General features: G+C 69.0%; 55 protein-coding genes and 2 pseudogenes (2 of these 57 running past the window's edge). 27 read left to right on the top strand and 30 right to left on the bottom strand.

Annotation, left to right across the window (positions count from 1 at the left end; translation table 11 throughout):
- On the top strand, positions 1–993 hold the 3' portion of the coding sequence (locus DIE03_RS14430; protein WP_124451342.1) for a DUF3857 and transglutaminase domain-containing protein. 909 nt of this gene lie to the left of the window's left edge; only the last 993 of its 1,902 coding nucleotides appear in the window; the start codon falls outside the window, past its left edge; its stop codon occupies positions 991–993.
- A gap of 69 nt (positions 994–1,062) precedes the next feature.
- Positions 1,063–1,233: a hypothetical protein gene (locus tag DIE03_RS38260; protein WP_185658156.1), complete on the top strand. Its 171-nt coding sequence runs from the start codon at positions 1,063–1,065 to the stop codon at positions 1,231–1,233.
- A 21-nt stretch (positions 1,234–1,254) separates the two neighbouring features.
- Here DIE03_RS38260 and DIE03_RS14425 read toward each other — a convergent pair whose 3' ends face one another.
- Positions 1,255–2,304, bottom strand: coding sequence for an AraC family transcriptional regulator (locus tag DIE03_RS14425; protein ID WP_124451340.1), 1,050 nt, complete (start codon positions 2,302–2,304; stop codon positions 1,255–1,257).
- Positions 2,305–2,374: 70 nt separating this feature from the next.
- Here DIE03_RS14425 and DIE03_RS14420 point away from each other — a divergent pair, with 70 nt between their 5' ends.
- Positions 2,375–3,577: an MFS transporter gene (locus DIE03_RS14420; RefSeq protein WP_124451338.1), complete on the top strand. Its 1,203-nt coding sequence runs from the start codon at positions 2,375–2,377 to the stop codon at positions 3,575–3,577.
- Between the two features lie 53 nt (positions 3,578–3,630).
- Here DIE03_RS14420 and DIE03_RS14415 read toward each other — a convergent pair whose 3' ends face one another.
- Positions 3,631–4,509 carry an aldo/keto reductase family oxidoreductase gene (locus DIE03_RS14415; RefSeq protein WP_124451336.1) on the bottom strand — a complete coding sequence of 293 codons (879 nt, stop codon included), beginning with the start codon at positions 4,507–4,509 and terminating at the stop codon, positions 3,631–3,633.
- 101 nt (positions 4,510–4,610) lie between these two features.
- Here DIE03_RS14415 and DIE03_RS14410 point away from each other — a divergent pair, with 101 nt between their 5' ends.
- Complete coding sequence (locus DIE03_RS14410) at positions 4,611–5,510, top strand: LysR family transcriptional regulator (protein ID WP_124451334.1); 900 nt, start codon at positions 4,611–4,613, stop codon at positions 5,508–5,510.
- A 32-nt stretch (positions 5,511–5,542) separates the two neighbouring features.
- Here DIE03_RS14410 and DIE03_RS14405 read toward each other — a convergent pair whose 3' ends face one another.
- From DIE03_RS14405 to DIE03_RS14390, 4 genes are all read right to left on the bottom strand, one after another.
- The gene (locus DIE03_RS14405) at positions 5,543–6,388 is read right to left on the bottom strand and encodes a helix-turn-helix domain-containing protein (protein WP_124451332.1); all 846 of its coding nucleotides are present in this window, start codon (positions 6,386–6,388) and stop codon (positions 5,543–5,545) included.
- A 48-nt stretch (positions 6,389–6,436) separates the two neighbouring features.
- The gene (locus DIE03_RS14400) at positions 6,437–6,994 is read right to left on the bottom strand and encodes a carboxymuconolactone decarboxylase family protein (RefSeq protein ID WP_124451330.1); all 558 of its coding nucleotides are present in this window, start codon (positions 6,992–6,994) and stop codon (positions 6,437–6,439) included.
- A gap of 117 nt (positions 6,995–7,111) precedes the next feature.
- Positions 7,112–7,873, bottom strand: a complete 762-nt coding sequence (locus DIE03_RS14395) for an isocitrate lyase/phosphoenolpyruvate mutase family protein (protein WP_124451329.1) — start codon at positions 7,871–7,873, stop codon at positions 7,112–7,114.
- A gap of 135 nt (positions 7,874–8,008) precedes the next feature.
- Positions 8,009–8,476, bottom strand: a complete 468-nt coding sequence (locus tag DIE03_RS14390; RefSeq protein WP_124451327.1) for a MarR family winged helix-turn-helix transcriptional regulator — start codon at positions 8,474–8,476, stop codon at positions 8,009–8,011.
- Between the two features lie 81 nt (positions 8,477–8,557).
- Between DIE03_RS14390 and DIE03_RS14385 the strand changes: the two genes are divergently transcribed.
- Positions 8,558–8,926, top strand: coding sequence for a YciI family protein (locus tag DIE03_RS14385; RefSeq protein WP_124451325.1), 369 nt, complete (start codon positions 8,558–8,560; stop codon positions 8,924–8,926).
- A gap of 99 nt (positions 8,927–9,025) precedes the next feature.
- Positions 9,026–9,643 (top strand): glutathione S-transferase family protein, encoded by a 618-nt coding sequence (locus DIE03_RS14380; protein WP_069749899.1) that lies wholly within the window; start codon positions 9,026–9,028, stop codon positions 9,641–9,643.
- Positions 9,644–9,680: 37 nt separating this feature from the next.
- Here DIE03_RS14380 and DIE03_RS14375 read toward each other — a convergent pair whose 3' ends face one another.
- The 5 genes and pseudogenes from DIE03_RS14375 to DIE03_RS38740 all read right to left on the bottom strand — a co-directional run.
- Positions 9,681–10,403, bottom strand: coding sequence for an HAD family hydrolase (locus DIE03_RS14375; RefSeq protein ID WP_124451323.1), 723 nt, complete (start codon positions 10,401–10,403; stop codon positions 9,681–9,683).
- A 23-nt stretch (positions 10,404–10,426) separates the two neighbouring features.
- Complete coding sequence (locus tag DIE03_RS14370; RefSeq protein ID WP_124451321.1) at positions 10,427–11,398, bottom strand: ornithine cyclodeaminase family protein; 972 nt, start codon at positions 11,396–11,398, stop codon at positions 10,427–10,429.
- Positions 11,399–11,506: 108 nt separating this feature from the next.
- Positions 11,507–12,637 (bottom strand): DSD1 family PLP-dependent enzyme, encoded by a 1,131-nt coding sequence (locus DIE03_RS14365; RefSeq protein WP_124451319.1) that lies wholly within the window; start codon positions 12,635–12,637, stop codon positions 11,507–11,509.
- A gap of 129 nt (positions 12,638–12,766) precedes the next feature.
- Positions 12,767–13,726, bottom strand: a complete 960-nt coding sequence (locus tag DIE03_RS14360) for a LysR substrate-binding domain-containing protein (protein ID WP_124451317.1) — start codon at positions 13,724–13,726, stop codon at positions 12,767–12,769.
- Between the two features lie 103 nt (positions 13,727–13,829).
- Positions 13,830–13,925 (bottom strand): annotated as a pseudogene (locus DIE03_RS38740) (NAD(P)/FAD-dependent oxidoreductase); the annotation flags it as partial.
- 378 nt (positions 13,926–14,303) lie between these two features.
- On the opposite strand from DIE03_RS38740, the gene DIE03_RS14350 reads away from it, so the two are divergent.
- From DIE03_RS14350 to DIE03_RS14330, 5 genes and pseudogenes are all read left to right on the top strand, one after another.
- Complete coding sequence (locus tag DIE03_RS14350; RefSeq protein ID WP_185658155.1) at positions 14,304–14,762, top strand: NUDIX domain-containing protein; 459 nt, start codon at positions 14,304–14,306, stop codon at positions 14,760–14,762.
- Between the two features lie 193 nt (positions 14,763–14,955).
- A pseudogene (locus tag DIE03_RS14345) lies at positions 14,956–15,168 on the top strand (transcriptional regulator); the annotation flags it as partial.
- Between the two features lie 261 nt (positions 15,169–15,429).
- The gene (locus DIE03_RS14340) at positions 15,430–16,020 is read left to right on the top strand and encodes a DUF2760 domain-containing protein (RefSeq protein ID WP_124451314.1); all 591 of its coding nucleotides are present in this window, start codon (positions 15,430–15,432) and stop codon (positions 16,018–16,020) included.
- Complete coding sequence (locus tag DIE03_RS14335) at positions 16,017–17,858, top strand: Hsp70 family protein (RefSeq protein WP_124451312.1); 1,842 nt, start codon at positions 16,017–16,019, stop codon at positions 17,856–17,858. The genes DIE03_RS14340 and DIE03_RS14335 overlap by 4 nt, the downstream gene beginning before the upstream one ends.
- Before the next feature lie 5 nt (positions 17,859–17,863).
- Positions 17,864–20,608: an Hsp70 family protein gene (locus DIE03_RS14330; protein ID WP_124451309.1), complete on the top strand. Its 2,745-nt coding sequence runs from the start codon at positions 17,864–17,866 to the stop codon at positions 20,606–20,608.
- An 85-nt stretch (positions 20,609–20,693) separates the two neighbouring features.
- Here DIE03_RS14330 and ctlX read toward each other — a convergent pair whose 3' ends face one another.
- Entirely contained in the window at positions 20,694–21,695 is a 1,002-nt protein-coding gene (ctlX, locus tag DIE03_RS14325; RefSeq protein WP_124451307.1) for a citrulline utilization hydrolase CtlX, read from the bottom strand.
- A 59-nt stretch (positions 21,696–21,754) separates the two neighbouring features.
- Entirely contained in the window at positions 21,755–22,834 is a 1,080-nt protein-coding gene (locus tag DIE03_RS14320) for an ornithine cyclodeaminase (RefSeq protein ID WP_124451305.1), read from the bottom strand.
- A gap of 294 nt (positions 22,835–23,128) precedes the next feature.
- Between DIE03_RS14320 and DIE03_RS14315 the strand changes: the two genes are divergently transcribed.
- Positions 23,129–23,560 carry an Lrp/AsnC family transcriptional regulator gene (locus tag DIE03_RS14315; protein ID WP_059237585.1) on the top strand — a complete coding sequence of 144 codons (432 nt, stop codon included), beginning with the start codon at positions 23,129–23,131 and terminating at the stop codon, positions 23,558–23,560.
- 35 nt (positions 23,561–23,595) lie between these two features.
- Here DIE03_RS14315 and DIE03_RS14310 read toward each other — a convergent pair whose 3' ends face one another.
- From DIE03_RS14310 to DIE03_RS14295, 4 genes are read right to left on the bottom strand one after another with little or no spacing between them, the layout of a single operon-like run.
- Positions 23,596–24,189, bottom strand: coding sequence for a peroxidase-related enzyme (locus DIE03_RS14310; protein WP_124451303.1), 594 nt, complete (start codon positions 24,187–24,189; stop codon positions 23,596–23,598).
- Positions 24,186–24,716 carry a CMD domain-containing protein gene (locus DIE03_RS14305; protein WP_124451301.1) on the bottom strand — a complete coding sequence of 177 codons (531 nt, stop codon included), beginning with the start codon at positions 24,714–24,716 and terminating at the stop codon, positions 24,186–24,188. The genes DIE03_RS14310 and DIE03_RS14305 overlap by 4 nt, the downstream gene beginning before the upstream one ends.
- A 44-nt stretch (positions 24,717–24,760) precedes the next feature.
- Positions 24,761–26,185, bottom strand: coding sequence for an NAD(P)-binding domain-containing protein (locus tag DIE03_RS14300; protein WP_124451299.1), 1,425 nt, complete (start codon positions 26,183–26,185; stop codon positions 24,761–24,763).
- A complete protein-coding gene (locus DIE03_RS14295) occupies positions 26,182–27,195 on the bottom strand; it encodes a LysR family transcriptional regulator (RefSeq protein ID WP_124451297.1) in 1,014 nt (337 codons plus the stop codon). The genes DIE03_RS14300 and DIE03_RS14295 overlap by 4 nt, the downstream gene beginning before the upstream one ends.
- Positions 27,196–27,255: 60 nt before the next feature.
- Here DIE03_RS14295 and DIE03_RS38255 point away from each other — a divergent pair, with 60 nt between their 5' ends.
- From DIE03_RS38255 to DIE03_RS14275, 5 genes are read left to right on the top strand one after another with little or no spacing between them, the layout of a single operon-like run.
- Complete coding sequence (locus DIE03_RS38255) at positions 27,256–27,537, top strand: hypothetical protein (RefSeq protein WP_185658154.1); 282 nt, start codon at positions 27,256–27,258, stop codon at positions 27,535–27,537.
- 13 nt (positions 27,538–27,550) lie between these two features.
- Positions 27,551–28,744: an ABC transporter substrate-binding protein gene (locus DIE03_RS14290; protein WP_124451295.1), complete on the top strand. Its 1,194-nt coding sequence runs from the start codon at positions 27,551–27,553 to the stop codon at positions 28,742–28,744.
- Between the two features lie 39 nt (positions 28,745–28,783).
- The gene (locus DIE03_RS14285; protein WP_124451293.1) at positions 28,784–30,595 is read left to right on the top strand and encodes an ABC transporter permease; all 1,812 of its coding nucleotides are present in this window, start codon (positions 28,784–28,786) and stop codon (positions 30,593–30,595) included.
- Positions 30,596–30,606: 11 nt separating this feature from the next.
- Entirely contained in the window at positions 30,607–31,464 is an 858-nt protein-coding gene (locus DIE03_RS14280; RefSeq protein ID WP_124451291.1) for an ABC transporter ATP-binding protein, read from the top strand.
- Complete coding sequence (locus DIE03_RS14275) at positions 31,461–32,225, top strand: ABC transporter ATP-binding protein (RefSeq protein WP_124451289.1); 765 nt, start codon at positions 31,461–31,463, stop codon at positions 32,223–32,225. Before DIE03_RS14280 ends, DIE03_RS14275 begins: the two co-directional genes overlap by 4 nt.
- A 21-nt stretch (positions 32,226–32,246) precedes the next feature.
- On the opposite strand, the gene DIE03_RS14270 is transcribed toward DIE03_RS14275, so the two are convergent.
- Together DIE03_RS14270 and DIE03_RS14265 are read right to left on the bottom strand one after the other, a co-directional pair.
- The gene (locus DIE03_RS14270) at positions 32,247–33,668 is read right to left on the bottom strand and encodes a sensor histidine kinase (protein ID WP_124451287.1); all 1,422 of its coding nucleotides are present in this window, start codon (positions 33,666–33,668) and stop codon (positions 32,247–32,249) included.
- A complete protein-coding gene (locus DIE03_RS14265; RefSeq protein ID WP_124451285.1) occupies positions 33,655–34,320 on the bottom strand; it encodes a response regulator transcription factor in 666 nt (221 codons plus the stop codon). The genes DIE03_RS14270 and DIE03_RS14265 overlap by 14 nt, the downstream gene beginning before the upstream one ends.
- Positions 34,321–34,367: 47 nt before the next feature.
- Between DIE03_RS14265 and DIE03_RS14260 the strand changes: the two genes are divergently transcribed.
- The 3 genes from DIE03_RS14260 (at position 34,368) to DIE03_RS14250 (ending at position 36,998) form a co-directional block, all read left to right on the top strand.
- On the top strand, positions 34,368–34,562 hold the full coding sequence (locus tag DIE03_RS14260) for a hypothetical protein (RefSeq protein WP_124451283.1): 195 nt from the start codon (positions 34,368–34,370) through the stop codon (positions 34,560–34,562).
- Positions 34,559–35,575: an ABC transporter substrate-binding protein gene (locus DIE03_RS14255; protein WP_124451281.1), complete on the top strand. Its 1,017-nt coding sequence runs from the start codon at positions 34,559–34,561 to the stop codon at positions 35,573–35,575. Before DIE03_RS14260 ends, DIE03_RS14255 begins: the two co-directional genes overlap by 4 nt.
- Positions 35,576–35,687: 112 nt before the next feature.
- On the top strand, positions 35,688–36,998 hold the full coding sequence (locus DIE03_RS14250) for an MFS transporter (protein ID WP_124451279.1): 1,311 nt from the start codon (positions 35,688–35,690) through the stop codon (positions 36,996–36,998).
- Positions 36,999–37,010: 12 nt separating this feature from the next.
- Here the strand turns inward: DIE03_RS14250 and DIE03_RS14245 are convergent, their stop codons facing one another.
- The gene (locus DIE03_RS14245) at positions 37,011–37,688 is read right to left on the bottom strand and encodes a hypothetical protein (protein WP_124451277.1); all 678 of its coding nucleotides are present in this window, start codon (positions 37,686–37,688) and stop codon (positions 37,011–37,013) included.
- A gap of 220 nt (positions 37,689–37,908) precedes the next feature.
- Between DIE03_RS14245 and DIE03_RS14240 the strand changes: the two genes are divergently transcribed.
- Positions 37,909–38,100 (top strand): hypothetical protein, encoded by a 192-nt coding sequence (locus DIE03_RS14240; RefSeq protein WP_409364420.1) that lies wholly within the window; start codon positions 37,909–37,911, stop codon positions 38,098–38,100.
- Between the two features lie 45 nt (positions 38,101–38,145).
- Here the strand turns inward: DIE03_RS14240 and DIE03_RS14235 are convergent, their stop codons facing one another.
- On the bottom strand, positions 38,146–39,939 hold the full coding sequence (locus tag DIE03_RS14235) for a sensor histidine kinase (protein ID WP_124451275.1): 1,794 nt from the start codon (positions 39,937–39,939) through the stop codon (positions 38,146–38,148).
- Positions 39,936–40,583, bottom strand: a complete 648-nt coding sequence (locus tag DIE03_RS14230) for a response regulator transcription factor (RefSeq protein WP_124451273.1) — start codon at positions 40,581–40,583, stop codon at positions 39,936–39,938. The genes DIE03_RS14235 and DIE03_RS14230 overlap by 4 nt, the downstream gene beginning before the upstream one ends.
- A gap of 309 nt (positions 40,584–40,892) precedes the next feature.
- On the opposite strand from DIE03_RS14230, the gene DIE03_RS14220 reads away from it, so the two are divergent.
- The gene (locus DIE03_RS14220; protein ID WP_124451271.1) at positions 40,893–41,345 is read left to right on the top strand and encodes a hypothetical protein; all 453 of its coding nucleotides are present in this window, start codon (positions 40,893–40,895) and stop codon (positions 41,343–41,345) included.
- Between the two features lie 102 nt (positions 41,346–41,447).
- On the top strand, positions 41,448–43,466 hold the full coding sequence (locus DIE03_RS14215) for an LssY C-terminal domain-containing protein (protein WP_124451269.1): 2,019 nt from the start codon (positions 41,448–41,450) through the stop codon (positions 43,464–43,466).
- A 15-nt stretch (positions 43,467–43,481) separates the two neighbouring features.
- Here the strand turns inward: DIE03_RS14215 and DIE03_RS14210 are convergent, their stop codons facing one another.
- From DIE03_RS14210 to DIE03_RS14190, 5 genes are all read right to left on the bottom strand, one after another.
- Positions 43,482–43,811 carry a DNA-binding protein gene (locus DIE03_RS14210; protein WP_047901651.1) on the bottom strand — a complete coding sequence of 110 codons (330 nt, stop codon included), beginning with the start codon at positions 43,809–43,811 and terminating at the stop codon, positions 43,482–43,484.
- Entirely contained in the window at positions 43,808–44,140 is a 333-nt protein-coding gene (locus DIE03_RS14205; protein ID WP_124451266.1) for a type II toxin-antitoxin system RelE/ParE family toxin, read from the bottom strand. Before DIE03_RS14205 ends, DIE03_RS14210 begins: the two co-directional genes overlap by 4 nt.
- Positions 44,141–44,434: 294 nt before the next feature.
- The gene (locus tag DIE03_RS14200) at positions 44,435–44,989 is read right to left on the bottom strand and encodes a protein tyrosine phosphatase (protein WP_124451265.1); all 555 of its coding nucleotides are present in this window, start codon (positions 44,987–44,989) and stop codon (positions 44,435–44,437) included.
- A 158-nt stretch (positions 44,990–45,147) separates the two neighbouring features.
- Complete coding sequence (locus tag DIE03_RS14195) at positions 45,148–47,598, bottom strand: alpha/beta hydrolase fold domain-containing protein (protein WP_124451263.1); 2,451 nt, start codon at positions 47,596–47,598, stop codon at positions 45,148–45,150.
- The gene (locus DIE03_RS14190; RefSeq protein WP_124451261.1) at positions 47,585–49,300 is read right to left on the bottom strand and encodes a GMC family oxidoreductase; all 1,716 of its coding nucleotides are present in this window, start codon (positions 49,298–49,300) and stop codon (positions 47,585–47,587) included. Before DIE03_RS14190 ends, DIE03_RS14195 begins: the two co-directional genes overlap by 14 nt.
- 263 nt (positions 49,301–49,563) lie before the next feature.
- On the opposite strand from DIE03_RS14190, the gene DIE03_RS14185 reads away from it, so the two are divergent.
- Positions 49,564–50,595, top strand: coding sequence for an AraC family transcriptional regulator (locus DIE03_RS14185; RefSeq protein WP_124451259.1), 1,032 nt, complete (start codon positions 49,564–49,566; stop codon positions 50,593–50,595).
- Positions 50,596–50,650: 55 nt separating this feature from the next.
- Complete coding sequence (locus tag DIE03_RS14180; protein ID WP_124451257.1) at positions 50,651–51,160, top strand: GNAT family N-acetyltransferase; 510 nt, start codon at positions 50,651–50,653, stop codon at positions 51,158–51,160.
- A gap of 20 nt (positions 51,161–51,180) precedes the next feature.
- Here the strand turns inward: DIE03_RS14180 and DIE03_RS14175 are convergent, their stop codons facing one another.
- The 3 genes from DIE03_RS14175 to DIE03_RS14170 all read right to left on the bottom strand — a co-directional run bounded on the left by DIE03_RS14175 (position 51,181) and on the right by DIE03_RS14170 (position 53,135).
- Positions 51,181–52,134 (bottom strand): leucyl aminopeptidase, encoded by a 954-nt coding sequence (locus DIE03_RS14175; RefSeq protein ID WP_124451255.1) that lies wholly within the window; start codon positions 52,132–52,134, stop codon positions 51,181–51,183.
- 58 nt (positions 52,135–52,192) lie between these two features.
- On the bottom strand, positions 52,193–52,315 hold the full coding sequence (locus DIE03_RS38735) for a hypothetical protein (RefSeq protein ID WP_006766865.1): 123 nt from the start codon (positions 52,313–52,315) through the stop codon (positions 52,193–52,195).
- A gap of 364 nt (positions 52,316–52,679) precedes the next feature.
- Positions 52,680–53,135 (bottom strand): Lrp/AsnC family transcriptional regulator, encoded by a 456-nt coding sequence (locus tag DIE03_RS14170; RefSeq protein WP_124451589.1) that lies wholly within the window; start codon positions 53,133–53,135, stop codon positions 52,680–52,682.
- A 117-nt stretch (positions 53,136–53,252) separates the two neighbouring features.
- Between DIE03_RS14170 and DIE03_RS14165 the strand changes: the two genes are divergently transcribed.
- Together DIE03_RS14165 and DIE03_RS14160 are read left to right on the top strand one after the other, a co-directional pair.
- Positions 53,253–53,798: an alpha/beta hydrolase gene (locus DIE03_RS14165; RefSeq protein ID WP_124451253.1), complete on the top strand. Its 546-nt coding sequence runs from the start codon at positions 53,253–53,255 to the stop codon at positions 53,796–53,798.
- Positions 53,799–53,972: 174 nt separating this feature from the next.
- Positions 53,973–55,000, top strand: partial view of a YbfB/YjiJ family MFS transporter gene (locus DIE03_RS14160; protein ID WP_124451251.1) — the 5' portion only. 220 nt of this gene lie beyond the right edge of the window; the window shows 1,028 of its 1,248 coding nt (coding positions 1–1,028); it begins with the start codon at positions 53,973–53,975; its stop codon lies beyond the right edge, outside the window.

Genomic DNA, 55,000 nt, shown 5'->3' with positions numbered 1-55,000 from the left:
ACGGCTGCCGCGCCGCATCGCGCGACGGACATCCTGCGCAACCGCTACGGCGACTGCAAGGACCATGTCGCGCTGTTCGGCGCGCTGCTCGCGGCGGTCGGCATCCGCAGCGAACCGGTGCTGATCAATCTCGGCTCCGTGTACACGCTGCCGTCGGTGCCCGGTTACGGCGGCGGCGCGATCAACCATGCGATCACGTGGCTGCCCGATCTCGCGCTATACGCGGATACGACGACGGCCGGCATCGCGTTCGGCTACCTGCCGCCGATCGTGATGGATCGCCCGGCGCTGCTGGTCGACACGGGCGTGCTGTCGCGCACGCCGGCCACGCAGCCGCGCGCCCGCGTCGCGCGGGTCGAGATCGACGCCGCGCAGCCGGGCGCCGCGCGCTTTCATGCGTACGTCGAGGACAGCGGCTGGACGGCCGAACTCGAACGCAACCTGTTTCGCCGCGCACCGCACGACCGCATCGAGCAGCTTGCGACCGAACGCCTGCGGCAAAGCGGCTTGCGCGGCCGCGCGCAACTGTCGACCAGCGACCGGCGCGTGACCGACGGGCCGTTCGACGTGACGGTCGCCGGCACGCTCGATCATTTTGTGTGGCCCGACGGCACGACCGCGCTGCCCGCGCTGTCGAGCCTCACGGGCGGGATCGCGACGCAGGTCGAGGGCTGGCTGGCCGAGCCCGTGCGCACGCAGCCGTGGGGCTGCCTGGGCGGCACGTTCGACGAGACCGGCCAGATCGCGCTGCCGGCCGGGGTCGTCGTGACCGACCTGCCGGCCGACGCGGCCGTGCACGACCGCTTCGTCGACTTCACATCGCATTACGTGTTCGACGCGGCTGCGCGCGTCGTGCAGGTCACGCGGCGGATGAAGGCGGATTTCGGCCGCCAGGTGTGTACGGCCGACGAATTCACCGCGCTGCGCGCGTCGCTCGAGCGCATCGAACGCGACACGCAGGCGCAGATCGTCGTGCGCGCGAACGGGCGTTGAGCGGCGCGGGCACGGCATTCGCTACGCACGGGCGAACGGCCGGAACCGGCCGACGTGCAGGAGGACATCATGACGGAACGGGATCACGAGATCGCCGAACTCTCGAAGGAATTGCTGGGCCGGATCGTGCAGGGCACGGTCGCTACCGGTGCGGCCGTGAACGCGCAACAGTGCGCGGCGCTTGCCGTGCAGTGCGCAACGGCGCTGGTCGACGCGCTCGAGGCACACAGCGGCCGTTGAGCGCTGAAGGAGCGCCGGGCGTTACGCTTCGGCGCGCACCTCGCCGTCCGCGCGCACCGCGCCCGGCGGCTTGCCGACCACGCGCTTGAACGCACGGCTGAACGCGGCCAGCGAACCGTAGCCGAGCCGGTACGCGACGGCTTCGATCGTCTCGTGGTCGCGCGCGATCCACTGCGCGGCGAGCCGCATCCGCAGCTCGGTCAGGTAGCGTACGGGCGTCATGCCGGTCGCCGCGAGAAACCGTTCGGCGAACACCGAGCGCGACACACCCGCTTCGGTCGCGAGTTCCGCGACGCTCCAGTTGCGGCCCGGGTCGCGATGCAGCGCGACGATTGCGCGGCCGAGCTTCGGCTCGCGCAGCGCCTGCACCCAGCCCGTCGCGTCGCCGCATCCGCATTCGACCCAGCCGCGCACGATGAATGCCGCGACCACATCCGCGAGCCGCGCGAGGATGCCCGCGAAGCCCGCGCGCGCCGTGCACGCTTCGCGCTCCATCGCGTCGAGCATCGGGCGGATTTCCGGGTAGCGCGCAAGCAGCGTGCCGACGTGCATGAACTCCGGCATCGTGCCGACCAGCGGCTGCATGCCGCCGAGGTCGAGTTCCATGCACGCGCTGAAGATCAGCGCATCGCCGGCGCCCGGCTCCGTCGTCGCGCAACCGGCCGGCGACGCGCCGGCCGATGCCACCGACGCGACCGTATCGCAGATCTTCGCGATCTCGAAGCCGTTGATCTCGCGGCACGGCACATCCGGATCGGACACCAGCGCGTGCATGCCGCCGTGCGGCAACAGGATCGCGTCGCCGGCCTCGAGCCGCATCGTGTCGCCCGACGCGTCGCGCAGCAGCACGGGCCCGCGCACGATGAAATGGAACTGCGCGCGGCCCGTCCCGTGGCCGAAATTCAGCCCGAACGGCCGTGCGACCTGGATGCGGCGGTACTGGACGCCGCTCAGGCGCATCCCCAGCAGCAACTCGCTGACGAGGTCGTGCGTGTCGGGAATCGGGGGCAGAAGCGGCTCGGACATAGCGAGATTCGGACGAACGATCAATAACGACGGATTGTATGTCATAGACCGTCCTGCCGCTGTTCCTTACGATACGCCCTCATCAGTACTTTCCCTAACCGACACGGAACCCCGCATGAATCCCGGAATCTCCTCGGCCGCCTCGACGGCGGCCCCCCGCGAACCGGCCTGGGGCGCGGTATTCGCGATGACGCTCGGCGTGTTCGGGCTCGTCACGGCCGAATTCCTGCCGGCGAGCCTGCTGACGCCGGTGGCCGACAGCCTCGGCGTGACCGAAGGCGTGGCCGGGCAGGCCGTCACGGCCACCGCGACGGTCGCGCTCGTCACGAGCCTGCTGATCTCGGCGCTGACGCGCACGATCGATCGGCGGCGCGTGCTGCTCGTGTTCTCGGTGCTGCTCGTCGCGTCGAACCTGGCGGTCGCGTTCGCGCCGAACCTGGCCATGCTGCTGGTCGGCCGCGTCGTGCTCGGCATCGCGCTCGGCGGCTTCTGGACGATGGCGACGGCCACCGCGATGCGGCTCGTGCCGACGGCGATGGTGCCGCGCGCGCTATCGATCATCTTCAGCGGCGTGGCCGTCGCGACGATCGCGTCCGCGCCGATGGGCAGCTACTTCGGCCACCTGATCGGCTGGCGCAACGTGTTCCTGATCGCGGCCGTGCTGGGCGGCATCGCGTTCGTGTCGCAGATCCTCACGCTGCCGTCGATGCCGCCGAGCGGCACGACGCGCCTGCGCACGCTGATCGACGTGCTGCGCCGGCCGACCGTCGGCCTCGGGATGTTCGCGACGATCCTCGTGTTCACCGGGCATTTCGCATTCTTCACGTATCTGCGGCCGTTCCTCGAGCAGGTGGCCGGTGTCGGCGTGAACGGGCTGTCGGCGATCCTGCTCGGCTACGGCATCGCGAACTTCGTCGGCACATCGCTGGCCGGCCGCGTGCTCGAACACCGGCTGCGGCCGATGCTGATCGGCATGCCCGCGTTGATGGTCGTGCTCGGCATCGCGCTCGTCGCGCTCGGCCGCGCGCCGATGATCGACGCGGTGCTCGTCGCGTTGTGGGGCATGGCGTTCGGCGGCGTGCCCGTCGCGTGGTCGACGTGGGTCACGCGCACCGTGCCCGATGAAGCGGAGAGCGCGGGCGGGCTGATCGTCGCGGCGATCCAGCTGGCGATCGCGACGGGCGCGGCGGCCGGCGGCGTCGTGTTCGACGCGAACGGCGCGGCCGGCGTGTTCGTCGGCGCGGCCGTCGTGCTGGCCGTCGCGGTCGCGACGATCGTGACCGGCGTGCCGAAGCGGGTTGGCGTGGTCGCGTCCTGACCGGCCTGGCGGCGCGCGTGGCGCGGGCCGCCGGGCAGGCGATCGTCCGCGCGTCAGGCGGCGTCGGCGCCCGCGATACGGTCGAGTTCCGCGAGCGCCCCTGCCGGCAGGTCGAGGTCGGCTGCCGCGAGATTCTCGCGCAGATGCGCGACCGACGACGTGCCGGGAATCAGCAGCAGATTCGGCGCGCGGCGCAGCAGCCACGCAAGGGCGACCTGCATCGGCGTCGCGCCGGTACGGGCCGCCACGCCGGACAGCGTCGACGACTGCAGCGGCGAGAAGCCGCCGAGCGGAAAGTACGGCACGTACGCGATGCCGTCACGGGCAAGCGTGTCGATCAGCGCATCGTCGCCGCGGTGCGCGACGTTGTAGTGATTCTGCACGCAGACGATGTCGCAGATCCGCCGGCCTTGCGCGACCTGCGCGGGCGTGACGTTGCTCAGGCCGATGTGCCGTACGAGCCCGCGCCGCTGCAGCTCGGCGAGCGTGGCCAGCGGCGCCTCGATCGATCCTTCGGCCGGCCCGTGCGGGTCGAACATGATGCGCAGGTTGACGACGTCGAGCACGTCGAGTCCCAGGTTGCGCAGGTTGTCGTGCACGGCTCGTTCGAGTTCGTCGGGCGCGAACGCGGGCAGCCACGATGCGTCGTCGCCTCGACGCGCGCCGATCTTCGTGACGATCACGAGATCGTCGCGATACGGATGCAGCGCGTCGCGGATCAGCCGGTTGGTGACGTGCGGGCCGTAGAAGTCGCTGGTGTCGATATGGTCGACGCCGGATTCGACGGCTTCGCGCAGGACGTTCAAGGCTGCCTCGCGATCTTTCGGCGGGCCGAATACACCGGGGCCTGCAAGCTGCATCGCGCCGTAGCCGATCCGTTTGACGCGGCGATCGCCGAGCTTGAAGGTGGCGGTATGGCGAATATCGGGCATGGCCGTACTCCTGTCGATGGGATGAATGCGTTCAGCATAAGGAGGAGCCATCTGCGCGATAAGCCGTCATAATCCGTACGGGTTGTACGAAAAGGCGAACAATGCAAGCCGATCTGGGTGATCTGAATGCGTTCATGGCCGTCGCGCGCGCCGGCGGGTTCCGCGACGCCGCCCGCGTGACGGGCCTCAGTGCGTCGGGGCTGAGCGAGGCCGTGCGCCGGCTGGAGGCTCGGCTCGGCGTCCGGCTGTTGCACCGCACGACGCGCAGCGTCGTGCCGACCGAAGCCGGCGAGCGTCTGCTCGCGCGCCTCGGTCCCGCATTGACCGAAGTGGCGGCGGCGCTCGACGGCATCGGCGAATTCCGCGGCCGGCCGACGGGCACGCTGAAGCTCAATGTGCCGCTCAGCGCGTCGCGGCTCGTGCTGCCCGCGATCGTGCCGCGCTTCCTCGATGCGTACCCGGAAATTCGTCTGGAAGTGATCGCCGACGAAAATTTCGTCGACGTGCTGGCGGCCGGATGCGACGCGGGCATCCGCTACGACGATCGGCTCGAACAGGACATGATCGCGGTGCCGATCGGCCCGCGCATCCAGCGGTTCGCGACCGCGGCGGCTCCCGGCTATCTCGACCGCCATGATCGGCCGCGCCATCCGCGCGACCTGCTCGGCCATCGATGCCTGCGTGGGCGCTTCGCGAGCGGCGTGATGCCGGCGTGGGAATACGAGCGCGACGGCGAGCTCGTGCGGATCGAGCCCGCCGCCGGGCCGCTGCTGGTGCAGATCGGCGGGGCGACGGAGTTGCTGGTCGATGCGGCGATCGCCGGTACGGGCATCGTGTATCTGTTCGAAGACTGGCTGCGCCCGCACCTGGAGAGCGGCGCGCTCGAACCCGTGCTCGAACCGTGGTGGCGGCCGTTTTCAGGTCCGTTTCTCTATTATCCGGGGCACCGCCTCGTGCCGCCGGCCCTGCGCGCGTTCGTCGATTTCATCAAGGCGTCCTGAACGTGGCGGGCGGGCGATGCCCGGCCCGCCGCTCAGCGCACCGGTGCGTGTGCATCGAGCAACTGCCGGTGGCGCGCGTCGGTCGCGTCGTCGGCCGCAAACATGCACTCCATGCGCAGTTCCTGCGCGGCCGCGCTGTGCGGCGTACCGACCGTCGTGATCAACGAGAAGTAGCGCAGCACGACGCCTTCGTGGATGAAGCCGATCGGGACGACCGGCAGCGACGGCGCGGCGGCCGGCGCCGGCGGCGTCTTCCAGTCGCGCGGGGTAGCGGGGCAGGCGAGCAGGTCGTCGAGCAACTGCCGGGTTGCGTCGTCGATCACGCGGCCGACCGATTCGCGATGCACACGCTGCAGCAGGCTGCGCGACACGGTGCCCCAGTCGGCGACGAACGGCTGCATGCCGAGCGGATCGAACATCAGGCGCAGCAGGTTGCGCGGGCCTTCGCGTGCCGCCATGTCGATGAAGCAGCCGAAAAAGCGCGGTGCCGCATCGTTGGTCATCAGCACGTTCCAGTGGCGGTCCATCACGATCGCCGGGAACGGCTCGTGCTGGCGCACGACGCGTTCGAGCGCGCGAATCACGCCGTGCATCTCCTGCGCGTCCCACGGCGCTTCCGAATACACCGGCGCATAGCCGGCCGCGAGCAGCAGCGCGTTGCGCTCGCGCAGCGGCACGTCGAGCGTCTGCGCGAGCGTCAGCAGCGTATCGCGGCCCGGCACGCTGCGCCCGCTTTCGATGAAGCTGATCTGGCGCTGCGAGATCCCGGCATCGAGCGACAGGTCGAGCTGGCTCACGCCACGCACGTCGCGCCAGTAGCGCAGCAACCGGCCCAGTTCGTGCGGCGGCGAGTCCGGATCGCGGCGGATGGCGTTCATCTGGTGTCCCTGGTCGTTCCGTGATCGACGCGAACGACTATATCGGACTCACGCGGCCCGCGCATGCCACGCGAATGCGTCGAACGGCGCTTCGAGCGCGGGCCGCGCGACGCTGCCGACGTAGTTCGTGATCGTCGAGGCAGCGACGACCGCGATCACTTCCAGCAACTGCTCGGCGCTGAATCCGGCGTCGAGGAACGACTGCCGGTCCGCCTCGGCGATGCGGCCGCGCGTGTCGATCAGCGTGCGTGCGATGGCCGACAGCGCGGCCAGTTTCGTGTCGGCGGGCAGGTCGCCGCGCCGGATCGCATCGACGTCGGCGGGCACCACGCCTTGTTTCAGCGCGAGCGCGGTGTGGAACGCGACCGGCCATTCGCTCGCGTTCGTGACCGCGTTGGTGAGCAGCAGCGTCTGGATCTGCGGCTCGGTGAGGCTGCTCGCGTGCACGCGCTCGAACAGGCCGATGAAGCCGTTGATCAGCACCGGCGACGCGGCCATCGCCGCCGCGATGTTCGGGACGCTGCCGAAGGCTTGCTGGAGTTGCTGGAGGACGGGCTTCGATTCGGCCGGCGCGGAATCGATCGTATGAAGCGGATAGGCGGACATGATGTCTCCCGGCTGATGAGCGCCGCCGGAATGGCGGCGCGACATCCGAAGCGTAGGAGCGTGCGCGTCGTGCGCCAATTACATGGGATGTAATCGGTTGATGGGCACGCGAATCCGCTAGCTACCTTGCCTGACCATCGCAGCCAGCGTCTTCATCGCCTGCAGGTACGGATACGGCCCGTGACTGATGCGCGCCACGCCGTAGTCGGCGAGTTCGGCAAGCGTCGGCGTTTCCGACACGCGCATCACGTTCACGGGCAGCGGCGACGCGGCCGTCAGCGCGCGGATGAGCGCCGGCGACCGCAGGCCCGGCACGAAGAGGCCGTCTGCGCCGGCGGCTGCATACGCGCGAGCACGAGCGAGCGTCGCGTCGAGCAATCGTTCGTCATGCGTATCGGCGGCTGCGATGAAGAACACGTCGGTGCGCGCGTTGATGAAGTAATCGGCGCCCGCGCGGTCGGCCGCCTGCCGTGCTGCCGCGATACGGGCCGCCGCGTCTTCGGTATCGCGCAGTGCGCCCGTCGCCGGAATGCTGTCTTCGAGATTGCAGCCGATCGCGCCGGCCTGGATGCTCAGCGTGATCGTGTCGCCGACATCGTCCGGGCGCTCGCCGTATCCGCTTTCGAGATCGACGGTGACGGGCAGGTCCGTCGCGCGCGTGATCCGCTCTAGCACCTCCATCATCAGCGCGCGCGGCATCTGCTCGCCGTCGGCGAAACCGTTCGCGACCGCGACCGACCAGCTGCCCGTCGCCAGCGCGACGGCGCCGGCGTCGGCCACCGTGCGCGCACTGCCGGCGTCCCACACGTTGAACAGCGCCAGCGGCTGGCCCGCGCGGTGTAGCGACCGGAAAACCGCACCTTTCTCGTTGCTGCTCATGCTCGCTCCTCCTTGTGAATACCGGATCGGTTGTCGTGCCGAGCGATATTGCCACCGAATCGGGCGCCGCGACGGATTCGTACGATCACAACTGACAAGGAATGGCAGGAGGCACGCGGCCGGCCGCGTACCGGCTCAGCCGCGTGCGGCCGGATCGACCGACAGCGCGCGCAACTGGCCGCGCAACTGATCGACTTCGCCGGGCGCGAACGGACGCTCGATGTCGGCATGGGTCTGCTGCCACAGCGGGAATGCTTCGGCGAGCAGGTCGTGGCCGGCCGGTGTCAGTTCGAGCAGGCGGCTGCGCCGGTCGTCCGGGTCCTGCGCGATCGTGACGAGGCCGCGCCGCTCGAGCGGCTTGAGCGCGGCCGTGAGCGTGGTGCGGTCCATCGCGAGCAGCGACGCGACCGATTTCATCGGCGCCGGTTGCGGCCGATTCAGCGACATCAGCAGCGAAAACTGGCCGTTGGTGAGGTCGAGCGGGCGCAGCACATCGTCGAAGATGCGCGCAAGATTGCGTGCCGCGCGCTGCATGTGCAGGCACAGGCAGCAATCGCGCACCATCAGCGTCGTTTCGAAAGGAATCTTTTCTTTGCGTGCCATGTTGCAATTGTGTTGATATCAACCTATCTTGTCAAGGTCGAGGCGCGGCAGCCCGCCGTGCCCGTCATCGGAGGAGAAGGCATGAGTGCGCAACAGCAGTTGTATCTCGCCGTATTTCTCGGGAGCAAGGATAGCCCGGCCATGAAGGCGTGGGTGGCGCTTCCGGAGGAAGAGCGGCGCACGCGCGAGCGCGACGGAATTGCCGCGTGGCATGCGTGGGTCGACCGTCACCGCGACGCGATCGTCGAGATGGGCGGGCCGCTCGGCAAGACCAAGACCATCGACGCGGGCGGCATCGAGGACACGGCCAACGCGCTGAGCGGTTTTACCGTCGTGCGCGCGGCGTCGCACGATGCGGCGGCCGCGCTGTTCGAAGGCCATCCGCATTTCACGCTGTTCCCGGGCGAGTCGATCGACGTGATGCCGGTGCTGGCAGTTCCCGGCGCGTGAGCGGCCCGTGGTGCCGGGCGTCGCGTCTGCGCATCGATGCATCGACGCGCCGTGGCCGGCATGCGGATAGTGTTCCGACATTCTGGATGGAGACTGGCGATGAAGCTTTACGGTTTTGCCGGCACGCGTTCGCAGCGCGCGCTGTGGGGGCTGAAGGAACTCGATGCGGATTTCGAATTCGTGTCGGTCAACCTGCTCCAGGGCGAGCACAAGCGGCCCGAATTCCTGCGCCTCAATCCGGCCGGCAAGGTGCCCGTGCTGGTGGACGGCGACCTTGTGATTCCCGAATCGGCCGCGATCGTGCTGTATCTCGCCGACAAGTATCCGGAGAAGGCGCTGCTGCCCGTCGATCCGGCGCTGCGTGCGGAGGCCTATCGGTGGGTCATGTTCGCGGTGACGGAGCTGGAGCAGCCGCTGTGGCGGATCACGCGGCATACGTTCCTCTATCCGCCGGAGAAACGTTCGCCGGCCGACATCGAACTGGCGCGCGAGGATTTCACGACGATGGCCGCGATCCTCGACAAGCATCTCGAAGGCCGCGAATTCATCGTCGGCGATTCGCTGACGGTGGCCGATTGCGTGACGGTTTACCTGATCGACTGGGCGAGCGAATGCCATCTGATCGAACCGTTTCCGCAACTGCGCGCGTATCTCGAGCGGCTGTATGCGCGGCCGAAGGCGCCGCAACGCATCGCGGACGCACGCAAGGCGGCGTGACGGCACGCATGAAGACATGCGCCGCACCCGGTTGCGGTCACGACGCGCTGTCGGGGCCGCCGAGCGCGCGACACAGCATCGACAGGTCGCGCAGCGTGAGGTGCGGCGTCGCGGCATGTTGCGGCGCGTGTTCTTCGTTCGGGCGGGGCTCGCGAACGACCCATGCGGCCTGAAGCCCGGCATTCAGCGCGCCGACGATATCGAGGTGGAAATCGTCGCCGACATGCAGCAGTTCGGCCGGACGCACGTCGAGTGCGTCCGCCGCCGCATGGAAGATCTCGGGTTCCGGCTTCGCGAAGCCGAATGCGCGCGCGCTGAGCGTCGTGCGGAAGAATTCGCCGCCGCCGGCCAGCCGGAGATCCGCGTTGCCGTTGGTCACTGCAATCAACGGAAAGCGGGCACTCAACCACGCGAGTGCAGGCAACGCGTCGTCATAGAATTCGACACGGTTGCGCGCGGCATAGAAGACGTCGTACGCCGCGTCGGTCAGCGAAACATCTTCGTTCGCGCGTTCCAGTGCCAGCCGGATCGAGCCGAGTCTCATCGCGCGAAAGTCGCCGGCGAGGTCCGGGCGCAACCGTTCGTATTCCTCACGTAGTTCGCTCAATGCCTGTTGCGTGGGCAGCACGCTCGCGGTATCGGGCGCGTGCTCGATCAGCCACGCGCGCAGCATCGCCTCGGCTCGTATGACGGACGGCCCGAACGGCCACAGGGTGTCGTCGAGATCGAACGAGAGGGCGGAAACTTTGGCGAGACGCATGGCGGTTGAACGAGGAGGGTGGCTTACCAGGGCCACGGAACGGAAGTGCCGGTGCCGTTGTCGAGGGCGTGCCGATACAGGAAGCGTGCAACGGTCAGGTCCTGAAGCGCGAGCCCCGTCATGTCGAAGACGGTGATCTCGTGCGCGGCCCGGTCGACCGGCGCCGCACCCGCGAGGATGTCACCGATTTCGGTGCGCGGCAAATCGGGTGCCCACTGGCACTCGCCGATGCTGCGCGCCTGATCGTGGTCGTCGACGAAAATGCGCGCGCGTTCCAGTACGCCGGCCGGGAGTTCGCGCTTGCCTGCCGTATCGGCGCCCACGCAGGTCAGGTGCGTGCCCGGCTGCACCGCATCCGCGTCGAACAATGCGCCGCCGCCGGGCGTGGCGGTGATCACCACGTCGCTCGTGGCCACCGCGTCGTTCCGGTCGAGCGCGACGCCGATCGCGCATCGGTCGACGAAAGCCGATTCGAACCGCCGGTCCGGCTCGCCGCTCACATTCACGTACTGCACCGTGCAGCGTTGCGGCAGCAGCCTGAGCGCGTAGTCGAGCTGGACGCGCGCCTGCACGCCCGTGCCGAACACGCAGATCCGCGTGCTGTCCCGGCGCGCCAGCTGTTGCAGCCCGAGTCCGCCGGCGGCGCCGGTCCGCGCGGTGGTGATCGCGTTGCCGTCCATGATGCACAGCGGGCGCCCCGTGGCCGGGTCGAACAGCGCGACGGTGGCCTGATGCGGCTCGCCGCCGCGCGCGCGATTGCCGGGCCAGAATCCGGCCGCCTTGAAACCGAGCAGGTCCTGGCCCGCGACGTCGCCCGACTTGATGCCGAACACGCCGCCGGTGTGCAGCTTCTCGCGTACCACCGGGAACACGCGTCCGGCCCGCCGGCTGTGCAGCACGAACGCTTCGCGGACCGCCGCCATCACCTGCTCGGCCTGAAGGGCGGGTTCGACGGCATCGCGGTCGAGAAGAAGGAGTCGGGCGTCTGTCGGCATGTCGGGTGCGCCTTTTCGGCGCAAGGCGAAGCAGGGAGGTTTAAAGTGTGTCCAGATTTAGACAAATAGTCAATTCTGGTGCAGGGCGATGTGGATGACGCGATTCGCCTACCACCCGTAGAAGCGCGGCCAGGTCTGCGCGATACCGCTTTCGCCGATGGCCTGATACTCCGGGTGCTGCGCGCCGGTGGCGCACGCGTGATTCGGCAGGATGCGCAGGCGCGTGCCGATCGGCAACCGCTGCGCGATGCCCAGGTCCGGCGTGCCCGTGCGCGACACGATCCCGTGCTCCTGGTTGGCCGCGCTCATCACGTAGTCGCCGAGCACGTCGCCGCCTTCGGTGCAGACCAGCCCGTAGCCGAAATCGCGCGCCTGGCGCTGGGTGCCGCGGTCGCGGCTCATCGCCATCCAGCCCGCGTCGACGATCGCCCAGCCTTTCTCTTCCTGGTGGCCGATCACGGTGGTCAGCACCGACAGCGCGATATCGGACAGGTCGCACACGCCGATGTTGTGCATCACGAGGTCGAACATCACGTACACGCCGGCGCGTACCTCGGTCACGCCGTCGAGGTGTTGCGCCGACAGTGCGGTGGGCGTCGAGCCGATGCTCACGACCGGGCAGGGCAACCCGGCCGCCCTCAGGCGCTGCGCGGCCTGCACGGTGCGGCTGCGCTCCTGTTCGGCGATCGCGGCCAGCGCTTCGTGCGTGTCGTACTCGTAGCTGGAGCCCGCATGGGCCAGCACGCCGCCGAGCACCATTCCGCCGTCGACCAGCGCACGGCCGACGTCGATCAGCAGGTCGGCATCGGGCGGAATGCCGGAGCGGTGGCCGTCGACGTCGACCTCGATCCACACCTCGAACCGCTCGCCGTGTTCGCGCCCGAACGCGGCGATCGCGTGCGCGGCCGGCAGGCTGTCGGCGACGATCTTCAGGTCGCAACCCTGCCGGCGCAGCGCAAGCGCCTGGCCCAGCTTGGCGGGCACCATGCCGACCGCATAGACGATGTCGCGCACGCCGCCCGCGAAGAACTGTTCGGCTTCCTTGAGCGTCGACACCGTGATGCCCTGCGCGCCGGCCGCGATCTGCGCGTCGACGACGTGCCGGCATTTGGTGGTCTTGACGTGAGGGCGGAACGTGACGCCGAGCGCGTCCAGATGTGTCTGCATGCGGTCGATGTTGGCGCGCATGCGGCCGACATCGATCAGGGCGGCCGGGGTGTTGAGGGTTTGAAGGTCCACGATGCGTTCGATGATGAGGTGGGCGACGCGGACACTGTAGGGCGATCGATGCGCACCGTGTTTAACGCAGCACTAATCCGCCATTAAGCGGTGTTTAATCTGTGCGAATCGAGCGGATCGTGGCGCCGTTCAGGCTTTGCCACGCCACGGCGGCGGATCGAGAAACTGCCGCGCGGCGTCGAGAAACACCCGTTGCCGTGCGGAACGGCCGGTGCGGGACGGCAGCAGCGCCGTGACCGGCGCGGGCGGCAGGCGCCAGTCCGGCAACAACCGGACGAGCTTGCCGCTCGCCAGCAGCGGGGCGACGTCCCACTCGGAGCGTTCGACGATGCCGAGTCCGGCCAATGCCCATTCGGTGATGACGGTGCCGTCGTTCGACGACAGCGCGCCGGTGACGCGAATGACGGCAGCCCGCCGCGGCTCGCCCTTGACGTCGCCGTCGGGCGAGAAACGCCAGCGCGGAATGTCCTCGTCGTTTTCGCGCAGGCACAGGCAGTCGTATCGCACGAGATCGGACGGGTGATTCAGGTCCTTGATGCGGCGCGCATAAGCCGGGCTCGCACACAGGAAGCGCTCGTTGGGGGCGAGCGGATAGCCGACCCACGACGACGACTTGAGGCTGCCGACGTGGACGACCACGTCGGCGCCCGACGCGCTGGTCAGCGGGCTGTCCGACAGGTGCAGCGAGATTTCGAGCTTCGGATGCGCACGCTGCACGTCGCGCACGATTCGTGCGACATACTTGCGCCCGAAGCCGAGCGGGGCGACGACGCGCAGCGTGCCCTGCACGTCGCCGGGGTCGCCCGCGATGCTGACCGGCAGCGCCTCCACGCGCTCCAGGATGCCGACGGCTTCCTGGTACAGCCGCTGGCCTTCGTCGGTGAGCGCGATCCCTTTCGGCTGCCGCACCGCGAGCCGTGCGTTCAGGCGCGCTTCCATCCGCTGCAGGCGAATCGTGACCGCGGGCGGCGTGAGATCGAGCAGGCGCGCGGCAGCGGCCAGTGAGCGCGACGCGCCGATCGCGCGGACGAGTCGCAGGTCGTCGAGGTCGAGCATTTCATCGGCTTTAATGCTTGGGATGTCGAGCATTAAACCGCACATCGCACGGCGAAGCCAGCGATGCGGCGCTGGCCCGCGGCGCCAGCCGGAGTCCGTCAGTCCCGTTCGCTCGATACATCGAGTCTTCCGGTCGCGCGTGACGCCCGAAGATCAGCGACCGGTGCGCACGCACGCCGGCCGCGACGCCCGACGCGGATGCGAACGTCGCGTCGGTCGTCAGGCTCGACGCGTGTCAAGGTGGCATGCGACGAATTCGAACGTAAAGCGGGCGTCAGGTTCTCCGCACTGTGCGGTATTGGTGATCTATCATTTGGCATGCTGAGGAAAGAAGGCAATGATTAAAGCCGCGTTCATAGCAATTGAAGGATGTGATGAACGCAGACAATTTCGCGGACTTCGTTCGACGTGTTGATGTGGCGCTGGACTTGGGTGAATCGAGCGGAAAGACGACAGCGCATACTTCGGCAGTGACGCTGAGTTGGGCACCGATCCTTGATTCGGTGACTGGCCAGGGCGTCTCTGCGGAAGCGCAGCGACCTGGATAACCGATCAATGCGACGAGTCCCTGTCCCATCGGGATGGGGGGACTTCGACCAGAAGAATTATCGTGCAAATCAAGAATAAAGTACTTGTCTATCTTACATGGCGAGATAAATTGCTCACTTTCACGCAGCCTAAGTTCCCGGAAGCCGGGCGGCAGGTGATCGCCGGAACGATGGAACAGAACGAAACGCCAGAAGCCGCTGCGCTACGTGAGCTACGCGAGGAAAGTGGCATCGAAGATGCAGAAGTTGTTCGCGTCCTCGGTGACTACTTCTATTCGATGAGAAAATTCGGAAGAAGCGAGATCCAGCACCGGCATGTTGTGCATGTCATGGCGAGTGACTCCATTGCCATGAAGGAATGCTGGACGCATTTCGAGACCCATCCAAGTTCCGGTGGCGAACCAATTGAACTCAGCCTGCAGTGGCTTCCCCTTTTTGAAAAAGAATTCGCGCTGATCGGTGGACACGATTTCTTCTTGCCCATGCTGAAACATTTCATGCGCGAGCATTCGGAGATTTGAATAAGATGTGTTGCCGATCACGTCGACAAAAGCGCGCTGTTTGACGAGCCCACGACCATCCACTTCGCATCGGCGAGGCTGGACGGTCGTGCGATCCACCACTATTTGATGTTTATCGAACCGGTGCTGGAAACCCATCACGCGAAGTTCAGCGAGGGAGAAAGGGGGGAAAACTCCCGAAATTCCTCGATTGGTCTATCGCGCGGTGGGCGAACCGCCGCTGTTCTCCGACCTGGTGCCCGAGGACGCGCCCGAATGCCTGGTCGAGCAGGCCGTCAACGCGCATCTGTCGGCCACGCTGAAGGACGCCGAAGCATCGCTGCCGACGCGCTTCGGCGCAGTCACGCTCGGCATGCTGTCGCGCGATTTCGAAGCGAAGGCGGCCCGGCTGCGCAAGCCGCGCTGACGCGCCGCAGCATCACAATCCATCGCGCGCGACGTGCGATCGGGCACGATCCGACCCGGACGAAACCGCCGCGCCACGATGCTCTGTCCCCCAACTTCTGCCCGGTTTGCCCGCCACAGGGCAAAATACGGGTTTTCCGCACCCGCGAGGGCGCGACCGAATCACGCGCCGGGCGGCCGCGGTGCGCCATCCGCACGCCGCCGCCGGGCGCCCAGGCAAGAAACGCTCGCCATGTCGCGAGCCCACAGGAGTCCAGACCCCATGCCCGAATCCAACCTGTCCTTCTTCGGCCGGCTGTCGCTGGCCGTCGGCACGTTCTTTTCCGTGCTCGGCAACCGCGAGTTCGCGGCCGGCGTGCTGCGCGTGCGCGACGGTGCCCCGGCACCGGTCGTGCCGACCGCGGCCCCGGCTGCCGCGCCCGTCGCACCGGCGCCCGCACCCGTGAAGGCGCCGGCGCCCGAGCTGCGCGAAGCGAGCCCGCAGGCCGCACTGCAACTGCTCGGCCTGCTGCAGCGCGATGCGCGCTTCATCGATTTCGTCGAGGAAGACATCGCCGGCTACGCGGACGCCGACATCGGCGCGGCCGCGCGCCTCGTGCACGACGGCTGCCGCGCCGCGCTGCGCGAACATTTCACGATCGTGCCGGTGCGCGATGAAGCCGAAGGCAGCCGCGTGACGCTGCCGGCCGGCTTCGATGCGACGGCCGTGCGCGTGACGGGCAACGTGGTCGGTTCGGCGCCGTTCACGGGCACGGTCAGCCATCGCGGCTGGCGCGTGGCCGACGTGCGCCTGCCGAAGCTGACGGGCAGCCACGACGCCTCGGTGGTCGCACCGGCGGAGGTGGAACTGTGAGCGATCCGCGCTATTCGATCGGTATCGACCTCGGGACGACCCACTGCGCGCTGTCGTATGTCGACAGCAGCGCAAGCGACGGCGAAACGATCACGCAGCAGGTGCTGCCGATCGCGCAGCTGACCGCGCCCGGCGCGCTGGAATCGCGCGACCTGCTGCCGTCGTTCCTCTACCTGCCGCATGAAAGCGAACTGACGCAGGGCGACCTGACGCTGCCGTGGACGGCCTCGCGCGCGTTCGCGGTCGGCGAGATGGCGCGCACGCGCGGCGCCGGCACGCCGATCCGCCTCGTGTCGAGCGCGAAGAGCTGGCTGTGCCACCCGGGCGTCGACCGCCGCGCGGCGATCCTGCCGAGCGATGCGCCGCCGGAAGTCGCGCGCGTGTCGCCGCTGGAAAGCTCGATCCGCTACCTGACGCACCTGCGCGAAGCGTGGGACCACGCGCATCCCGACGCGCCGTTCGCCGACCAGGACGTGACGGTCACGATCCCCGCGTCGTTCGACCCGGCCGCGCGCGAACTGACGGCCGAAGCGGCACGTGCCGCCGGCTATTCGCGGATGACGCTGCTCGAGGAGCCGCAAGCGGCGCTGTACAGCTGGATCCAGAAGAGCCAGGGCGGCTGGCGCAAGCAGGTGCAGGTCGGCGACCTGATCCTGTGCGTCGACGTCGGCGGCGGCACGACCGACCTGTCGCTGATCGCGGTGGTCGAGCGCGACGGCAATCTCGAACTGCATCGCGTGGCCGTCGGCGAGCACATCCTGCTCGGCGGCGACAACATGGACCTCGCGCTCGCGCACGTGGTCGCACGCAAGCTCGCGCAGCAGGGCACGCAGGCCGATCCGTGGCAGCTGCGTGCACTCACGTACGCGTGCCGCTCGGCGAAGGAAACGCTGCTGTCCGACCCGACGACCGACGCGGTGCCGCTCGTCGTGCCGAGCCGCGGCTCGAAGCTGATCGGCGGCTCGATCCGCACGGAACTCACGCGCGCCGAACTCACGCAGACGATCCTCGAAGGCTTCTTTCCGCAGGTCGATGCGGCCGCGCGCCCGGTGAGCCGCGCGCGGGTCGGCCTGACGCAGCTCGGCCTGCCGTATGCGCAGGACGCGGGCATCACGCGCCATCTCGCGGCGTTCCTCGGCCGCCAGGTCGCGGCGCTCGACTCGCTCGAAGGCGTGCAGCGCACGCTGCCACAGGGCGCGACGTTCCTGCATCCGACCGCCGTGCTGTTCAACGGCGGCGTGTTCAAGTCGACGCTGCTCACGCAGCGCGTGCTCGACACGCTCAACAGCTGGCTGGCCGCCGAAGGCGCGCCGCCCGCGCGCCTGCTCGAAGGTGCCGATCTCGACCTCGCGGTCGCGCGCGGCGCGGCGTACTACGGCTACGTGAAGCGCGGCCGTGGCGTGCGCATTCGCGGCGGCACGGCGCGTGCGTACTACGTCGCGATCGAATCGGCGATGCCCGCGGTGCCGGGGCTCGAACCGCCGGTGCAGGCGCTGTGCGTCGCGCCGTTCGGGATGGAGGAAGGTTCCGACGCGGCACTGCCGCCGCAGGAGTTCGGCCTCGTCGTCGGCGAACCGGTGCAGTTCCGCTTCTTCGGTTCGTCGGTGCGCCGCCAGGACCAGGTCGGCACGCTGCTCGACTACTGGTCGCCGGAAGAGCTGCAGGAGCTGGAGGAAATCCAGGCGACGCTGCCCGCCGAAGGGCGCACGGTCGGCGAGGTCGTGCCCGTGAAGCTGCATGCGCGCGTGACCGAAGCCGGCACGCTCGAGCTCGAGGCGATCCCGAGCGGCACGAACGAGCGCTGGAAGGTCGAGTTCGACGTGCGCGGCGCCGCCTGAGCGCGATGAAGCGTTATACGGTCGGCATCGACCTCGGCACGAGCAACACGGTCGTCGCGTACGTCGAGGCCGGTTCCGACGCGATCCGCGTGTTCGACGTCGAGCAGCTGGTCGGCCCCGGCGCGGTGGCCGCGCAGCCGCTGCTGCCGTCGGTGCGCTATCACCCGGCGGCGGGCGAGCTGCCGCCGGACGCGCTGCGTTTGCCGTGGGCGGCCGATGCGAAAGCGAACGCCGCCGGTGCGCCGCCGGCCGTGATCGGCCGCTACGCGCGCACGCTCGGCGCGCAGGTGCCGGGCCGGCTCGTGTCGAGCGCGAAGAGCTGGCTGTCGCACGCGGCGGTCGACCGGCTCGCGGCGATCCTGCCGTGGGGCGCGGCCGATGGCGTCGACAAGGTGTCGCCGGTCGATGCGAGCGCGAGTTATCTCGCGCATGTGCGTGACGCGTGGAATACCCGCTTTCCCGATGCGCCGCTCGCGAAACAGGACGTGATCCTGACGGTGCCCGCATCGTTCGACGACGGCGCGCGCGCATTGACGGTCGAGGCCGCGCGGCGCGCGAAGCTGCCCGCGCTGCGGCTGCTGGAAGAGCCGCAGGCTGCGTTCTACGACTGGCTGTACGGCCAGCGCGCCACGCTGCGCGAGTCGTTTGCCGCGCCGCGCCGCGTGCTGATCTGCGACGTCGGCGGCGGCACGACCGACCTCACGCTCGTCGATGTCGCGCCGGGCGACGACGGCGAGCCGTCCTTTACGCGCGTCGGCGTCGGCAATCACCTGATGCTCGGCGGCGACAACATGGACCTCGCGCTCGCGCGGCTGGTCGAGACGCGGCTGACCGAGCCCGGCACGCGGCTGTCGGCCGCGAGCCTGTCGCAGCTCGTCGAGCGCTGCCGCGCGGCGAAGGAGCGGCTGCTCGGCGACGATGCGCCGGCGTCCGTCACCGTCACGCTGCTCGGCGCGGGCAGCAAGCTCGTCGGCGGTGCGCGCTCGGCCGAGCTGACGCGCGAGGAAGTCGAGCGGATCGTCGTCGACGGGTTCTTTCCGCAGGTCGAAGCCGGTGAGCTGCCGCGCCGTGCGCGTGCGGCGATCGTCGAATTCGGGCTGCCGTATGCGAGCGACGCGGCCGTCACGCGGCACGTCGCCGCGTTCCTCGATCGTCATGCGGAAGGCCCGCTGCCCGACACGCTGCTGCTCAACGGCGGCGTGTTTCGCGCGGGCGCGCTCGCCGGCCGTCTCGCGCAGACGCTCGGCGCATGGCGCGGCGCGCCGCTCGACGTGTTGCACAACGCACATCCGGACGTGGCCGTCGCGCGTGGCGCGGTCGCGTACGGGCTTGCGCGCGCGGGGCACGCGCCGCGTATCGGCGGCGGGTCCGCGCGCAGCTATTTCCTCGTGCTCGACGACGGCGCGGCCGACTCGACCGCGCGCGGCGTCTGCCTGCTGCCGCGCGGTGCGGAAGAGGGGCACGAGATCCGGCTCGACGATCGCACGTTCGCGCTGCAGCTCGGGCAGCCGGTGCGTTTCCACCTCGTGTCGACGGTGGCCGAGACGAAGTATCGACCGGGCGATCTCGTCGATCTCGATGGCGGCGATTTCGTGCGGCTGCCGCCGATCGCGACGGTCGTCGATGCGAAGGCGGGCAGCGACGCCCGCGAAACGCCGGTGAAGCTCACGGCGTCGCTGACCGAGGTCGGCACGCTCGAAATGCACTGCATCGCGACCGACGACGCGGCGCGCCGCTGGCGGCTCGAATTCCAGCTGCGCGGCGATGCGCCGGTTCAAGGCGACGATGCGGGGCCCGCGCGGCATCCGCGTCTCGACCAGGCGATCGAGCTGATCGAGCGCTCGTTCGGCAGCAAGGCCGCGGGCGTGACGCCGAAGGACACGCGCCGGTTGCGCGCGCAACTCGAACAGGTGCTCGGTGCGCGCGACGAGTGGGACGTCGCGCTCGCGCGCGAACTGTTCGATGCGCTGCTCGCACGCGCACGCCGCCGCCGCCGTTCGGCCGATCACGAACGGGCGTGGCTGAACCTTGCCGGTTACTGCCTGCGTCCGGGTTTCGGTCATCCGCTCGATGCATGGCGCATCGAGCAGCTGTGGCCGCTGTTCGACGACGGGATTCAATACGTGACCGACGGACAGGTGTGGTCCGAGTGGTGGACGCTGTGGCGGCGCGTGGCCGGCGGCCTCGACGACGATGCGCAGACGCAGGTGCGCGACGCGATCGCGTTCCTCGAACCGTCCGACGACAAGCGCCGCAAGCTGCCGTTCGATCCGGGCAAGGTCGGCCCGGCCGACATGACGCGGCTGTCCGCGTCGCTCGAACGGCTGCCCGTCGAGCGCAAGGTCGAGCTGGGCGAGCGCCTGATCGCGCAGTTGCAGAAGCCGGCCGAGCGGGCGCTGTGTGCGTGGGCGCTCGGGCGCATCGGGGCGCGCCGGCCGTTCTACGGCAGCGCGCACAGCGTCGTGCCGGCGGAAGTCGCCAACGGCTGGCTCGACGCGTTGTTCGCGCTCGACTGGAAACAGGTCGAGCCGGCCGCGTTCGCGGCTGCGCAGATTGCGCGGATGACGGGCGACCGCTCGCGTGATTTGCCGGACGACACGCGCGAGGCCGTCATCAAGCGCTTGTCGGCCGCGCATGCATCGGCGGCGTGGATCGACATGGTGCGCGAGGCAATCGCGTTCGACGAAGCCGACACGGTGCGCGTGTTCGGCGAGACGCTGCCGGCGGGGTTGAAGCTGCTGGGCGGTTGAACGGCGTGCAGGATGCTTCGGCCTCGTTCGCAGGACGAAGCATCCGGTTGCATCGGCCGTGACGTGAGGCCGATGCGCTTTCCCTTCAGGCGTGCGATTCCGCTTCGCGCTGCGGTTCCGCCGCTTCGGCTTCCGCTGTATCGCACGCCGCATGACGCCGCGCGAGATGAATACCCGCGAGCATGCAGCGCACCGACCCGCCGGCCAGTTCGATCGTCGGCACGTCGAGCGGCAGCAGCCGCGCGGAGCGCTCGATCACCGTGCGCTGGTCGGGCGTGAGGCAATCGAACGCGCGTCGCGACAGCGCGAGCACGCGGCCGTCCTTGCCCGACAATTCCAGCGTATTCCCCGCGAAATTTCCGATTTGCGATGCATCTAGCGCGATCACCGCGCGCCCCGTTTCGGTCAGGCGTTGCGCGATTTCGCCGCGGCGCCGGCTGTCGACGATCAGGTCGAGGCCGACCATCGCGAACTCGGTCGCGACGCTCATCATCACGTTCGTGTGATAGATCGGCCGCCCGTTCGCATCGGCCGTATCGAAGCAGATCGGCTCGAAATTGAAGTTCGTGCAGAAGCGTTCGAGCGCGACCGGATCGGCGCGTCGCGAGCGCGCGGTGTACGCGATCCGCGCGACGTGGTCGAGCACCATCGCGCCGGTGCCTTCGAGGAACACGTCGTCGTATTCGAGCCCCGAGTAGTCGATCACGTCCTGCACGCGGTATTCGGCCTTGAGCATCTCGATCACATCCGCGCGCCGCTCGCGGCGGCGGTTCGGACTGCACATCGGAAACAGCGCGACATGGCCGCCCGGATGCGTCGAGAACCAGTTGTTCGGGAACACGGAGTCGGGCGTGTCGCGCTCGCCGGGGTCATCGAACACGTGCACGCGCACGCCCGCATCGGCGAGCACCTGCGCGGCGGCCGTGACTTCGTCGCGTGCGGCGCCGGATACCGAGGCCGTGTCGATGGCGCCGCCGCCGGGCGTGCGCTGGAACGCGTTGTCGGCCGCGGTCTGCGGGTTCGGCAGGAAGCGGTGCGGCCGGATCATCACGACGGCGGCCGGCGCCTGGATCGATACGAGATTCATGAAAGGCAGGAGCGAAGGGCAGGAAAGCGGGCGGCGCACGGGCCGCCCGAGGATGACGGTCAGCGCGCGAACGCGGCGACGGCTTCGGTCACGAATGCCGCGTGACCCTGCGCGATCGCGGCCGGGTCGTCGATCAGCGCGAACAGGTTCTTCGGGTCGACGGCTGGCGGAATCAGCGCGATCTCGACGCCCGCGTTGTGCTGCTGCGCGAGCGCGTACAGATAGCGCAGCGCCGAGTAGTCCTCGAGCGCGAAGCCGACCGAGTCGAACACCGTGACTTCGTCCGCACGTTCGCGGCCGGTCGTCTCGCGCTGCAGCACGCGCCACAGCTCGGTGACGGGGAAGTCGGCCGGCATCTGCTGGATCTCGCCCTCGATGCGCGACTGCGGCTCGAATTCGACGAACACGCGGCCCGCGTGCAGCACACCCGCCTCGAGTTCGGTCTTGCCGGGGCAATCGCCGCCCACGGCGTTCAGGTGCATGCCGGGCTCGATCATGTCGGCCGTGACGATCGTCGCGTACGCCTTGTCGGCGGTGACGGTCGTCACGATGTCGGCGTCGCGCACGGCGTCGGCGGTCGAGGCCGCGCGCACGACGCGCAGACCGGGATACGCGGCGAGGTTCCGCACGAGCTTGTCGGTCGCTTGGCGGTCGACGTCGAACACGCGAATCTCGTCGATGCAGAGCAGCGTGTGGAACGCGATCGCCTGGAATTCGCTCTGCGCGCCGTTGCCGATCAGCGCCATCTTGCGCGCATCGGGGCGCGCGAGCAGCTGGGCGGCGAGCACCGACGTGGCGGCCGTGCGCAACGCGGTGGTGAGCGTGAGTTCGGCGAGCAGCAGCGGGTAGCCGGTATCGACTTCGGCGAGCGCGCCGAACGCCATCACCGTATGCATGCCGCGCGCCGCGTTGACGGGGTGGCCGTTCACGTACTTGAACGCGAACAGCGACGCGTTAGCGACGGGCATCAGCTCGATCACGCCGTCGCGCGAATGGCAGGCGACGCGCGGCGACTTGTCGAACTCGGCCCAGTGCAGGTAATCGGCGCGCAGCGTGTCGACGAGTTCGCGCAGGAACGTCGTCACGCCGGTCCTGGCGATCAGGCGGGCGGTGGCGGGAACGTCGAGGAAGCGGGTCATCGGTCTGTCTCCATATTCAGTGCCGGTACGGGTGTCCTGGCGTTCTGGTCGACCGGGCGGTGTTTCGGCGCGGGCGTCGGGCTTCCTGGAAAGCGCGGCGCGGCGTGTCCGGCCGGTCGATGGAGTCATTATTTCCGCGAGTCGAGCCAACAAAAAGACAGCAAAAGTGGCATATTTCTCGATAGACTTGGCAAATTGCCAGCCAATTTCGGCAGTTTGTCCGGTTCACACTAGCCGGAATGCGTCGCCTCCGGCACGCTGGCGGCCGGCTCACGCTCTACAGAAGGCCCGTTCATGATCACGCTCGACGACGTCGACCGTCAGCTCATCGCACTGCTGCGAGACAACGCGCGACTGCCCGTCGTCGCGCTGGCGAAGGCATTGCGCGTCGCGCGCGCGACCGTGCAGAACCGCCTCACGCGGCTGGAGAAAAACGGCGTGATCGTCGGCTATACGGTACGGCTCAAGCCGGCCGCCGAACGGCACCGGATTCGCGCGCTGATGTCGATCGCGGTGCAGGGCAATCGCGGCGCGGAGGTGGTGAAGGTGCTGCGCGGGCATCCGAACGTCGCGTCGATCCACAGTACGAACGGGCGCTGGGATCTCGTCGCCGAACTGCATGCCGATTCGCTCGAGCACTTCGATCGCGTGCTCGGCGCGATCCGGCTGATCGACGGGATCGCGAATACCGAGACGAGCATCCTGCTGTCGACGCACAAGGCGTGACGCGGGCGGAACCCGCGTCACGCCTGTCCGTGCGGTCAGGCGCCGGCCGCCGGCGCCGGAAACACCGGCTCGCCGAGCGTCAGCATCAACCGGTTCGCCCACGCGAAGATCGCGACCGCGTGCGACAGGTCGAGAATCTCTTCATGCGTCAGCCCTTCGGCTTCGAGTGCGGCGATCGCGCGTTCGTCGATCGCGTCGGGCCGTTCGGTCAACGCGATCGCATAGCGGATGATCGCGCGTTCGCGTGCCGTCGTGCCGGCCGTCGCGGGATCGTCGAATACCTGCTCGATCGCATCGGTGCGTTTCGCGAGTTGCGCGAAGCGCTGCGCATGCACCGACGCGCAATACACGCAGCCGTTCACGCGCGACACGGCTGTGCTGGCCAGCTCGCGTTCCGCACGCGACAGGCCGCCGGGACCGTACATGATCGCGTTGAACACGCCCGAGCGTTGCCGCAGGATCTCGGGCAGGTGCACGAGCAGCAGGTAATAGTCGGAGGTCTTCGCCTGCGGGTGGCTTGCGTCGAGCACGGCAAGCTGATCGGGCGTCGCGGCATCGAGCGACACCGTGTCGAGCCACGCGCGCCAGCCGAGCGTGTCGGATGTGAAGCCGTGAGCGCTCGTCGTCATGCGGCCTCCTTGCCGGCGCGGGCCTGAAGCGCCTGCGCGGCAACGGCGACGCGCAACTGATAGGCGACGAACGCCACGAGCTGCGACAGCGCGACGATCGCGGGTGTCGTGAGGCCGGCCGACTTCAGTGCGTCGAGATCGGCTGCGCGTGCATCGACAGGGGAGAGCGTCAGGCGCTTCGCGTGCGCGAGCAGCGCGCCGAGGCGTTGAGGCAGCGCGTCGAACGCATCGGCATCCGCGTGTTCGATGTCGCGTGCCGTGCCGCCCGCGTCGAGCAGTCGGGCGCGATACGTATCGGCCAGCGCGTGTGCATTCGACTTCCGCGCGACATACCGCGCCGCATGCAGCCGCTCGACCAGCGAAAGATCGGGCAAGGCGGGATCGAACAGCGCGGCTTCGCTCAGCTGCGTATGCAGCAGCACCTTGTCGCGCGCGCGGCGCAGCGCGGCGACGGTGTCGCCTTCGCGCAGGCCGGCCACCGCGTCGATCGTATCCGGCACGGCGGCCGGCGTGATGGAGTCAGTCATCGTTTCGGTTTTCCTTCTTCGTCGGTGTGATCGATGGCGTGCGCTCACGCATCGGCGTCGTGCCATTCGTCGCCTTGCAGTTCGGCGTTCGCGTACGCGACGAGCGCGTCGTAATGCCGGTCGCGATCGGCGTCGAACAGCCGGCTCGCGATGCCGCGCGCCAGCCGCTTCGCGCCGGCGCTGATCGCCGGGATATCGCCGGACAGCTTGCCGTGGCTCAGGCTCGCCGCATGGTTGAAGCAATGGATACGCGTGACGGCCGGGCATGCGCCGCGCTCGCGCTCCTGGAACGCGAACGCGGGGCCGAGATCGGGCGACTCCGCGAGTTCGTCGAGCCACAGATCCGGTTCCGGTCGATAACGATCCTTCCAGCGCCGCACGTGCGCGCCGAACGACGCGAATTCGTCGCGCGTCGTCCAGTCCGAATGAAAGCCCGTCGCGAAGATCAGGAAGTCGACGGTGTAGCGCCCGCGCGGCGTCGTGACGTCGAGGCCGTCCGCGTGGTCGGCAAGCGTCTCGATCGGGCTGCCTGCATGGAAATGCGCATGCTCGTGGCGCGATACGCGCAGCACGCTGTCGCGCGGCGGCGGTGTCTGCGACGTCAACGCGTAGTGCATGAAGCGCCACTTCGTCGCGTCGTCGAGATCGGCATAGCCGTGCACGAGCCCCGGGCTGCCGATGCCGGTCAGCTTGTTGATGCGCGGAATGTCCGCGCGGCGGAAGAACAGGTCGACGCGTGCGGCGCCGGCTTCGAGTGCGGTGCCCGCGTTGTCGAACGCGGACGCGCCTGCACCGACGACGCCGACGCGCTTGCCCGCGAGCGCCGCGAAGTCGATCGGCTCCGACGAATGGGCCCGGCGCGTGCGGGGCACGCGGTGCGCGACGGGCGGTACGTACGGGCCGCCGAGACCGTCGCGGCCGGTCGCGAGCACGACGTGTCGCGCGAGCAGCGTCTGCGCTTCGCCGTTGCCGCGCACGTCGAGCGCGAGCAGCCCGTCGTCGCGCGGGCGCAGCGCGACGAGCGCCGTGTCGTTGCGCACCTGCAGGTCGAGCACGCGCCGATACCAGCGCAGGTAGTCCATCCATTGCGTGCGCGGAATCTTGTAGAGCGCGTCCCAGGCGTCGCGGCCGAATTGTGCTTCGAACCATGCGCGGAACGTCAGCGCGGGCAGGCCGAGCGCGGGGCCCGTGAGCTGCTTCGGCGAGCGCAACGTCTCCATCCGCGCGAACGTGATCCACGGCCCTTCGTAGCCGGCCGGCGCGCGGTCGATCACGCACTGGTTGTCGATGCCGAGCAGGCGCAGTTCGGCGGATGCCGCGAGCCCCGCCATGCCGCCACCGACGATCGCGACGTCGAGCACGCGCGCGCCGTCCGCTTCGCGCGGCGGCACCCACGACGGCGCGGGCAGGTCGAGCCAGCGCAGGTCCTGCGCGAGCCGTGCTTCGAGTGCGTCGAGCGGTGTCGTCATGCGGCCTCCGGGCGCGTGCGGCGTACACGTGCGGTGCGCGGCGGACGTGGTGCCCGCTCGTTGCGCAGCCGGTCGCCGCGCAGCAGTGCGTCATGCGCGGCCGCGTCGTGGAAGATCACGTCGTCGAGCAGCGCACCCGTCGTGCGGTGCAGCGCGTCGAGCAGCGCATCGACGGCTGCCGTGCGCGGCTTGCCGGCCGGCGTTGCGACGCCGAACGCAAACGGGATGTCGACGTCGAGCGGCCGCGCGACGACGCCGTCCACCGGCAGCGCGATACCCGTCGCCGGATCGACGATGCCGATCCCGATGCCCGCACGCGCGGCCATCACCGCATTCAGCGATGCGTTCGTCTCGATGAACACGCGCGCATCGACACGGGCAGCCGCGAACGCGGCGTCGATGCGCTGGCGCAGCCGGTGCCGGTTCGCGACCGTCACGATACGGCGCTGCGCGAGATCGCGCAGCGCGATGCGCGGCTTCGCCGCGAGCGGATCGCCGGCGGGCAGCACGGCGACGCACGGCGTCTGCGCGATCCAGTGCACGTCGAGCCCCGCATGCGCCATCGGCAGCGTGACGACGCCGACGTCGGCCGTGCCGGCCAGCACTTCATGCACGACATGCTCGGCCGATTCGCTGCGCAACTGGTAATGCGGCGCGTGCGCGTCGTCGGGCAGCGCGGCGAGCGCGGCCGGCACGAGCGTGGCCGCGAGCGACGGCGTCGCCGCGATGCGCACGGGTTCGGCCGTTTCGTCGCCGAGCGCGCGGGCCCGTGCCTCGATCGCGCGCAGGCCGACCAGCGAGCGTTCGACTTCCTCGTACAGCAGGAACGCGCGGCGCGTCGGCGTGACGCGCGGGCCGTGGCGGTCGAACAGCGCGTAGCCGAGATCGGCTTCGAGCTCCTGGATCTGCCGCGTGACGGCCGGCTGCGAGCGGCCGAGCAGTTCGCCCGCGCCGGTCACGCTGCCGGCCGACATGACCGCGGAAAAGGCTTCGAGTTGATGCAGCTCCATGACGCGTTCCGATGATGCGATTTGCGCATTGTAGGAGTGCGAGCATGCGTGATTCATATAATGATTCCTGCTATCGACAGCGTCAAAACTGCGAAGCGTGCGATGGCGGCGGCGGCCGGTTGCGCCAGCATGCGCATCGGTTGCGCGTGGCGACGCGAAGGAAACGTCAATCGAATCAACGCGATGCGACGTGTGTCGATGGATCGCGCAAGGCGGCGCGAACGGATGCGCGTTCGCGAGCGCGATCCGCTTCGCGCGGCATGCGATATCGATATGCGCAAAACTTCGTTGGACCGCCCTGAGCCGGATGGTTACATGCCCTCACTCTTTTCGACTGACTGAAGCTGGGGGACGCATGAACGTTTCGGGGAACGACGCACGCGGCGCATGGCGGCGCGTGCTGGGCACGGTAGCGGCGCTCGCTGCCGCATGGGGCTTGTCGGCGGGCGGCGCGCTCGCGGCCGGCGTGTCGGGCGAACCGGTGGTGGTCGGCGTGAGCGGGCCGCTCACGGGCCAGGACGCGCAATACGGCGAGCAATGGAAGCGCGGCTTCGATCTCGCGCTCGACGAGATCAACGGCAGCGGCGGCATTCACGGCCGGCCGCTCGCGATCGACTTCCAGGACAGCCGCAGCGATCCGCGCCAGGCGGTGGCGATCGCGCAGAAGTTCGTCGCCGATCCGCGCATCGCGATCGAGCTCGGCGACTTCTCGAGCGCGACGTCGATGGCCGCGTCGCCGATCTACCAGCGTGGGCAACTCGTGCAGTTCGGCTTCACGAACTCGCATCCGGATTTCACGAAGGGCGGCGACTATCTGTGGAGCACCGCGCTGAGCCAGGCCGAGGAGCAGCCGCTGCTCGCGCGCTATGCGGTGAAGGAACTCGGCTTCAAGCGGATCGCGGTGCTGTACCTGAACACCGACTGGGGCCGCACCAGCAAGGACATCTTCGCGAAGGCGGTCGCCGGGCTCGGCGCGCAGGTCGTCGCGGCCGAAGGCTACCAGCCGGCGGAGAAGGATTTCCGCTCGACGCTCGTGCGCATCGGTGAATCGAAGCCCGATTCGATCGTGCTGATCTCGTACTACGCGGACGGCGCGCAGATCGTGCGCCAGGCGCGTACATCGGGGCTCACGCTGCCGATCGCGGCGGTCGGCTCCGTGTATTCGCCGAAGTTCCTCGAGCTGGGCGGCACGGCCGTCGAAGGCGTGTATACGGAGTCGAACTTCTTCCCGGCCGAACCGCGCCCCGAGGTGCAGGCGTTCGTGCAGCGCTACCGCGCGAAATTCCATACCGATCCCGATTCGTTCGTCGCGCGTGCCTATGACGCGCTGATCCTGTCGGCGGAAGTGCTGCGCCGCTACGGCACGACGCGCCAGGCCGCGCACGACGGCTTCGCGAAGGTCAGCGACGTGCCGAGCGTGATCTTCGGCAAGGTGCGCTTCGATCCGCAGACGCGCCGCGTCGCCGGTGCGCGCACCGTGTACCTGGTCGTGAAGCAGGGGCAGTGGGCGCTGTGGGATGGCGCGAAGCCGCAGCTCGCGGCGCGTTGAGCCTGACATGAACCGCATGCACGTGACGGACGCATCGTGATGGCTTCCTGGCTCGACTACACGCTCAACGGCCTCATCGTCGGCAACATCTACGCGCTGCTCGCGGTCGGGCTCGCGCTGATCTTCGGCGTGTCGCACCTGATCAACTTCGCGCACGGCTCGGTCTACATGGTCGGCGCATTCATCGGCTGGCTGTGCCTGACGCGCTTCGGGCTGCCGCTGCCGGTCGCGCTGGCGGCGGTCGTCGTCGGCTGCGGCGCGCTCGGCGTCGCGATCGAGCGGATCGGGCTGCGGCCGCTGCGCCATGCGGCGCGCATCGCGCCGCTGCTCGCGACGATCGGCATCAGCTTCATCCTCGACCAGCTCGCGCAGCTCGCGTTCGGCGCGGACCCGCGCGCGGTGCCGACGCCGCTGCCCGACTGGCACGTGCGGATCGCCGGTGCGACGCTCGGCTCGCTCGACCTGCTGATCGCGGGCATCGGCATCGCGGCGGCCGCGCTGCTGTACGGCTTCCTGCGCTTCACGCGGCTCGGCTGGGCCGTGCGCGCGACCGCGCAGGATCGCGACGCGGCGCTGCAGATGGGCGTCGACGTCGATCGCGTGAACCAGACCGTGTTCGCGATCGCGTGCGCGCTCGGCGGCGTGAGCGGGCTGCTGGTCGGCATGTACTACAACAGCATCGATCCGGCGATGGGCTTCCAGGCGACGCTGAAGGGCGTCGTCGCGCTGCTGATCGGCGGGCTCGGCAACGTGCCGGGCGCGATCGCCGGCAGCCTGCTGCTCGGCCTCGTCGAAAGCTACGGTGTCGCGCTGTTCGGCACGAGCTATCGCGACCTGTTCGCGTTCGGACTGCTGATCGTGTTCCTCGTATGGCGGCCGAACGGCCTGTTCAGCGCGAACCGCGCGCTGCCGCCCGAGCCGATGACGGGCACCTTCCTCGCGGCCGCGAAAGCCGTGCGCGTGCCGCGCCCGGTGCTCGTCGTGCTGATCGCGCTGGCGGCCGTCCTGCCGTGGCTCGGCGCGTCGCCGTACGTGCTGCAGACGCTGACCAACGCGTGGCTGTACGGATTGCTCGCGCTGAGCCTCACGCTCGTCGCGGGCACGGTCGGGCAGATCTCGCTCGGCCACGCGGCATTGCTCGTGATCGGCGCGTATGCGTCGGCGCTGCTGTCGTCGGATCTCGGCTGGTCGCCGGCCGTGACGATTCCATGCGCGGGCGTCATCACCGCGGTGCTCGGCACGCTGCTCGTCTATCCGGCATTCCGGCTGCGCGGGCACTATGTGTCGATTGCGACGCTCGGCATCGGCGAGGTGGTGAGCCTCGTGATCCTGAACTGGGACGGCTTGACGCGCGGCCCGCTCGGCGTCACCGGCATCGCGCCGCTGCCGTGGGCGACGACCGCGCGCGCCGCGTACTGGTTCACGTTCGCGGTGCTCGTCGGGTTCGCGCTCGTACAGGTGAGGCTGCTGCGCTCGCACCTGGGCCGCACGCTGCGCGCGGTGCGCGAGGACGACGTCGCCGCGCGTGCGCACGGCGTCGCGCCGAACCGCTACAAGGCGATCGCATTCGCGGTCGGCGGCGTCGCGGCCGGCGTGAGCGGTGGCATTGCCGCGCACCTGTACAGCTACATCAATCACCAGACCTTCGATTCGCAGGTGTCGATCCTCGCGCTGACGATGGTGATCCTCGGCGGGCTCGGCAACGTGCTCGGCGGCATCGCGGGCGCGATCGCGCTGATCGGGCTGCCCGAGCTGTTCCGCTGGGCGGCCGACTACCGGATGCTGATCTACGGCGTCGTGCTGCTGCTGCTCGTGCGGTTCCGGCCGCAGGGCCTGCTCGGCACCGTGTGAGGAGGAATGCGATGACCACCCCCCGACCCTTGCTCGACGTGCAGGGCCTGACGCGCCGCTTCGACGGCGTGACCGCGCTCGACGGCGCGAGCCTGACGCTCGGCGACGGCGAGCTGCTGAGCGTGATCGGCCCGAACGGCGCGGGCAAGTCGACGCTGTTCAACCTGATCGCGGGCGCGGACCGGCCCGACACCGGCCGCGTGACGTTCGACGGCCGCGACATCACGGGCACGGCGCCCGAGCGCCTCGCGGCGCTCGGCATCGCGCGCACGTTCCAGCACGGCCGCGTGTTCGGCAACCTGAGCGTGCTCGACAACGTGCTGATCGGCGCGCATGCCAGGCTGCGCGCGGCGCGGCCGGGCTGGCCCGCGCTCGGCGCGGCGGCCGAGGTGCTGCGCGCGCTCGTGCGGCCCGCGTCGGTGCGCCGCGAGGAAGCCGCGTTGCGCGAGGAGGCGCGCGCGATCGTCGCCGGGTTCGGCGAACGGCTCACGCCGCGCATCGACCATCCTGCGCACAGCCTGTCGTATGCGAACCGGCGGCGCGTGGAGATCGGCCGCGCGCTCGCGCTGCATCCGCGCCTGCTGCTGCTCGACGAGCCGACGGCCGGGATGAACGAGACGGAGACGGCCGAGATGCTGCAACTGATCCAGTCGCTGAAGGCGCGTGGCCTGACGATCCTGCTGATCGAGCACAAGCTCGAACTCGTGATGCGCGTGTCCGACCGCGTGATGGTGCTCGACAACGGCGTGAAGATCGCCGAAGGCGCGCCGCGCGACGTGCGGCACGATCCGCGCGTGATCGAAGCCTATCTTGGCCGCCGCCATGCGGGCGGCGCACCGGCCGACCGCACCGCGCAGGCGGCCGCATGACCGCGCTTTCCACCGGACCCGATACGACGATGACCGACGCGCTGCTGAAACTCGAACACCTCGACACGTTCTACGGGCCCGTGCAGGTGCATTTCGACGTGAACTTCGAAGTGGGCCGCGGGCAGATCGTCAGCCTGCTCGGCGGCAACGCGAGCGGCAAGTCGACGACGATGAAGCTGATCCTCGGGCTGATGCGGCCGAAGCGCGGCGTCGTGCGTTTCGACGGCGCCGACGTGACGGCGCTCGCGACGCCGCAGCGCGTGCGGCGCGGGATCGCGGCCGTGCCCGAGGCGCGGCGGCTGTTCGGCGACATGAGCGTGCGCGAGAACCTGCTGATGGGCGCGTACACGCGCGGCGACCGCACGGCCGTGGCCGACGACTACGAGCGTGTGCTCGACCTGTTTCCGCGTGTACGCGAACGATTGACGCAGCGTGCGGGCACGCTGTCGGGCGGCGAGCAGCAGATGCTCGCGATGGCGCGTGCGTTGATGGCGCGGCCGAAGCTGATCTGCATGGACGAGCCGACGATGGGGTTGTCGCCGCTCTACGTCGACAAGGTGCTCGAACTGATCGGCACGATCAACCAGCAGGGCGTGACGGTGTTCATGGTCGAGCAGAACGCGAGCCTCGCGCTCGAGATCGCGCATTACGGGTACGTGCTGCAGACGGGCCGCGTCGTACTCGAAGGGCCCGCAAAGGCACTGCTCGACGACGAGCGCGTGCGCGATGCGTATCTGGGCGGGGAGGCCGTCGCGGCGTAGCATTGCCGCGCACGGGTCGACTCACGCGTCGCTTGCGTGCGTCCCCGCTGCCCGCGGAAACGTCAGCACCACTGCGAACCCGCCCGCATCGGGAAACGCAAACCCGACGCGCCCGCCGTGCGCCTTCATCACTTCCTGCACGATCGCGAGCCCGAGGCCCGACCCCGTGCGCCGCTCGCTGCCGTCCGGCGCGATCCGCACGAACGGTTGCAGTGCCGCGTCCCAATGCTCGCGCGGTATCCCGCGGCCGTTGTCGGTCACGGTCAGCGTGACCGCGCCGTCGACGTTGCCCGTGGTCGCGACCGACACGACGATGTCGTCCGCGTGACCGTGCAGCAGCGCGTTGTGCAACACGTTCGACAACGCTTCCTGCAGGCTGATCGCGTCGCCGTCGATCCACGCCAGCGGCGCATCGCTCGCGAACGCAACGGCGACATCGCGCTCGCCCGCGAGCGGAATCGTGCGGCCGAGCACCTCTTTGGCGAGCGCGACCAGTTCGACGGGTTGCAGCGGCACGGCCTCGGTACGATGAATCACCATCGCGTGATTGAGCAGCTGGCCGGTGAGCCGCCCGACATCCGAGGACGTCGCGCGCAGCGCATCGAGCCGCGCCGCGTGACGCGCGGGATCGGATTCGCCGTCGAGCAGCTCGATCTGCGCGTCGAGCCGCGCGAGCGGCGTGCGCATCTGATGCGCGGCGTCGGCGATGAAGCGCTGCATCGCGTTGATGCGTTCGGCGAGGCGGTGCATCAATCCGTTGATCGAGCCGATGATCGCGTCGATCTCGCTCGGCGTATCGACGGCCACCGGCCGCAGGTCGGCCGGGTCGCGCGCGGCGATGATCGTGCCGATCTGCGCGAGCGGGCGCAGCCCGCGCCGGATCGCGAGGCCGCTTGCGCCGATCGCGAGCACGCTCATCAGCAGGATCAGCGTCCACACCTTGAAGCTCATGTCGTTCGTGAGCTGCTGGCGCGCGTTGGTGGTTTGCGCGACCGTCACGAGCGCCCAGCCCGGCGTGCTTTCCTCGGGCATGTAGCGGGCGATGGTCGCGGTGCGGATCCGGTGCCCCTGGTAGACGCCATTCGCGAACGCCGGGCCCTGTTTCGCGGCGGCGAGCGTCGCGGGGCTCGCGAGATCGTTGTAGCCGGCCACGACGATGCCGCGCGAATCGACGACCTTGTAGTAGACGAGGTCGTAGCGCGACAGCGTCGACAGTGCGGCCACCGGCGGATTCAGCGCAAGCACGCCGCCCTGCACGTAGAGGTTTTCCGCGACCTGGATCGATGCGCCTGCAAGCAGCTGGTCGTATGCGCGTTCGGCTGCGACACCCGCGTAGTAGCGCGCGATCACCGCAAGCGCGAGCGCGCCGCTTGCGACGACGAGCGCGACCAGGAGCAGCGTGCGCCCGAACAGCGTCTTCGGAAACCAGTCAATGCGCGGCAATCTGATACCCCATCCCGCGTGCGGTGCGGATCTCGACCGAGCTGCCCTGCAGCTTCCTGCGCACGCGCGTCACGTACTGTTCGACCGCGTTCGTGGTCGGCTCGTTGCCGAAGCTGAACAGCTGGTTCAGCAGCTCGTCCTTCGAGAAGATCCGCTGCGGCCGGCTCGCGAGGATCTCGAGCAGCGCGAACTCCTGGCGCGACAGCGACAGCGGCTGCCCGTCGAGTTCCGCGAGGCGGCTGCTGCGGTCGATCACGAGGCCGCCGAGCGTCAGCACGTCGTTCGCATGGCCGCTGTTGCGGCGCAGGAGCGCCTGCACACGGGCGTCGAGCTCGCGATAGTCGAACGGCTTCACGAGATAGTCGTCGGCGCCGAGGCCGAGGCCGCTCACGCGGTCGTCGATCGCCGAGCGCGCGGTGACGAGCAGCACGGGCGTCGTGCTGCCCGACGCGCGCAGGTGGCGCAATACCGTGAAGCCGTCCATGCCGGGCAGGTTCGCGTCGAGCACGACGAGGTCGAAGCGCTCGACGCGCAGCAGCCCGTGCGCGGTCGCGCCGTCGGCTTCGAGGTCGACCGCGTGGCCGAGCCGCGCCAGGCGGCTGCGGATCGCCGCGCCGATTTCGGCATCGTCCTCCACGACGAGAATGCGCATGGTGCCGTTTTGCAGGTAGGTGGGTTAGGGGTTTTCCCGAGGGCGGGATGTCAGCATTTTCTCAGACTCGGTCGATAACCTGTGTCGAGCCGGAAGCAGCAGGCAAGGACGGCATTAATACCAGAATTATTCAAGGAGACGGCAACATGCAGCATGTCACGGGCGCGACGAACGCGCGACGCGGCGCGACGGCAGCCTTCGCGGGGCCGTTTTCCGTCCGTCGCATGGCAGCACGCGCATGACGACGCTGCCGCGCCGCCGCGCACTGATCGCCGCCGGGCTCGGCGCGTTCGCGGTGCCGTCGCTCGTGCGGGCGAAGCCTCGCACGGTCCGGATTTCCAAAGGCTATGGCGTGCTGTACCTGCCGCTGCTCGTGATGGAGAAGCAGCGGCTGTTCGAACGGCACGCGGCACGTCATGGCGTGCGCGACGTCGCGGTCGACTGGGTGCTGCTCGACGGCGGCAACTCCGTCAACGACGCGATGATGGCCGGCACGCTCGATTTCGCGGGCGCCGGCGCACCGGGTTTCATCGAGCTGTGGGCACGGGCGCGCGGCATTCCGAACGTCGAGGTGATCGGCATCAGCGGGCTGTCGACCACGTCGCTGTCGCTGAACGCGAACCGCGCGGGCCTCGCGTCGCTGCGCGACTTCACGCCGTCCGACCGGATCGCGGTGCCGGGCATCCGCACGTCGCTGTCGGCCGTCGTGCTGCAGATGGTCGCGAGCCGGCAGCTCGGCCCGACGCATTTCGCGCAGCTCGATTCGATCACCGTGAACCTGCCGCATCCGCAGGCGATGCAGGCGCTGATCCGTCGCGAGAACGGCGTCACCGCGCACTTCACGTCGCCGCCGTTCTCGACGCTCGAGTTGCGGCAGCCGGGCATACACCGCGTGGTGAGCTCGGTCGACGTGCTCGGCCCGCTGACGCTCGACGTCGTGTTCGCGCCGAAGCGGCTCGTCGATACGGAGCCCGCGCTCGCCGTCGCGTTTCTCGGCGCGCTCGACGAAGCGAACCGCCTGATCGCGCAGGACCCGCGTGCGGCGGCCGCGCTGTATGCGGCGTCGTCGGGCGTCGGCGTGTCGCACGACGACGTGATGCGGATGCTCGCCGCACCCGACACGCGCTTCTCGGTGCTGCCGAACCAGCTGATGGACTACGTCGAATTCCTGTACCTCGCCGGCACGATCAAGGCGAAACCGCGCGCGTGGCACGAGATGTTCGCGCCGATGCTCGACGACTACCGGTCGGGCTGAACGCCGCCGCGTCCATTCATCGAGACACCCCGCGCCCGCGTGTGTGCTGCGCGCGGCGCCGATTCAACCGATATGCAACCGATACGCAACCGATTCACGCAAGGAGCCTGAAGTGAACGCAACCGACACCCTGGACCCCGCGTCCGCCGAAGAACAGCGCATCATGTCGAAGATGGCGCGGCGCTTGCTGCCCATCCTCGTCGTGATGTTCCTGATCGCGTTCATCGACCGGCAGAACGTCGGTTTCGCGAAACTGCAGATGGTGCATAGCCTCGGGATGACGGAGGCCGCGTTCGGGCTCGCGTCGTCGCTGTTCTTCATCGGCTACCTGCTGTTCGAGGTGCCGAGCACGCTCGCGCTGCATCGCTACGGCGCGCGCGTGTGGCTCGCGCGGATCATGCTGACGTGGGGCCTCATCACGGTGCTGATGGGCTTCACGACGTCGATGCCGGCGTTCTGCTCGCTGCGTTTCCTGCTCGGCATCGCCGAGGCCGGCTTCTATCCGGGCGTGATCTACTACCTGACGCTGTGGTTTCCGCAGAGCTACCGCGCGAAGGTGCTCGGCATCTTCACGCTCGGCAGTGCGCTCGCGAACATGCTCGGCTCGCTGGTCGGCGGCGTGCTGCTGAGCCTGAACGGCGTGTGGGGCCTCGCGGGCTGGCAGTGGGTGTTCGTGGCGACGGGCATTCCGGCCGTGATCGTCGCAATCGTCGTGTTCCGCGTGCTGCCGGCTTCGTTCCGCGAAGCGCCGTTCCTCGACGAACGCGAGAAGGAGATCGTCGCGGCCGCGCTGGAGCGCGAGAAGCCGGCGCAGGCCGAGCACGGCCAGCCGTGGAAGGCGCTGCTCGATCCGCGCGTGATGCTGTTCGCGGCGACCTACATGCTGATGTCGACGTCGCTGTACGGTGTCACGTACTGGCTGCCGACGCTCGTCAAGTCGTTCGGCGTGTCGAGCAGCACGAACGGTTTCCTGAGCATGCTGCCGTGGGCGCTCGCGGTGGTGCTGCTGGTGTGGCTGCCGGCGAAGCTGCGCCGCGCGAAGAGCATCCTGCGCACGATCGCGATCGTCGCGGCGCTCGGCGCACTCGGCTTCCTGCTGAGCCTCGTGCTGCCGTCGACGCCGCTGCGCTTCGTCGCGCTCGTGCTCGGCGGCGCATGCATCCCGCTGCTGTATCCGTGCTTCTGGTCGATGCCGCCGCGCTATTTCACCGGCGCACGGGCGGCGGCAAGCGTCGCGGCGATCAACTCGATCGGCAACCTGGGCGGCTTCTTCAGCCAGAACCTGATGCCGTTCGCGGGCAAGGTGACGGGCACCGCGTTCGGGCCGATGATCGTGCCGATCGTGTGCCTTGCGCTGCTCGGCGTCGGCGCGCTGGTCGCGTGGACGCGGTCGGAGCGGGCGATGGTGGCGGCGCGGGTGTGATGGGGCGCGGTGTTACCGCTTCATTACCTGGTTCCCGACGAACTTGAAGTTGGCCGACGCGTGCGTGTTCGACAGCAGGTACTTGAGCGCGTGGATGTCGGGGGCGGTCGTCGTGAAGCGGTTGTCGCCGTCGAAGATGAATTCCCACGTGATGATGCTGCGGCTGCCGCCGGGATTGTCCACGTGGATTTCCTTCAGCGACGCAAGCGGATACGCGCGTTCGTGCCAGTCGAACAGGTGCCGCACGTAGAGATGATCCGGTGTCACGATCTCGTAGCGACGCAGGAACGGCGTCGCGACGACGAGCACCACGGTGGTCAGGATCAGCAGCGAGCGGGCCGCACGCCACACGACGGCCCGCGATGCGCGGCCGCGTGGCTTGGTACGGTAGCGCTGGTATGCGGACGGTACGATCAGGCCGACGCCGAACCACCAGGCGATCGCAATGAATCCGATCGGCACGTTCAGGAAAGGCACTGAAAAGGCGCCGACGAAGTTGGTCGGAAAATCCGTGAGCCGCGCGGTCGACACGAACCCGAGCGCGATGTAGCTGCCGGCAGGATGCGGAATGAACACGGCTGTCGTCAGCGCCTGCAGCGCGAGCAGGACGGGCCAGCACAGCAGCGATACGGCCAGCCAGCCGACTGCGGCGATGAAGAAAGAAAGGATGTAGGTGCGGAGGGTTTTCATCGTGGCGAAGGGGTGAAGTCCGGTCGGCCGGTGCAATAAAACGGCTGATGTAGCGACCCGCGACGAATTGTAGCGTCGTGGGAAGGCCGGTACGGACGATGTCGCGCCGGGTGATGGCAGCGCGAAGTGCCGGGCAGCACATGAATCGCAGTCGGTGAACCGCTGCGTATCATGCGCGATGCGCTACCAGGCGTTGCAAATGCGACGTATGGAGCGAGCAATGAAATTGACGATGGCGAATATGTCTCGAGATGGCGTTGCGCGTCGACGCGTGCAGCGCGAATTCGTGGCGCGCGGCTTGGCATCGCGCCACGAGGCGCGGCGGACCGGTGAATATATCGAAGCGGCAGACGTTCAGGCGGAACTCGAGCGCATGTTGAAAGTGGCACGTGCGACAAAGGCTGCCGGCTAAGCCATCGCGGTTCAGCGCTTTCCATTGCCGCGGGGTTCCCCCGCTCTATCTCGGCGCCCCCCCATCCGCCCCATGCGCGACCGCCACGGGCGCATGCGTCAGCGGAATCTCGACCTCGACCGTCGTGCCTTCGCCGAGCGTTGTCGCGATCCGCAGCGTGCCGCCGACCAGATACGCGCGCTCACGCAATCCCACCAGCCCGAACGACCCCGACTTGCGCGGTACGCCGGGATCGAATCCCGCGCCGTCGTCGCGGATCGTCAGTGCGATCACATCGCCGCCGTGCACGAGTTCGACGTCCGCGTGCGACGCGGCCGCATGCCGCGCGACGTTCGCGAGCGCTTCCTGCGCGATGCGGAACACAGCCGTCGCATACGGCTCGTCGAGCTGCAGCTCGGGCGGCTCGACGTGCAGCGCGCACGCAATTCCGTGACGGTGCCGGAAATCCTCCACGAGCCATTGCATCGCCGCGGCGAAGCCGAGGTCGTCCAGCATCAGCGGGCGCAGGTCGGACGCGATGCGCCGTGTCGCGGCCACCGCGCCGCGCGCGAGCACATGCATCGCCGCGATCTTGCGCGCGAGTTGCGCGTCGTCCTGCGGCACGCGGTCGATCAGCCATTCGAGATCGTTCTTCAGCGTCGCGAGCGTCTGCGCGAGTTCGTCGTGCAGTTCGCGCGCGATGCGGCGCTGCTCGGCTTCGCGCGCGCTGGCACTGATCGCGGCAATCTCGCGCAATTCCTCGCGAGACGCCTGCAGCGCCCGCTCGGCGCGCACGCGCTCCTCGACTTCGCGCCGCAGGTCGCGGTTCGACGCGCTCAGTTGCGCGGTGCGCGCAGCGACGCGCTGTTCGAGCCGTTCGTTCGCGTCGTTCAACTGCGCGCTCTTCTGCACGACGAGCAGATGCTGGTAGCGCGCGCCGGCCAGTGCGCGCACGGTCTGCGCATGCAGCCGGCCGTTCTCGAACAGCATCGCGAACAGTACGACGCCGGATGCGACGAGGCCGTACGCGCGTCCCGCGTAGAAGCCGAGATCGTAGCGCCCGTGGTTCAGCATCGACGACAGCGCGATGTCGAACAGCCATGCGACCAGCGTCGTCATCACCCACAGGTCGAGCACGGAATGGCGGCGCCGCTGCCACCACATCAACATCAGTGCGACCAGGTTCAGCCCCCAGACGACCGTGATCGCGTTCGTCATCGTCGCGGTCATCCGGTTGCCGTTCATGATGCGCGGCAGCAGGTCGTGGCCGGCCGTCGCGAGCAGCGCGAGCGCGGCCGTCGCGGCGACCGCCGACGCGATGCAGAACCCCACCGGAATCGCCGCACGGCGCTGCGGGGCCGGGATCGGGCGGGCGCGCGTCTTCGCGCGCAGCAGCGCATAGGCGGACACCGCCAGCGGAAAGCCGCCGTGCCAGAACAGGTACAGCCACGCGGTGGTCTGGTCGCCGCCACCGAGCAGGCCGTGCGGCGCAAACAGCCCGGGGAAGGTCAGCATGTGCGTGCCGGCCATGAAGCCTGTGAACAGGTAGCCTCCCGCGAGCGCGAGCAGCGGCTTCTGGCGCAGGATCGCGTACTGGCCGAGCAGCAGGCCGGCCGTCACCATGTCGTTGACGACGATCGCCGACTGGTACACGGGAATGAACGCCCAGCCCGGCGCGAGCGGCATGCCCGCGAACGGCGCGAGCGCGGCGAAGATCACGGCCGATACGAGCACGGTCGCAAGCGCGAAGCGCCGTTCGCGCCGGTCGGGCGGCAGCGACGACATGAACAGGTGCGATGCGTCCGGATCGTCGTCGGGCGGCGCGGGCGGCGCGGGCGGGAAGCGGGAGGCGGCTGTCATGCGTCGTCGGCACCGGGATAGAGATCGTGGCGCACCGCGTAGCGGACCAGTGCGGCTTCGTGCGGCAATTCCATCTTCTCGAGGATCCGCGTCTTGTACGTGCTGACCGTCTTCGCGCTCAGCGCGAGTTCGGACGCGATCTGCGTGACGGTCTGGCCGGCGACGATGCGGCCCATCACGTCGAGTTCGCGCGCGGACAGTCGCTCGTGCGGCAATGTCCGATCCGGCGCGCGCAGCGTGCGCGCGAGGCTTTCGGCTGCCGACGGGCTCACGTAGACGCCGCCCGCCGCGACCTTGCCGACCGCTTCGACGAGTTCGGCGGTCGCGCTGTCCTTCGTCAGGTAGCCGGTGGCGCCGGCCTTGAACGCGCGCGCGGCGTACTGCGCCTCGGCGTGCATCGTCAGCACGAGCGTGCGCAGCGACGGCGCATGGCGCTTGACCATCCGGATCAGCTCGATGCCGGTCGGCGCGGGCATCGACAGGTCGAGCAGCAGCACGTCGGCGACCGCGCGCTCGGCGAGCGCGAGCGTGGCCGAGCCGTCGCTCGCCTCGCCGACGATCTCGAAGCCGCCGGCCGTTTCCAGGATGTATCGCAGTCCGTCCCGCATGACTGCATGATCGTCAGCCAGAATTACCCTGATCATCTAGCGGCCCTCTCCGGGATGACGCCGCGAACGGCTTGTCCGGTTATCGTCGCGGCGTTCTTCCGACCAATATATTCCGCCGAATCCGAAAACGGTACTCATTCGGGAAATTTTCGAGATGGCTGGTCGCGGAATGTGTACTGAAACGAAATAATCGACGGGAAACGGTGCGGCGGGTCGTGCACGGCGATCAGGGTATTCCCTGATCGTTGCCGTACCCGGCATGGACCGGCAACGCGCGACGCGAACCGCTGCGAATCGGGACTAAACTGGTGCCCGATACCACACCACCCGCCGGGGAGCCTTGCGATGATCGATCTTGCCGAAATCCTGCCGACCGCCTTGCCCGCCGCCGTTGCGTGGGCCGAAGCGGAGGCGGCGCGCGGGATCGCGCAGGGCGCGCCGCTGACGCCGGCACAGGCCGACGACGCGCGCACAGTGGGCGTTGCCCGGCCGGAGCAGATCCGTGTGGTGATCGTCGACCGCATGCCGTTTCCCGAGACGCCGTCGCTGGCCGCGATCGCGCGCGACACGGGTTTGCTGTCGCCGGGGACGATCGGCCTGACGCTCGGTCATGCGGTGTACGTGCTGCGCGGGCAGGACACGCGCCGCCTGCTGACCCACGAGTTCCGTCACGTGCATCAGTACGAGGCCGCCGGTTCGATCGGCGCATTTCTTGCGCGCTACCTGCAGGAGATCGCGACGGTCGGCTACCACGATGCGCCGCTCGAGGCCGACGCGCGGCAGCACGAGTTCGATTGACCGTTCACGCCGGCGCGACCGCGCGCATTTCGCCATGACCGTTCCCCCTGCCATCGCCGATCCGGTGTTCGTCCGCCGGGTCGTTTCGCCGCGGGGCATGCGATGAGCGACACGATCCACGCGTGGATCGGCGCGATCGGCGCGCATCCGCTGCTCGTGCTGGCGATCGTGTTCGTGACGGCGTGCGCCGAGGCGATCGCGCTGATCGGCACGGTCGTGCCGGCCGGCGCCGTGATGTTCGCGGCCGGTGCGCTGATCGGCGCGGGCGCGCTCGACGGGTGGACGACGATCGGCGTCGCGGCCGCCGGCGCGGTGCTCGGCGACGGGATCAGCTACGAGCTCGGGCGGCACTATCGCGGGATGATCCGCAACGCCTGGACGCGCTTCGGCCATGCGAACGCCTATGCGCGCGGCGAGGAGTTCGTGCTGCGTCACGGGATGAAGAGCATCGTGCTCGCGCGCTTCCTTGCGCCGGTGCGTGCGGTCGTGCCGGTCGTCGTCGGCTGCGCGACGCTGCCGCGCCGGTCGTTCTATCCGGTCAACGTCGTGTCGGCGCTCGTATGGGCGCCCGTGCACGTCGCGCCGGGCATCCTGTTCGGTGCGTCGGCCGCGCTGGCCGCGGCGATCAGCGTACGGGTCGCCGCGATCCTGCTGGTCGTCGCCGCGCTGGTCGTGCTCGTGTGGATCGGCGTACGCGTCGCGCTGCGGCGCGGCTGGCCGCTGCTGCGCCGCACGCTCGCCGAAGCCGTGCACGCGTGCACGCATCGCTGGCCGCGGTTCGGCGCGCGGCTGCACGACGCGATCGCATACGTGCGCGGCCTGCCGGGCGCGGTGCCCGTGCTCGCGCTGCTGTTCGTCGGCTGCGTGTGGCTGTTCGCGGGGATCGTGCAGGATGTCGTCGCGAACGATCCGCTGATGCACGCGGACATCGCGCTGTATGCGTTCCTGCAGAACCTGCGCACGCCGCCCGTCGATGCCGCGATGAGTGCGCTTGCCGTGCTGCACGGGCACGATACGGGGCTGATCGTCGCGGCCGCGTTTCTGGTCTGGCTGATGATCCATCGCTGCTGGTGGACGTCCGCATGGTGGCTCGCGACAGTCGGTGTCGCCGTCGTGCTCGTGCCGGCGTTCGGCTCGGGCATACCGGGCGCGACGCCTGCGAGCCTGCCGCCCGGCGCGCCGCACGTGCCGCTGCCCGATGCGGACGCCGCGTTCGCGATCCTCGCGAGCAGCGGCATCGGCTGGGTGCTCACGCGTGACCGACCCGCGCTGTGGCGCATTCCGGTCGTGACGGCGGTCGTACTGTGGATCGTGCTCGGCGGTTTCGCGCGGCTGTACGTCGGCGGCACCTGGCTGTCGGGCCTGCTCGGCGGCTGGAGCCTCGGGCTGGCCTGGTTCGCGCTGCTCGCCGGTGCCTATGCGTACTGGCGCGTGCGCGAGCATGTGCAGCCGCGCGGCGCGCTCGTCGCGGTGCTCGTGGTGCTCGCGACGGCCGGCGTATGGCGGGTTCCTGTGCAATGGCAGCTCGATCGCGCGGCGCGCCCGCATGTCGGCGACGTGGTCGCGATGACCGTCGATCAGTGGCTGCGCGGCGGATGGCAGCGCGTGCCGACGCGGCGCACCGAGATCGGCGGCGATCGCGAGGAGTACCTGCCGCTGCAATGGAGTGCGACATCGGACACGCTCGACCGGCATCTTGCGCAGGCCGGCTGGCAGCGCGCGACACCGTGGTCGCCGGCCACCGCGCTGCGCTGGCTGTTGCCGCAGGCGCCGGCCGACGCGCTGCCCGTGCTGCCGCGCTACACGCACGGCGAAAGCACGCGCCGCGTGTTCGTGCGCGTCGATCCGGCCCACCCGGACAGCCGCCTCGTGCTGCGGCTGTGGCGTTATCCGTACGTGCTGCAGGACGCGCTCGGCATGCGGCCGCTGTGGTACGGCGCGCTGTATCGCGAGGCGCTGCACCGGCCGGCGCGGCTGATGACGATCGTGCGCACGACGCCGATCGACGACGCGGCGGCGCTCGCGCAGGCGCTGGCGGTCGAGCCGACGATCGAGCGTCCGCCGGCGGGGATGACGGCCGCGCCGGCCGCGATGCTGCTCGTGTGGATGGTCAGGCCGTGAGGGGGAGCGTGTCGCTCAGGCGTGCGCGGGCTGCGCGGGGACGACGGACAGGCGCAGACCGACGGTCTTGAGCACCGCGAGCAGGGTTTTCAGCGTCGGGTTGCCGTTCGGGGACAGCGTGCGATACAGCGATTCGCGGCTGATGCCGGCTTCGGCCGCGACTGCGCCGAGCCCGCCGTAGGCTTCCGCGACCGTGCGCAGCGCAAGCAGGCCGGCCGCACGATTGTCGGGATCGTCGAGCGATTCCATCGCGACGCGCAGATAGGCGACCGCGAGCTCGCGGTCGGCGCCGAGTTCGGCGACTTCGGCGTCGTGGTGCGATACCGCGCCCTTGAGCTTGTTCATGTTTGCCTCCGTTTCCAGTTCGACCAGTGTTCCTTGGCGCGCCTGATGTCGTCGGGTTGACTGCCCTTGTCGCCGCCGGACAGCAGCAGCACCAGTGCACTGCCGTGCCGCCCGAAGTACACGCGGTAGCCGGCGCCGACATGGACGCGCAGTTCGATCACCCCTTCGCCGACCGGCTCGCAATCGCCGAAGTTGCCGGTCTGCACGCGGCGCAGGCGTTCGCGAATCCGTGCCTGCGCGATCTTGTCGCGTACGGCGTTCAGCCATTCGGTGAAAGGCTCGCGACCGTCGTCACGTTGATAGCGAAGCAGTTCGAACTTGGAAAGCATTGTAACTTATAAGCTACATGAGTGGTGACTGGAATTGGGCCGATCCGCATCGCAGTGGCGCTGCGGCCGACGCGCATGCGGTGTCTTCGTCGTTCGGGGTTTCGGGCAGTGAAGCGGGCTTCCCGGACGACGATCATTCTTTCATCCGGTACGAAGGGTGGCGACTCGGCCGAATGGCCGGTGTCGATGGTGCGATGACGGGGCAGGCGCCGTAGAGGCGGGACGGGAGGGGGACGCAGGGGCCACTGCCGGTGCCGGCGCATTGCGCGTCCGGCGACCGGCAGGCCTTCCGCGTTACTGCTTCGCCGGCGCGATCGTCGCGACCTTGTCGAGCGCGGCCGGTATGTACGCGTCGAGCTGCGTGGTCACCGATTCGTAGAAATCCATCGGCTTGCCCCACGCGTCGGGCACGTCGAGGTGCTTTCCGGTCGCATATTCGGCGAGCGTGAACACCTTGCCGGCAGCCGACGGATAGAGCGCAAGCACCTTCTCCTTGTGCTTGTCGGTCATCGTCAGGATCACGTCGGAATGCCTGACGTCGTTCGCGTTCAACTGCACCGAGCGGTGCGCGGACGTGTCGATGCCGCGCCGCTTCATCAGGATCACGCCGTTTTCTTCGGGCTTTTCGTCATACGGATCCTCGTCGACCGCGCGCGAGATCACCGCGATGTGCGCATGGCGCTGCGCGATCAGCTGGCCCGCGATCGCTTCGGCCATCACGCTGCGCCCGGTGTTGCCCGTGTCGACGAACGCGACTTTCTTCGGTTCGTCGGCGAACGCCGACGTCGCGCACTGGATGCCGACGCAGCACAGCAGCGCCAGCGCATTGAGGGTGTGCCTTCTTTTCATGATGTCTCCGCCAGGTGGGGGCCCCGGCGGCGCGCCGGGGCTTGCGGGAGATCATGACGGCCGCGCGTGGCGGAAAAAAATAAACGGCCGGTTTTCGCAAGACGGTGTCGCTTCGCGGCAAGCGGGCCGCGCGATCGTTTTGCGTTGCCGCTGCATCGTCATGCCGTCGCGGCGACCCGTGCCGACGCGAACCGCGCGAGCGTGCGCAACGCATCGCGCGCCGAGCGAAGGTAAAACGCCTGCAGATGAAACACGTGCCAGCGCGCCGCATGAATTTCCAGCCGGCACGGCACGCCGCACGCGCTCGCATGATCGGCCAGCCGCTGCGCATCCGACAGCAGCACCTCCTGGTCGCCGGCCTGGATCAGCATCGGCGGCAGGCCGCGCAGGTCGGTGTCGAGCGGGCCGCGCGCGGCGGCCGAGCCGGCGCCGTGATACCAGCGCAGCCCCTGTTCGAGCCAGCCGCGCCGGATCATCGGATCGTCGTGGCGGCGCGAGGCGAGTGTCGCGCCGCCGAGCGCCGGGTCGGTCACGGGCGAGATCAGCAGCAGCGCCGCGGCGGCCGGTTCGCCGCGCTCGCGCAGCGCGATCGCGAGCGCGAGTGCCAGTGCACCGCCGGCCGAGTCGCCGGCAATCACGATCCGGTGCGGCGCATGGCCCTGCGCGCGCATCGCGTCGTACACGGCCAGCGCATCGTCGAGCGCGGCCGGGCTCGGGTGCTCGGGCGCGAGCCGGTAATCGGGCACCCACACCGGCAGGCCGGCATCGTTCGCGAGCCGCGTCGTCACGCCGCGATGCGTATGCGGCCCGCCGAGGCAGAACGCCCCGCCATGCAGATACAGGATCGCACCACCCGTATCGCCGCGCTTCGGTGCGACGACTTCGACTGGCACGCGGTGCGCTAACGTGCGGTAGCGCAGCGTGCCGCCTCCGCCGGGCATCAGCGGCGCCAGCAGCGCGACGACGCGGCGCTGCACGCGCGCACCGAACGGCGGCCCGATCAGCGGCCGGAACGCGATACGCAGGAAGCCGCGCAGCGAAGCGGCGGCGAGCGCCTCCAGCCTGCCTGCCGGCGCCGCGACCACCGTGCCGTGCGTCGGCGCGGCCGATTCGGGCAACGGACGCGTGAAGCGGTACGCGGCCATGCCGGTGAAGCGCGTGATCCAGCGGTAGGTCAGCGTGAAGCTCGGCCAGTTCGTGCTGTTGTGCCCTGATGCATCGACGTACCAGCTCTTGCAGCCGCTCCACACCGAACCGGCGAGCCGCTGCTGCACGTGCGCGTTGAAGCGCCGGTAGCGGCGCGCGTCGACGTCGATCTCGCGCGCACCGTCGCGCCGCATCGCCTGCACGCAGCGCATCACGTGCGCGATCTGGCTTTCGAGCATGTAGACGATCGAGTTGTGACCGAGGTTCGTGTTCGGGCCGTACAGCATGAAGAAATTCGGAAAGCCGGGGACGGTGAGCCCGAGATACGCCTGCGCGCCGCGTCGCCACGCGTCGTTCAGGTCGAGCCCGTCGCGGCCCGTGATGCGCATCGGCGACAGGAACTCGGTGGCCGCGAAGCCCGTGCCGTAGATGATCGCGTCGACCGGATGATGCACGCCGTCGACGGTCTCGATCCCGTCCTCGGTCACGCGCCGGATCCGCTGCGTGACGAGCGCGACGTTGTTGCGGCTCATCGTCGCGAGGTACTCGCTCGACAGCAGGAGGCGCTTGCAGCCGATCGGGTAGTCGGGCGTGAGCCGTGCGCGCAACGCGGGGTCCGGCACGTCGCGCGCGAGCAGCTTGCGGAACGGCCGGCCGACCGCCGCTTTCATCAGCCCGTGCAGGCGCGTGAAGGCGATCGCGCGCGATTCGTAGCGCAGGTAGATCGATGCGCGGTGCAGCTTCATCGCCCACGGCATCCGGCGAAACAGCGCCTTTTCCCACGGTCGATACGCGCGATCGGGGCGCGGGATCACGTAGGCCGGCGAACGCTGGAACACGGACAGGTGCTGCACGCTGCCGGCGATCGCCGGGACGAACTGGATCGCCGATGCGCCGGTGCCGACCACGGCCACGCGCTGGCCGGCGAGCGCATGGTCGTGATCCCAGTGCGCGGAGTGGAAGGCGCGGCCGCAGAACGTGTCGATGCCGGGCAGGTCGGGCATTGCCGGACGGCTCAACTGGCCGGTGCCGCTGACGAGCAGCGCCGCGCTGAGCGTCGTGCCGTCGGCGAGCGTGACGTGCCACAGCGCGCGGGCCTCGTCGTAGCGCGCGTGCTCGACTTCGGCGCCGAAGCGCAGGTGGCGCGCGAGGCCGTACTTGCGTGCGCAATGCTGCAGGTACGCATGGATTTCCGGCTGCGGCGCGAACACGCGCGACCAGGCCGGATTCGGTTCGAACGAAAACGAGTACAGGTGCGAGGGCACGTCGCACGCGGCGCCCGGGTAGCTGTTGTCGCGCCAGACGCCGCCGACGTCGTGCGAGCGTTCGACGATAACGAAATCGTGGATGCCGGCGCGTTGCAGCGCGACGGCCATGCCGATGCCGGCGAAGCCGGCGCCGATGATGATCGCCGCCAGCGGTACGGCGGCGTCGGCGGAACGGGAACGGTCAGGCGACAGCATGGCGATTTTCCTCGGGTTGGACGGCATCATGCGTGGCGCACGCGGCAAGAGCGGCGTCGCGATCCTTCGCTATACCGACGGTTTCGGCATGCGACCTTGCGGGTACGCGGCGCACGCCGCGCATCAGGTCGACGGCCTTCTCGGCGATCATGATCGTCGGCGCGTTGGTGTTGCCGCCGATCAGCGTCGGCATCACCGACGCATCGACGATGCGCAGCCCCTGCAGGCCGCGCACGCGCAGTTGCGGATCGACGACGGCCAGTTCATCGTGACCCATCCGGCACGTGCCGACCGGGTGATACACGGTGTCGGTGCGCCGCCGCAGCACGTCGCGGATCTCGTCGTCGGTCGTCACGTTCGCCGTGAACAGGTCGCGCGTGATCCAGCTCGCGAGCGCCGGTGCTTCCATCAACCGGCGCGTGATGCGGAAGCCCGCGACCATGTCGTCGACGTCGCGCGGATCGTCGAAGAACGCGGGATCGATGCGCGGCGCCGCGAGCGGATCGGCGCTGTCCAGCGTGACCGAGCCGCGGCTGCGCGGCCGCAGCAGGCACACGTGGCACGACAGCCCGTGGCCGGCATGCAGCTTGCGCGCGTGATCGTCGACGAGCGCGACGACGAAATGCAGCTGGAGGTCCGGCGCGGCGAGATCGGCACGCGTTTTCAGGAAACCGCCGCCTTCCGCGAAATTCGACGTCAGCATCCCGCGCCGTTCGCGGCGAAAGCGCGCGAACTCGCGCAGCATCCGCAGGCCGCCGCGCGCGGACACGCCCATCGTGTCGACGCTGCGCGTGCGGTAGCCGAAGATGAAATCCGGATGATCCTGCAGGTTGCGGCCGACGCCGGGCAGGTCCGCTTGCACCGCGATGCCGTGCTGCTGCAGTTCGCGACCCGGGCCGACGCCCGACAGCATCAGCAACTGCGGCGTCTGCAGCGCGCCGGCCGCGAGCACGACTTCATGCCGCGCGCGCAGCGTGCGGACCTCGCCGTGCTGCCGCACCTCGACGCCGATTGCGCGAGTGCCGTCGAACAGGATGCGCAGCACCTGCGCGTGCGTCTCGACGGTCAGGTTGTCGCGGCGGCCGAGATGCGGCAGCAGGTATGCGCGCGCCGCGCTCCAGCGTTCGCCGTGCTTCTGCGTGACCTGGTAGATCCCGATGCCTTCCTGCTGCGCGCCGTTGAAATCGTCGGTGAGCGGCAGGCCGGCCTGTTGCGCGGCTTCCAGGTAGCGTGCATGAAACGGGTTGCCGGTGCGCAGGTCGCTGACCCACAGCGGGCCGTCGCGGCCATGCCATGCATCGTCGAAGCGCTCGTTGTGCTCGCTCAGGCGGAAGTACGGCAGCACGTCGTCGTACGCCCAGCCTTCGTTGCCGAGCGCGGCCCAGCCGTCGTAGTCGACGCGATGGCCGCGGATGTAGACCATTGCGTTGATCGCCGACGAGCCGCCGAGCGTCCTGCCGCGCGGCTGGTAGCCGATCCGGCCGCCGAGCCCCGGCTGCGGCACCGTGTCGAACGCCCAGTTGTTCAGGCGGGTCGGCATCATCGCGACCGCGCCGGTCGGCACGTTGACGACCGCGCCGTCGCCGCGGCCGCCGGCCTCGAGCACGCACACGGTCACGGCCGGGTCCTCGGTCAGCCGCCCAGCGACGACGCAGCCGCCCGATCCGCCGCCGACGACGATGTAGTCGAAAGTCTTGCTCATGGAATCGTCTCCTTTCTTCGGTGGTCGGCGGGTCAGGCGGTGCGCGCCGGCATGCGGGCGCAAGCGGTGCGCCGGTGCGCGAGGCGGGCGGCGGGATCGGTCGGGCGACTCGGTTGCATGGTGTCTCCTCCTGGGGCGATGGGGTCGTTCGGGCGACGACTGGATGACGCCGATGGTGCGGGCCGCATGGGAAAACACCAATGCTGCTTGGGGACAATTGTTTTAGTATTTGGGCCAAATCGGCGCTTCGAGGGTTTCTCCGCATGAGCTTCTGGGACTTCACCCGGAGTCCGGCCAGCGCCCGGCTGCTGGTCGATTTCGGCGACGAACGGGGCGTGCCGCACACGGCGCTGCTGGCCGGCACGGGGCTCGCGGACGCGCAGCTCGACGATCCGAAAGTCGAGGTGACGGCCGCACAGGAGCTGCGGCTGACCGGCAACCTCCTGCGTGCGCTCGGCCGCGCGCAGGGCCTCGGCTTCGAGGTCGGCCTGCGCTATCACTTCTCCGCATACGGCGTGTGGGGCTACGGGCTGATCGCGAGCGCGACCGGGCGCGACGCGCTTGCGCTGGCGATGCGCTTCCTGCCGCTCACGTATGCGTACACCGTCATCACGTACCGCGAGGCGCCCGATACGGGCGTGCTCAACTTCGGCGCGCCGGAACTCGACGGCGACTTGAGCCGGTTTCTCGTCGAGCGCGACATGACGGCCGCGGCCGTGCTGCTGCAGGAAATCGCCAGCGGCGATTTCACGTTGTCGCGCTTCACGCTGCAGGCCGCGCGCTCGCCGTCGCTTGCCGCGCCGCGCATCGCCGGTGTGGAGCCGGCGTTCTCGGCGCGCGCGAACAGCCTCGCGTTCGACCGCGCGTTTCTCGACCGGCCGCTGCCGCATGCGAATCCGCTGACGGTGTCGATGTGCGAGCAGATGTGCGGCCAGCTCGTCGAAGCGCGGCGCGCGCGCGTGGGTACGTCGGTGATGGTGCGCCAGTACCTGGGCGCGACGCCCGGCAGCGCGCCGTTCTCGCTGGAGGACATGGCGCGGCTGATGAACACGAGCCCGCGCACGCTCAAGCGCCGGCTGCAGGAGGAGGGCACGACGTTTCGCGCGCTGCTCGCGCAGGCGCGCGGCGCGATGGCCGAGACGCTGCTCGGCGACGCGCGGCTGTCGCTCGCGGAAGTGGCCGAGCGGCTCGGCTTCAGCGACCTGTCGAGTTTTTCGCAGGCGTTCAAGCGCTGGTACGGCGTGCCGCCGGGCGCGTATCGGAGCGCGGCATTGCGAGCGGACGACCGTCGATGAATCGCGGTACGATCGCCGGCGTGCCTGTCGACATCACCCTCACGAGAGAACCCGCATGATCACGATTCGCCCGATGACCGAGGACGATTTCCCGCGCTTCTGGCCGACCTATCGCGCCATCGTCGCTGCTCAGGAAACCTACGCTTTCGATCCGACGCCGACACAGGAAGCGGCACGCGCATTGTGGCTCGCGGCACCGCTCTGCACGTGGATCGCCGAAGAAGACGGCGTCGTGCTCGGTTCGTACTACCTGAAGGCGAACGCGGCGGGGCCCGGCAAGCACGTGAGCAATTGCGGCTACATGGTGAGCGAGGCCGCGCGCGGCCGCGGCGTCGCGCGCCTGATGTGCGAGCACTCGCAGCAGGTTGCGCGCGAGCGCGGTTTCCTCGCGATGCAGTTCAACTCGGTGGTGGCGACGAATGAGGTCGCGGTCGCGCTGTGGCAGAAGCTCGGATTCGAGATCGTCGGCCGGTTGCCGCGCGCCTACCGTCATGCGCGGCTCGGCTTCGTCGACTGCCTCGTGATGTTCAAGTGGCTCGGCGACACGCCTGCCGTCGAAACCTGAGCACGCGGCCAGCCACGTCGTCAGACGGCGAACGCGCCGTCGAACACGATCCGCTCGTCGAGTGCGAGCGTGCCGCGCGCGAAGATCAGGTCGAGGTGGTGGCTGCCGTTTTCACCGCCGCCGAGCCCGAGATGCAGGCCCGGATGGCGTTCCTCGAACCCCGCGTTGCGGCCATAGAGCCCGCGGATGCCGAGGTTCGTGCCGATGCCGAATTCCTCGATGCGCCGGTGATTCGCGTGCCGGTCGAGATAGGTCGAGAAATCGCGCCGAAAGCCGGCATCGTCGGTGTCGAAATCGACGATCGTGCTGTTCTCGACCTGCAGCGTCGCGAGTTGCTCGGCCACCTTGTACTTGATCGCGAACGGCACGGTGCCGAGAAACGTGCCGCTGAACACGACCGAGCCGCTCAGGTCGGTCACGTGCGTCGCGATCTCGCCGGGCACGACGTCGAGATTGCCCATGCCGTCCACGCTCGTCCATTTCTGGTCCGGTGCGAGCGAGCCCGTCAGCGTGTTGCCGGCTTCGTCGATGAAGCGGATCTGCGATGCGTGCGTGGCCGCGTCGATCAGCCGGCCGTTGCGTGCGGCTATGTCGTCGAGCGATTCGGCGAACGCCTCGTCGAGGTGCGGGCCGTAATCCTTGAACAAGACCGACTTGCTCCAGTGCTCGACGATCGCCGGGCGAATCGCGGCGAGGAACGGCGGACCGCTCGGCGACGGTGTCGGCAGGCACGACGAGTCGTACAGCAGTACGAACAGGTCGGCGTCGTTCAGCGCGGCGGCGATGTCGGCGGGTGCGGTGCTTTCGAGGCAGAGGGTCGTGGCGTCGAGCGATTCGGGCAGGGCGGAAAACGCGCGCAACGCGATGTCGCGGTTGCGGGTGTCGTAGCCGACCAGCAGTTTTCCCGATTCGCCGCGGGCCAGCTTGTCGCGCAACGCGGGGTGAAACCCGAGCGCGCGGTGCAGGTTCAGCATGCGTGTCTCCGGAAGCGGCGGAAGGGCCGCGGCCCTTCCGCGAGAACGGGTGGCCCGCTCAGACCGGCCAGAGCGCGGTGCCGAACGGCACCACGGCGTCCTCGACCATCATGTCGACGGCCTCGGGGTGCGTGTCTTCCTGCATCCAGTCAAGCAATTCGATCTGCTGGGTGTCCTGCATGTCAATTCTCCTGTGGTGAACATGAGTGATTCAACATGGAAGCGCGGTAAAAAACATTCCCGCTCCTCGTTCAGCATTTTGTGAATGCCGGACAAGTGGCGTCGATATTAGTCTGACGAATTTGCGAATGCAATGCGTTGCAAGGATTTTAGCCAGGGCGTGCTAAACACGCGGAATTTCCCGTCCGTCGCGTTTTCGACGCGAATAAGCTGAATCATGAGCGGCGCCGAATTTTTATCGAATATTGGGGCCGTGATCGATTGCTTGATTAACGCGATTTTTCGAATCGGGAATCCAATTGCATCGATCGTTTCTCTTTTCGTCATTCACGAACGATGCATGCGCCGCGGGACCGTTGCCGGCTTCAGCCCAACAGGGCCTTGCCGAGCGGCTTGACCGGCTCGGACCGGAGTACGAGGGAAGTCGTGACCGCGCCGAAGCGGGCGATTGCGTCGATGAGGGTCTCCAACTGGCCGGGCGTCGGCACGAGCACCTTCAGCAAGAAGCAGTCCTCGCCGGTCATGCGATGAATCTCGATGACGTGCGGCATCTCGGCGAACGCACTCAACGCCGGTTTGATGTGTTCGTGCGTCGTTTTCAGCCGGATGATGGCCATCATCCCCAACCCGAGCGCGACGGGATCGATCCGCGCGGTGTAGCCGGCGATGATGCCGCGCTCCTCCAGGCGCTTGACGCGCTCCGACGTCGCCGGCTGCGACAGGCCGATGCGCCGGCCGACTTCGGACAACGGCGTGCGCGCATTCTCCTGCAACGCTTCGATGATCGAAATATCCAGGCGATCCAGTTCTCCATCGGGCATCTCGGTGTTCCTGTTCCGTTGATTCATCGGAATTCTGTCCCAATATCCGATGACTTGCCATTCCGTGCGGAAGCCCGGCGGGTCAGACTGGGAGCCCTCATGTTCAGGGAGACGGGAATGGATCGAAGCATCGTCATCGTGCCGGGGATCGGCAACTCGGGAGCGGATCACTGGCAGACCCACTGGGAGGCGGCGTTTCCACATGCCGCGCGAATCGCGCCGGCGTCGTGGGACACCCCCGACTTGACGGACTGGATCGGGGCGCTGGATGCGGCCGTCGCGGAGGCCGGGACGCCGCCGATCGTGGTGTGTCATTCCCTCGGGTGCCTGTTGTTCGCGCATTGGCGTGGCGCCGCAACGCGCGCTGTGCACGGGGCGTTTCTCGTGGCCGTGCCGGATCCGGACGGTCCGCGTTTTCCGGTCGAGGCCCGGGCGTTCGCACGTGTGCCGGATGAGGATTTCGGCAACCGGCCGGTGGTGGCGATCGCCAGTTCGGACGATCCGTATGACCCGTCCGGGCGAGCCATCGCATGGGCGGCGGCACGCGGCGCGACGCCGCTGGTGCTCGGCACGCGTGGCCATTTGAACGCGGCTTCCGGGGTGGCGCAGTGGCATGAGGGGCGCGCGCTTTTCACCGCGTTTGCCGCCGGACTGGGCGCGTAGCGCACGCGTGCCGGGCGCGCGGCCGGTCAAGTATCATGGGCCGATCGGCGCACCGGTTCCGGCCATCGGGATCGACGCCCACCACAACACGGTTTCCGTATCGGCCACGCCACGCGCGCCGTCGGTGCGGGCCCGAGGTCCGCACCGGCCTCGAACGACGATGGAGACACCGCGATGCGCGCAGCGCCGCAACCGGAGCATGCCGGCCCCTCGCGGCCGGACGCCGGCACAACCGATCCCGACCGCATGGCCGCGTGGCGGCTCGCGATCGGCCTGTCGCTCGGCAGCGCGATCGCACTCGGCCTCGCGCGCTTTTCGTATGCGTTGCTGCTGCCGCCGATGAAGGCCGATCTCGGCTGGACGTTCGCGCAGGCCGGTGCGTTGAACACCGCGAACGCGGCCGGCTACCTGATCGGTGCGCTCGCGTTTCCGTTGCTGTCGCGGCGCTGGCGCGCGGGCACGCTGCTGGCGGCCGGCTGCGTACTGACCGTGGTGCTGATGGCGACGTGCGGGCTCACGCCGGGCATGCACGCGCTGCTCGTGCAGCGGCTGGCAACGGGTGTCGGAAGCGCGTTGATCTTCATCAGCGGCGGCGTGCTGGCCGCGCGGCTCGCGTCGGCGTCGCCGCGCGATGCGGGGCTGCTGCTCGGCCTCTATTACGGCGGCACGGGGTGGGGCATCGTCGCGTCGTCGCTGCTCGTGCCGGCCACGCTCACGCAGGGCGTGCACGGCTGGCAGCCGGCATGGTTCGCGCTCGCGGCCGCATGCGTGCTGTTCTCGGCGGTGGCCGTGTCGGCCGCGCGCCGCATCGAGCATGGGCATGCGGCGCCGGCCAGGCCGCAAGGCGCGGTGCCCGCGCCAACCGCGAGCGCGGCCCGCTTCGCACTCGCGCTGGCCGGCTACGGCCTGTTCGGTGTCGGCTATATCGGCTACATGACGTTCATCGTCGCGCTGCTGCGCGGCGCGGGCATGAACGGCACGGTCGTCTCGGCGTTCTACGTGATGCTGGGTGTCGCGACCGTCGTGTCGGCGCGGCTGTGGTCGGCGCTGCTCGACCGGATGCGCGGCGGCCAGGCGCTCGCCGTGCTCAACGCACTGCTCGGCATCGCGACGCTGATGCCCGCGATGTTCGTGCACCCGGCCGCCGCGTTTGCGTCGGGCGTGCTGTTCGGCGCGACGTTCCTGTCGGCCGTCGCGTCGAC

The organism is Burkholderia sp. Bp8992 (assembly GCF_003853705.1).
Taxonomy (GTDB): Bacteria; Pseudomonadota; Gammaproteobacteria; order Burkholderiales; family Burkholderiaceae; genus Burkholderia.
Note: the sequence above shows the minus strand (reverse complement) of the source record. Positions and strands in the feature narration are given on the sequence as shown.

Coding starts and splice junctions, on each gene's coding strand:
- DIE03_RS14220 (WP_124451271.1), top strand. CDS start 40,893: ATGATCGATCTTGCCGAAATCCTGCCGACCGCCTTGCCCGCCGCCGTT.
- DIE03_RS14210 (WP_047901651.1), bottom strand. CDS start 43,811: ATGAACAAGCTCAAGGGCGCGGTATCGCACCACGACGCCGAAGTCGCC.
- DIE03_RS14185 (WP_124451259.1), top strand. CDS start 49,564: ATGAGCTTCTGGGACTTCACCCGGAGTCCGGCCAGCGCCCGGCTGCTG.
- DIE03_RS14165 (WP_124451253.1), top strand. CDS start 53,253: ATGGATCGAAGCATCGTCATCGTGCCGGGGATCGGCAACTCGGGAGCG.
- DIE03_RS14405 (WP_124451332.1), bottom strand. CDS start 6,388: ATGAACGCCATCCGCCGCGATCCGGACTCGCCGCCGCACGAACTGGGC.
- DIE03_RS14180 (WP_124451257.1), top strand. CDS start 50,651: ATGATCACGATTCGCCCGATGACCGAGGACGATTTCCCGCGCTTCTGG.
- DIE03_RS14240 (WP_409364420.1), top strand. CDS start 37,909: ATGAAATTGACGATGGCGAATATGTCTCGAGATGGCGTTGCGCGTCGA.
- DIE03_RS14305 (WP_124451301.1), bottom strand. CDS start 24,716: ATGACTGACTCCATCACGCCGGCCGCCGTGCCGGATACGATCGACGCG.
- DIE03_RS14275 (WP_124451289.1), top strand. CDS start 31,461: ATGACCGCGCTTTCCACCGGACCCGATACGACGATGACCGACGCGCTG.
- DIE03_RS14360 (WP_124451317.1), bottom strand. CDS start 13,726: ATGCTCGACATCCCAAGCATTAAAGCCGATGAAATGCTCGACCTCGAC.
- DIE03_RS14265 (WP_124451285.1), bottom strand. CDS start 34,320: ATGCGCATTCTCGTCGTGGAGGACGATGCCGAAATCGGCGCGGCGATC.
- DIE03_RS14415 (WP_124451336.1), bottom strand. CDS start 4,509: ATGCCCGATATTCGCCATACCGCCACCTTCAAGCTCGGCGATCGCCGC.
- DIE03_RS14230 (WP_124451273.1), bottom strand. CDS start 40,583: ATGATCAGGGTAATTCTGGCTGACGATCATGCAGTCATGCGGGACGGA.
- DIE03_RS14200 (WP_124451265.1), bottom strand. CDS start 44,989: ATGAAAAGAAGGCACACCCTCAATGCGCTGGCGCTGCTGTGCTGCGTC.
- DIE03_RS14370 (WP_124451321.1), bottom strand. CDS start 11,398: ATGCCGACAGACGCCCGACTCCTTCTTCTCGACCGCGATGCCGTCGAA.
- DIE03_RS14255 (WP_124451281.1), top strand. CDS start 34,559: ATGACGACGCTGCCGCGCCGCCGCGCACTGATCGCCGCCGGGCTCGGC.
- DIE03_RS14315 (WP_059237585.1), top strand. CDS start 23,129: ATGATCACGCTCGACGACGTCGACCGTCAGCTCATCGCACTGCTGCGA.
- DIE03_RS14385 (WP_124451325.1), top strand. CDS start 8,558: ATGAGTGCGCAACAGCAGTTGTATCTCGCCGTATTTCTCGGGAGCAAG.
- DIE03_RS14395 (WP_124451329.1), bottom strand. CDS start 7,873: ATGAGCAGCAACGAGAAAGGTGCGGTTTTCCGGTCGCTACACCGCGCG.
- DIE03_RS14300 (WP_124451299.1), bottom strand. CDS start 26,185: ATGACGACACCGCTCGACGCACTCGAAGCACGGCTCGCGCAGGACCTG.
- DIE03_RS14285 (WP_124451293.1), top strand. CDS start 28,784: ATGGCTTCCTGGCTCGACTACACGCTCAACGGCCTCATCGTCGGCAAC.
- DIE03_RS14295 (WP_124451297.1), bottom strand. CDS start 27,195: ATGGAGCTGCATCAACTCGAAGCCTTTTCCGCGGTCATGTCGGCCGGC.
- DIE03_RS14215 (WP_124451269.1), top strand. CDS start 41,448: ATGAGCGACACGATCCACGCGTGGATCGGCGCGATCGGCGCGCATCCG.
- DIE03_RS14420 (WP_124451338.1), top strand. CDS start 2,375: ATGAATCCCGGAATCTCCTCGGCCGCCTCGACGGCGGCCCCCCGCGAA.
- DIE03_RS14245 (WP_124451277.1), bottom strand. CDS start 37,688: ATGAAAACCCTCCGCACCTACATCCTTTCTTTCTTCATCGCCGCAGTC.
- DIE03_RS38255 (WP_185658154.1), top strand. CDS start 27,256: ATGATTCCTGCTATCGACAGCGTCAAAACTGCGAAGCGTGCGATGGCG.
- DIE03_RS14290 (WP_124451295.1), top strand. CDS start 27,551: ATGAACGTTTCGGGGAACGACGCACGCGGCGCATGGCGGCGCGTGCTG.
- ctlX (WP_124451307.1), bottom strand. CDS start 21,695: ATGAATCTCGTATCGATCCAGGCGCCGGCCGCCGTCGTGATGATCCGG.
- DIE03_RS14390 (WP_124451327.1), bottom strand. CDS start 8,476: ATGGCACGCAAAGAAAAGATTCCTTTCGAAACGACGCTGATGGTGCGC.
- DIE03_RS14205 (WP_124451266.1), bottom strand. CDS start 44,140: ATGCTTTCCAAGTTCGAACTGCTTCGCTATCAACGTGACGACGGTCGC.
- DIE03_RS14380 (WP_069749899.1), top strand. CDS start 9,026: ATGAAGCTTTACGGTTTTGCCGGCACGCGTTCGCAGCGCGCGCTGTGG.
- DIE03_RS14320 (WP_124451305.1), bottom strand. CDS start 22,834: ATGACCCGCTTCCTCGACGTTCCCGCCACCGCCCGCCTGATCGCCAGG.
- DIE03_RS14260 (WP_124451283.1), top strand. CDS start 34,368: ATGTCAGCATTTTCTCAGACTCGGTCGATAACCTGTGTCGAGCCGGAA.
- DIE03_RS14310 (WP_124451303.1), bottom strand. CDS start 24,189: ATGACGACGAGCGCTCACGGCTTCACATCCGACACGCTCGGCTGGCGC.
- DIE03_RS14340 (WP_124451314.1), top strand. CDS start 15,430: ATGCCCGAATCCAACCTGTCCTTCTTCGGCCGGCTGTCGCTGGCCGTC.
- DIE03_RS14175 (WP_124451255.1), bottom strand. CDS start 52,134: ATGCTGAACCTGCACCGCGCGCTCGGGTTTCACCCCGCGTTGCGCGAC.
- DIE03_RS14170 (WP_124451589.1), bottom strand. CDS start 53,135: ATGCCCGATGGAGAACTGGATCGCCTGGATATTTCGATCATCGAAGCG.
- DIE03_RS14235 (WP_124451275.1), bottom strand. CDS start 39,939: ATGACAGCCGCCTCCCGCTTCCCGCCCGCGCCGCCCGCGCCGCCCGAC.
- DIE03_RS14400 (WP_124451330.1), bottom strand. CDS start 6,994: ATGTCCGCCTATCCGCTTCATACGATCGATTCCGCGCCGGCCGAATCG.
- DIE03_RS14195 (WP_124451263.1), bottom strand. CDS start 47,598: ATGCTGTCGCCTGACCGTTCCCGTTCCGCCGACGCCGCCGTACCGCTG.
- DIE03_RS38735 (WP_006766865.1), bottom strand. CDS start 52,315: ATGCAGGACACCCAGCAGATCGAATTGCTTGACTGGATGCAGGAAGAC.
- DIE03_RS14425 (WP_124451340.1), bottom strand. CDS start 2,304: ATGACATACAATCCGTCGTTATTGATCGTTCGTCCGAATCTCGCTATG.
- DIE03_RS14280 (WP_124451291.1), top strand. CDS start 30,607: ATGACCACCCCCCGACCCTTGCTCGACGTGCAGGGCCTGACGCGCCGC.
- DIE03_RS14190 (WP_124451261.1), bottom strand. CDS start 49,300: ATGAGCAAGACTTTCGACTACATCGTCGTCGGCGGCGGATCGGGCGGC.
- DIE03_RS14330 (WP_124451309.1), top strand. CDS start 17,864: ATGAAGCGTTATACGGTCGGCATCGACCTCGGCACGAGCAACACGGTC.
- DIE03_RS14410 (WP_124451334.1), top strand. CDS start 4,611: ATGCAAGCCGATCTGGGTGATCTGAATGCGTTCATGGCCGTCGCGCGC.
- DIE03_RS14375 (WP_124451323.1), bottom strand. CDS start 10,403: ATGCGTCTCGCCAAAGTTTCCGCCCTCTCGTTCGATCTCGACGACACC.
- DIE03_RS38260 (WP_185658156.1), top strand. CDS start 1,063: ATGACGGAACGGGATCACGAGATCGCCGAACTCTCGAAGGAATTGCTG.